The organism is Enterococcus sp. DIV1328a, assembly GCF_050536905.1.
Lineage (GTDB): Bacteria > Bacillota > Bacilli > Lactobacillales > Enterococcaceae > Enterococcus > Enterococcus faecalis.
Map to the genome: position 1 here is coordinate 1,469,387 of NZ_CP172912.1, position 57,671 is coordinate 1,527,057.

55 protein-coding genes (2 of these 55 running past the window's edge) are annotated in these 57,671 nt (G+C 37.6%); 9 read left to right on the forward strand and 46 right to left on the reverse strand.

The window, feature by feature from the left end; genetic code table 11:
* The 4 genes from secA to IGL93_RS07125 all read right to left on the reverse strand — a co-directional run.
* On the reverse strand, positions 1-591 hold the beginning of the coding sequence (gene secA, locus IGL93_RS07110; RefSeq protein ID WP_002381826.1) for a preprotein translocase subunit SecA. It extends 1,947 nt beyond the left edge of the window; 591 of the gene's 2,538 nt are visible here — the first part of the coding sequence; the start codon lies at positions 589-591; its stop codon lies off the left edge, out of view.
* A gap of 255 nt (positions 592-846) precedes the next feature.
* Entirely contained in the window at positions 847-1,398 is a 552-nt protein-coding gene (gene hpf / locus IGL93_RS07115; RefSeq protein WP_002357293.1) for a ribosome hibernation-promoting factor, HPF/YfiA family, read from the reverse strand.
* A 138-nt stretch (positions 1,399-1,536) separates the two neighbouring features.
* Complete coding sequence (locus IGL93_RS07120) at positions 1,537-2,223, reverse strand: ComF family protein (RefSeq protein ID WP_010775885.1); 687 nt, start codon at positions 2,221-2,223, stop codon at positions 1,537-1,539.
* A complete protein-coding gene (locus IGL93_RS07125; protein ID WP_033789315.1) occupies positions 2,213-3,529 on the reverse strand; it encodes a DEAD/DEAH box helicase in 1,317 nt (438 codons plus the stop codon). The genes IGL93_RS07120 and IGL93_RS07125 overlap by 11 nt, the downstream gene beginning before the upstream one ends.
* A gap of 272 nt (positions 3,530-3,801) precedes the next feature.
* On the opposite strand from IGL93_RS07125, the gene IGL93_RS07130 reads away from it, so the two are divergent.
* Entirely contained in the window at positions 3,802-4,518 is a 717-nt protein-coding gene (locus IGL93_RS07130; protein WP_010712529.1) for an AAA family ATPase, read from the forward strand.
* Between the two features lie 324 nt (positions 4,519-4,842).
* Here the strand turns inward: IGL93_RS07130 and IGL93_RS07135 are convergent, their stop codons facing one another.
* On the reverse strand, positions 4,843-5,178 hold the full coding sequence (locus tag IGL93_RS07135; RefSeq protein WP_002360150.1) for a PTS sugar transporter subunit IIB: 336 nt from the start codon (positions 5,176-5,178) through the stop codon (positions 4,843-4,845).
* A 120-nt stretch (positions 5,179-5,298) separates the two neighbouring features.
* Positions 5,299-5,586 carry a DUF7662 domain-containing protein gene (locus IGL93_RS07140; protein WP_002357286.1) on the reverse strand — a complete coding sequence of 96 codons (288 nt, stop codon included), beginning with the start codon at positions 5,584-5,586 and terminating at the stop codon, positions 5,299-5,301.
* A gap of 141 nt (positions 5,587-5,727) precedes the next feature.
* Between IGL93_RS07140 and IGL93_RS07145 the strand changes: the two genes are divergently transcribed.
* From IGL93_RS07145 to IGL93_RS07165, 5 genes are all read left to right on the forward strand, one after another.
* Positions 5,728-6,390 carry a YigZ family protein gene (locus IGL93_RS07145; RefSeq protein WP_010708717.1) on the forward strand — a complete coding sequence of 221 codons (663 nt, stop codon included), beginning with the start codon at positions 5,728-5,730 and terminating at the stop codon, positions 6,388-6,390.
* Positions 6,380-6,613, forward strand: coding sequence for a DUF2829 domain-containing protein (locus tag IGL93_RS07150; RefSeq protein ID WP_002357284.1), 234 nt, complete (start codon positions 6,380-6,382; stop codon positions 6,611-6,613). Before IGL93_RS07145 ends, IGL93_RS07150 begins: the two co-directional genes overlap by 11 nt.
* A gap of 62 nt (positions 6,614-6,675) precedes the next feature.
* The gene (locus IGL93_RS07155) at positions 6,676-7,461 is read left to right on the forward strand and encodes a 3-oxoacyl-ACP reductase (protein ID WP_002394932.1); all 786 of its coding nucleotides are present in this window, start codon (positions 6,676-6,678) and stop codon (positions 7,459-7,461) included.
* 145 nt (positions 7,462-7,606) lie between these two features.
* The gene (locus IGL93_RS07160; RefSeq protein ID WP_002385866.1) at positions 7,607-8,128 is read left to right on the forward strand and encodes a QueT transporter family protein; all 522 of its coding nucleotides are present in this window, start codon (positions 7,607-7,609) and stop codon (positions 8,126-8,128) included.
* A 108-nt stretch (positions 8,129-8,236) separates the two neighbouring features.
* A protein-coding gene (locus IGL93_RS07165) for an IS3 family transposase (RefSeq protein ID WP_104802155.1) occupies positions 8,237-9,381 on the forward strand; the annotation gives its coding sequence in 2 pieces (ribosomal slippage) (positions 8,237-8,510 and positions 8,510-9,381; 1,146 coding nt in all).
* 68 nt (positions 9,382-9,449) lie between these two features.
* Here the strand turns inward: IGL93_RS07165 and IGL93_RS07170 are convergent.
* The 14 genes from IGL93_RS07170 to IGL93_RS07235 all read right to left on the reverse strand — a co-directional run bounded on the left by IGL93_RS07170 (position 9,450) and on the right by IGL93_RS07235 (position 23,149).
* Positions 9,450-10,184 (reverse strand): TIM44-like domain-containing protein, encoded by a 735-nt coding sequence (locus tag IGL93_RS07170; RefSeq protein WP_010775890.1) that lies wholly within the window; start codon positions 10,182-10,184, stop codon positions 9,450-9,452.
* A 20-nt stretch (positions 10,185-10,204) separates the two neighbouring features.
* Positions 10,205-10,534, reverse strand: coding sequence for a DUF1648 domain-containing protein (locus IGL93_RS07175; RefSeq protein ID WP_010713335.1), 330 nt, complete (start codon positions 10,532-10,534; stop codon positions 10,205-10,207).
* Between the two features lie 128 nt (positions 10,535-10,662).
* A complete protein-coding gene (gene purD / locus IGL93_RS07180) occupies positions 10,663-11,910 on the reverse strand; it encodes a phosphoribosylamine--glycine ligase (protein ID WP_010775891.1) in 1,248 nt (415 codons plus the stop codon).
* Between the two features lie 18 nt (positions 11,911-11,928).
* On the reverse strand, positions 11,929-13,515 hold the full coding sequence (purH, locus tag IGL93_RS07185) for a bifunctional phosphoribosylaminoimidazolecarboxamide formyltransferase/IMP cyclohydrolase (RefSeq protein ID WP_371877394.1): 1,587 nt from the start codon (positions 13,513-13,515) through the stop codon (positions 11,929-11,931).
* On the reverse strand, positions 13,467-14,039 hold the full coding sequence (purN, locus tag IGL93_RS07190) for a phosphoribosylglycinamide formyltransferase (RefSeq protein WP_010775892.1): 573 nt from the start codon (positions 14,037-14,039) through the stop codon (positions 13,467-13,469). The genes purH and purN overlap by 49 nt, the downstream gene beginning before the upstream one ends.
* A complete protein-coding gene (purM, locus tag IGL93_RS07195; protein WP_010713332.1) occupies positions 14,036-15,067 on the reverse strand; it encodes a phosphoribosylformylglycinamidine cyclo-ligase in 1,032 nt (343 codons plus the stop codon). Before purM ends, purN begins: the two co-directional genes overlap by 4 nt.
* Before the next feature lies 1 nt (position 15,068).
* The gene (purF, locus tag IGL93_RS07200) at positions 15,069-16,508 is read right to left on the reverse strand and encodes an amidophosphoribosyltransferase (RefSeq protein WP_002394511.1); all 1,440 of its coding nucleotides are present in this window, start codon (positions 16,506-16,508) and stop codon (positions 15,069-15,071) included.
* A complete protein-coding gene (gene purL / locus IGL93_RS07205) occupies positions 16,484-18,703 on the reverse strand; it encodes a phosphoribosylformylglycinamidine synthase subunit PurL (RefSeq protein WP_010775893.1) in 2,220 nt (739 codons plus the stop codon). Before purL ends, purF begins: the two co-directional genes overlap by 25 nt.
* Complete coding sequence (gene purQ, locus IGL93_RS07210; protein ID WP_002361952.1) at positions 18,700-19,374, reverse strand: phosphoribosylformylglycinamidine synthase subunit PurQ; 675 nt, start codon at positions 19,372-19,374, stop codon at positions 18,700-18,702. The genes purL and purQ overlap by 4 nt, the downstream gene beginning before the upstream one ends.
* A complete protein-coding gene (gene purS / locus IGL93_RS07215; protein WP_002357271.1) occupies positions 19,375-19,626 on the reverse strand; it encodes a phosphoribosylformylglycinamidine synthase subunit PurS in 252 nt (83 codons plus the stop codon). It abuts the gene before it with no gap.
* 13 nt (positions 19,627-19,639) lie between these two features.
* Positions 19,640-20,353 carry a phosphoribosylaminoimidazolesuccinocarboxamide synthase gene (purC, locus tag IGL93_RS07220; RefSeq protein ID WP_002357270.1) on the reverse strand — a complete coding sequence of 238 codons (714 nt, stop codon included), beginning with the start codon at positions 20,351-20,353 and terminating at the stop codon, positions 19,640-19,642.
* A 151-nt stretch (positions 20,354-20,504) separates the two neighbouring features.
* Positions 20,505-21,629, reverse strand: a complete 1,125-nt coding sequence (gene purK / locus IGL93_RS07225; protein WP_010713330.1) for a 5-(carboxyamino)imidazole ribonucleotide synthase — start codon at positions 21,627-21,629, stop codon at positions 20,505-20,507.
* Positions 21,622-22,110, reverse strand: a complete 489-nt coding sequence (gene purE / locus IGL93_RS07230) for a 5-(carboxyamino)imidazole ribonucleotide mutase (protein ID WP_002360132.1) — start codon at positions 22,108-22,110, stop codon at positions 21,622-21,624. Before purE ends, purK begins: the two co-directional genes overlap by 8 nt.
* 172 nt (positions 22,111-22,282) lie before the next feature.
* Positions 22,283-23,149, reverse strand: a complete 867-nt coding sequence (locus IGL93_RS07235; protein ID WP_002366818.1) for an SPFH domain-containing protein — start codon at positions 23,147-23,149, stop codon at positions 22,283-22,285.
* A 149-nt stretch (positions 23,150-23,298) separates the two neighbouring features.
* Here IGL93_RS07235 and IGL93_RS07240 point away from each other — a divergent pair, with 149 nt between their 5' ends.
* A complete protein-coding gene (locus IGL93_RS07240; RefSeq protein WP_010775894.1) occupies positions 23,299-24,174 on the forward strand; it encodes an NAD(P)H-hydrate dehydratase in 876 nt (291 codons plus the stop codon).
* Between the two features lie 97 nt (positions 24,175-24,271).
* Here the strand turns inward: IGL93_RS07240 and IGL93_RS07245 are convergent, their stop codons facing one another.
* From IGL93_RS07245 to IGL93_RS07260, 4 genes are all read right to left on the reverse strand, one after another.
* Complete coding sequence (locus IGL93_RS07245; RefSeq protein WP_010775895.1) at positions 24,272-25,912, reverse strand: peptide ABC transporter substrate-binding protein; 1,641 nt, start codon at positions 25,910-25,912, stop codon at positions 24,272-24,274.
* A 62-nt stretch (positions 25,913-25,974) separates the two neighbouring features.
* Positions 25,975-26,295: a cupin domain-containing protein gene (locus tag IGL93_RS07250; protein ID WP_010775896.1), complete on the reverse strand. Its 321-nt coding sequence runs from the start codon at positions 26,293-26,295 to the stop codon at positions 25,975-25,977.
* A gap of 134 nt (positions 26,296-26,429) precedes the next feature.
* On the reverse strand, positions 26,430-27,449 hold the full coding sequence (locus tag IGL93_RS07255; protein ID WP_002366823.1) for a branched-chain amino acid aminotransferase: 1,020 nt from the start codon (positions 27,447-27,449) through the stop codon (positions 26,430-26,432).
* A gap of 190 nt (positions 27,450-27,639) precedes the next feature.
* Entirely contained in the window at positions 27,640-28,092 is a 453-nt protein-coding gene (locus IGL93_RS07260; RefSeq protein WP_002369264.1) for a DUF2188 domain-containing protein, read from the reverse strand.
* A gap of 179 nt (positions 28,093-28,271) precedes the next feature.
* Between IGL93_RS07260 and IGL93_RS07265 the strand changes: the two genes are divergently transcribed.
* Positions 28,272-28,883 (forward strand): hypothetical protein, encoded by a 612-nt coding sequence (locus IGL93_RS07265; protein ID WP_002381806.1) that lies wholly within the window; start codon positions 28,272-28,274, stop codon positions 28,881-28,883.
* Between the two features lie 46 nt (positions 28,884-28,929).
* Here the strand turns inward: IGL93_RS07265 and IGL93_RS07270 are convergent, their stop codons facing one another.
* The 17 genes from IGL93_RS07270 to IGL93_RS07350 all read right to left on the reverse strand — a co-directional run bounded on the left by IGL93_RS07270 (position 28,930) and on the right by IGL93_RS07350 (position 50,914).
* Positions 28,930-29,574, reverse strand: a complete 645-nt coding sequence (locus IGL93_RS07270; RefSeq protein ID WP_010775897.1) for a DUF998 domain-containing protein — start codon at positions 29,572-29,574, stop codon at positions 28,930-28,932.
* 120 nt (positions 29,575-29,694) lie between these two features.
* Positions 29,695-30,849: an AI-2E family transporter gene (locus tag IGL93_RS07275; protein WP_002386882.1), complete on the reverse strand. Its 1,155-nt coding sequence runs from the start codon at positions 30,847-30,849 to the stop codon at positions 29,695-29,697.
* Positions 30,850-31,089: 240 nt separating this feature from the next.
* On the reverse strand, positions 31,090-35,064 hold the full coding sequence (locus IGL93_RS07280) for an endo-alpha-N-acetylgalactosaminidase family protein (protein WP_010775898.1): 3,975 nt from the start codon (positions 35,062-35,064) through the stop codon (positions 31,090-31,092).
* Positions 35,065-35,214: 150 nt separating this feature from the next.
* Positions 35,215-35,622 carry a PTS sugar transporter subunit IIA gene (locus tag IGL93_RS07285; RefSeq protein WP_002419866.1) on the reverse strand — a complete coding sequence of 136 codons (408 nt, stop codon included), beginning with the start codon at positions 35,620-35,622 and terminating at the stop codon, positions 35,215-35,217.
* Positions 35,623-35,641: 19 nt separating this feature from the next.
* Positions 35,642-36,451, reverse strand: coding sequence for a PTS system mannose/fructose/sorbose family transporter subunit IID (locus IGL93_RS07290; RefSeq protein WP_002357254.1), 810 nt, complete (start codon positions 36,449-36,451; stop codon positions 35,642-35,644).
* Positions 36,438-37,337 (reverse strand): PTS mannose/fructose/sorbose/N-acetylgalactosamine transporter subunit IIC, encoded by a 900-nt coding sequence (locus IGL93_RS07295; protein WP_002357253.1) that lies wholly within the window; start codon positions 37,335-37,337, stop codon positions 36,438-36,440. The genes IGL93_RS07290 and IGL93_RS07295 overlap by 14 nt, the downstream gene beginning before the upstream one ends.
* A gap of 13 nt (positions 37,338-37,350) precedes the next feature.
* On the reverse strand, positions 37,351-37,830 hold the full coding sequence (locus IGL93_RS07300) for a PTS system mannose/fructose/N-acetylgalactosamine-transporter subunit IIB (protein ID WP_002361968.1): 480 nt from the start codon (positions 37,828-37,830) through the stop codon (positions 37,351-37,353).
* Positions 37,827-39,641: a glycoside hydrolase family 35 protein gene (locus IGL93_RS07305; protein WP_016616898.1), complete on the reverse strand. Its 1,815-nt coding sequence runs from the start codon at positions 39,639-39,641 to the stop codon at positions 37,827-37,829. Before IGL93_RS07305 ends, IGL93_RS07300 begins: the two co-directional genes overlap by 4 nt.
* Before the next feature lie 32 nt (positions 39,642-39,673).
* Complete coding sequence (locus IGL93_RS07310; RefSeq protein WP_010775900.1) at positions 39,674-40,615, reverse strand: hexose kinase; 942 nt, start codon at positions 40,613-40,615, stop codon at positions 39,674-39,676.
* A gap of 15 nt (positions 40,616-40,630) precedes the next feature.
* Positions 40,631-41,626: a tagatose-bisphosphate aldolase gene (gene lacD / locus IGL93_RS07315; RefSeq protein ID WP_002357245.1), complete on the reverse strand. Its 996-nt coding sequence runs from the start codon at positions 41,624-41,626 to the stop codon at positions 40,631-40,633.
* A 22-nt stretch (positions 41,627-41,648) separates the two neighbouring features.
* Positions 41,649-42,821 carry an SIS domain-containing protein gene (gene agaS, locus IGL93_RS07320; RefSeq protein ID WP_010775901.1) on the reverse strand — a complete coding sequence of 391 codons (1,173 nt, stop codon included), beginning with the start codon at positions 42,819-42,821 and terminating at the stop codon, positions 41,649-41,651.
* A gap of 11 nt (positions 42,822-42,832) precedes the next feature.
* Positions 42,833-43,564 carry a GntR family transcriptional regulator gene (locus IGL93_RS07325; protein ID WP_010775902.1) on the reverse strand — a complete coding sequence of 244 codons (732 nt, stop codon included), beginning with the start codon at positions 43,562-43,564 and terminating at the stop codon, positions 42,833-42,835.
* 385 nt (positions 43,565-43,949) lie between these two features.
* On the reverse strand, positions 43,950-44,852 hold the full coding sequence (locus IGL93_RS07330) for a glycosyltransferase family 8 protein (protein WP_010713323.1): 903 nt from the start codon (positions 44,850-44,852) through the stop codon (positions 43,950-43,952).
* A complete protein-coding gene (locus IGL93_RS07335; RefSeq protein ID WP_010775903.1) occupies positions 44,842-45,687 on the reverse strand; it encodes a glycosyltransferase family 8 protein in 846 nt (281 codons plus the stop codon). The genes IGL93_RS07330 and IGL93_RS07335 overlap by 11 nt, the downstream gene beginning before the upstream one ends.
* A 500-nt stretch (positions 45,688-46,187) precedes the next feature.
* Complete coding sequence (locus IGL93_RS07340) at positions 46,188-48,248, reverse strand: LTA synthase family protein (RefSeq protein ID WP_002361977.1); 2,061 nt, start codon at positions 48,246-48,248, stop codon at positions 46,188-46,190.
* A 41-nt stretch (positions 48,249-48,289) separates the two neighbouring features.
* Positions 48,290-49,678: an MFS transporter gene (locus IGL93_RS07345; RefSeq protein ID WP_002391405.1), complete on the reverse strand. Its 1,389-nt coding sequence runs from the start codon at positions 49,676-49,678 to the stop codon at positions 48,290-48,292.
* Between the two features lie 381 nt (positions 49,679-50,059).
* Positions 50,060-50,914, reverse strand: a complete 855-nt coding sequence (locus IGL93_RS07350) for a LysR family transcriptional regulator (RefSeq protein WP_002398379.1) — start codon at positions 50,912-50,914, stop codon at positions 50,060-50,062.
* Between the two features lie 391 nt (positions 50,915-51,305).
* Here IGL93_RS07350 and IGL93_RS07355 point away from each other — a divergent pair, with 391 nt between their 5' ends.
* The gene (locus IGL93_RS07355) at positions 51,306-52,136 is read left to right on the forward strand and encodes an MBL fold metallo-hydrolase (RefSeq protein ID WP_010775905.1); all 831 of its coding nucleotides are present in this window, start codon (positions 51,306-51,308) and stop codon (positions 52,134-52,136) included.
* A 147-nt stretch (positions 52,137-52,283) separates the two neighbouring features.
* On the opposite strand, the gene sprE is transcribed toward IGL93_RS07355, so the two are convergent.
* The 5 genes from sprE to fsrA form a co-directional block, all read right to left on the reverse strand.
* Complete coding sequence (gene sprE / locus IGL93_RS07360) at positions 52,284-53,138, reverse strand: serine proteinase SprE (RefSeq protein ID WP_002364098.1); 855 nt, start codon at positions 53,136-53,138, stop codon at positions 52,284-52,286.
* 48 nt (positions 53,139-53,186) lie between these two features.
* Positions 53,187-54,716, reverse strand: coding sequence for a M4 family metallopeptidase coccolysin (gene gelE / locus IGL93_RS07365; protein WP_010713319.1), 1,530 nt, complete (start codon positions 54,714-54,716; stop codon positions 53,187-53,189).
* A gap of 237 nt (positions 54,717-54,953) precedes the next feature.
* Positions 54,954-56,297, reverse strand: coding sequence for a sensor histidine kinase FsrC (fsrC, locus tag IGL93_RS07370; RefSeq protein ID WP_033789328.1), 1,344 nt, complete (start codon positions 56,295-56,297; stop codon positions 54,954-54,956).
* Positions 56,294-57,022: an accessory gene regulator AgrB gene (locus IGL93_RS07375; protein ID WP_002377181.1), complete on the reverse strand. Its 729-nt coding sequence runs from the start codon at positions 57,020-57,022 to the stop codon at positions 56,294-56,296. The genes fsrC and IGL93_RS07375 overlap by 4 nt, the downstream gene beginning before the upstream one ends.
* An 88-nt stretch (positions 57,023-57,110) precedes the next feature.
* On the reverse strand, positions 57,111-57,671 hold the 3' portion of the coding sequence (gene fsrA, locus IGL93_RS07380) for a response regulator FsrA (protein WP_075578546.1). It continues 171 nt past the right edge of the window; the window shows 561 of its 732 coding nt (coding positions 172-732); its start codon lies off the right edge, out of view; the stop codon is at positions 57,111-57,113.

Consider the following 57,671-nt stretch of genomic DNA (forward strand, 5'->3'; position numbering starts at 1 on the left):
AACCATTTGGCTGCGATAAACAACCATGTTATCACGCAAATAGTCAAATCCTAATTCGTTATTTGTACTATAAGTGATATCACAGTTATACGCTTCACGTTTTTCATCAGAAGATTTAGAGTTAATGTTTAAGCCAACGCTTAAGCCTAAGAAATTATATAATTCTCCCATTTCGTTAGAGTCACGGGTTGCTAAGTATTCATTAACTGTAACAACGTGTACTCCTTCGCCAGATAGTGCATTCAAGTATACAGGCATTGTGGCAGTCAAGGTTTTCCCTTCACCTGTTCTCATTTCAGGAATGTTCCCGTCATGAAGCACAATCCCACCCATTAATTGGACACGGTATGGGAATAAACCTAGTACACGTTTAGCAGCTTCACGGACAACCGCAAACGCTTCTGGTAATAGTTCGTCTAAGGTTTCCCCTTTTTGATAACGGGCTTTAAATTCATCTGTTTTTTCACGTAATTGTTCATCGCTTAGTTGTTCCATTGCACTTGCATGTGCATCAATTTTATCGGCGATTTTTTCTAATCGTCTTAATTCTTTTTTATCGTTTTCGATCATTTTTTTCAAAAAATTTGCCATTGGTATCTGTGTTCCTTTCAATTACCTCTTTTTATTTTTGTATCCTTTTTGTACAAGAAGCACAATCTATCCGTTTTATTTTATCATTACTTGACGAGAAAGAAAACCATTTCTCTCTATTTTACAGACATTTTCCTTTAAAAGAGGAACTTTTAAAGTTATTTTATGTATTTCTTTATTTTTTCTTTACTCCGTGCTTTAAAGATGTTTAAAGAGCTGAAATGCACGAAGGCATTTCAGCTCTTATTTTAAGCTTTAGTCTGTTTCAATCAAGCCATATTTGCCATCTTTACGACGGTAAACAATGCTTGTTCCATTTGTTTCAGCATCTTCAAAAATGAAGAAGTTGTGTCCTAACATGTTCATTTGTAAAACAGCTTCTTCACTGTCCATCGGTTTTAATGATAGACGTTTTGTACGAACGATGTCTAATTCTGAAGGTGTTTCTTCTGTTTCTTCACCAACTAAGAAGACAGCGGCTTTTGTATTGTTACGTCCTGTTTCACGAGATTTTCTGTTGATTTTTGTTTTAAATTTACGAATTTGTCGTTCTAATTTATCGACAACCAAATCAATACTTGCGTATAAATCAGGTGACGTTTCTTCAGCTCGTAAAACTAGATAAGGAAGAGGAATAGTAACCTCGACTTTGGCTGTTTTTTCAGTGTACACTTTCAAATTCACGTGAACCGTTGCTTCAGGTGAATCGCTGAAATATCTTTCTAATTTACCGACTTTTTTCTCAACATAGTCTCGAATCGCTTCGGTTACCTCGATATTTTCTCCACGTACATTATATCTAAACATAACAATTACCCCTTTCATCTACCAGTAAAGAAAAGATTAAAGGACCACTCTTTAATTCCCTTCTTCTTAATTTCATTATATCGAATAATCTGGGTTTTGCCAACAAAATAGTCATCAAATTTATGAATTCTTTTCTTTTTACCGCGCGAGAGTAAACGTATTCAAACTTTTAGGATAACAGTTATTGATAACAGCAGCTGCGTGGAAAAGAGTTCGTCCAGTGGTATAGATGTCATCCACCAAAATAATAGAACAATTTTTTAATTTTTTTTGGTTTTCTTTTTGGATGGCAAATGGTTGTTGCAACTGCATCCTTTCCTTTCTAGTTTTCTTAGATTGCGGAACATTTTCCTCTTTTCTAATTAAAAAAGGGCTGTACGGAACATCAGCCGCTTCTAGTAAGCCAATTACTTGGTTGAAGCCTCGTTCTTGCATTCGCTTTTCGGATAAGGGCACCGGAATAATATAGTCCACAGATTGTTGCCGAAAGTAAAAGTTGATTTCCTCATTAAAACACGTTCTTAAGCGATAGTCTCCTTGAAATTTATAGCGCTCCATCCACTCTTGCATTCCTTCATCATAATGAAACAACGCTGTATTATGAAAAGAATACTCTGGATAAAGCAGCTGCCACCTTTGACAATCAAAACAATAATGCTCTTGGCTGACTCGGCTACAGCCAAAACAAGTCCCTGTCATTGGCAGTTTCTGGAACTTTGCTTGGCAGTGCTGGCAAAGTGAAGGCCTCGCCCATTTTTTAAAACGTAAGAGCATTTTTAATGTTATCTCCAAACGAATGGGGCTTGCGCAATTTTTACAATCCATCTAACATCCCTCGTTTGCTAGCCAAGCGATTCATTTGCTTTATTTGCCGAATTGCCTCTTTCATGTCTCTTGTTTCCCCATCATGTAAAAATAAAACTTCGCCGTAATTGAATTCTTGTCTTCGATCGACTCGGCCCGCAATTTGGACAAGTGTTGAAGAAGTGAAGACTCGATGATTGGCACCATAAACAATAACTGAGACTGCATCAAAAGTCACACCACGTTCTAAAATGGTTGTAGTGATCAAAATATCCGTTTTCTGCTGACGCATTGCTTGAACTTTTTCCAGGCGAAGTTCATCACTACCATAAACGGCGACAACTTCTTTGTCGGAAAATCGCTCAGCTATTAATGCATGCAATTGGTGAATTAATGGAATGCTTGGGCAAAATAATAAAACTGAATTACGCACCAATAAACGTTTCAAATGATGTGCAATGATTTTAATATTTTTGGTAGAAATACGTTGCCACGACTGAACCCAAAATCGGCGTGGCACAGGTAATGGCCTACGATGATATCTTGCTGGCAAAATACTGGCCGCTAACTTCTTTTGCTGTAAAAGCTTCCGTAATTCTTTCGTAGGGGTTGCTGTTAAGTACACCAAACTACTTCTTTTTTTTCGTGCGTTACGCACTCCATAATAAAGATGCTCGTTATTAACAAAAGGAAAAGAGTCGACTTCATCAACGATAAGTAAATCAAACGCTTGATGGAATTTCAATAATTGATGGGTGGTGCAAATCACTAGTTTCGTATAACGATACGCTTCTTGACTGTTTCCATGAAGTAAAGCAATTGCTTCGTGAGGAAAAACCGCTTGGATTCTGGGAAACAGTTCTAAGCAAACATCGACACGCGGCGAAGCCAGCGCAATTCGTCCCCCTTCTTGTAAGGTTTGGTGCAAAACAGCAAATAACATTTCTGTTTTACCTGCACCTGTAACTGCCCACACTAAGCGATTCTCTCTTGCTTTTGCTGTCTCACAAAGTTCAACCGAGATCGCTTGCTGTCCCTTTGTTAATTGTCCAGACCACTCAAAAAAGACAGTTCTTGGGCTATTGGGCCTTTCTGGTAAATGACAAAATTTTTGACAAGAAGTCACACGGCCTAATTGAATGCACGCATGACAGTAGTATACATTTGTCGCCAGTCTGTTTTCTTTTTTGGATACGACTTCCCCGCACCGCTGACATTGAATTGTTAGGGGTGAACGCTCTAACATTGTTGGTAAATAAACCAGTTTTGTCTGTATTGAAGGTTCTGTTTCTTCAATAATTATTTTACGTCCATGCAAATCTTCCATGTTAACCACCTCAATTATAAAATACGCATTTCTCTAGCTTTTTTGCGAAAAAGGAGATCTCCCACCGTTATCTTTCTATTCTTATCTAGTCGTTACCTACTAAACAAACTCTTGATACGCTTTATTGTTTACACGAATCTTCTACTTTCGACTTACCTATATGCAGCTTTTTTATAAACAAATTTATCTACCTTTAAAGAAAAATTAATGTTAAAGTATATCTAGTAATTCAAGCTTTAATTTGAAAAGACTAGAAAGGAGCAAACTTTATCATGGAAAATATTTTTTTAAAAAGACTAGAACTCAAAGCTTTTGAAGAAGATTCTGTTTTTTCAAAAATTGAAGGGCTGAATAAATTTAATTCACTAAATTTTAAAAAACCTATTACTTTTTTTTCAGGTGAAAATGGAACTGGAAAATCCACTTTATTAGAAGCAATTGCAGTCAATTGGGGATTTAATCCTGAAGGCGGTAGTATTAATTTTAATTTCTCTACAAACGATACTCACTTGGATTTACATAATTATTTAACTGTTGCAAAAAGTGTAAAGCGTGCTACGGATGGCTTCTTTTTAAGAGCTGAAAGTTTCTACAATGTTGCTACATATGCAGAAAATATAGACTTAGATTTTTCTGAATATGGCGATAAATCCCTACATCATCAATCACACGGCGAAAGTTTTTTGAATCTGGTGAACCATCGGTTTAGAGGAAATGGTCTGTACCTGTTAGATGAACCTGAAGCGGCTCTCTCACCTCAACGCCAACTAGCCTTAATGATATCTATAAAAAAACTAATTGATGAGGGGTCTCAGTTTATTATTGTCTCTCATTCACCTATATTACTTGCAATGCCTGACTCACAAATTATTTCTTTTGATAAAGATAGTCCTTTAGAAATCACGTATGAAGAAAGTATGCCTTATGAAATAACCTCATTATTTTTAAACAACAAAAACAGAATTCTCTCTCATTTATTTGCTGAATAAGTCTGTTATTCGAAATGCTTATGCCATACTATAATGACTCGTATATAAAAATATTGTTAATCATTCTTTGAATTACAACTTTCAGACTACGGAAAAAGCCGTTCATTATTCAGAAAATAGATTGTTAAGTATGTTTTTTTAGTATCTAGATTAAAGTAAAAAATTAAAGACAGTTGTCTTTCTCTAGCTCACAGGACTAATTTCGGCTCTATAATTTATGGAACTGATAAACTAGAATGACTGTTTCAGCTCAATTCCAATTAACTAAAGTCATAAAAAAAGACAAGTTGCTTTTTCGAAAATTCTCGAAAAAACAACTTGTTTTTACTCTTTTTTATCTGCTTGTGCTAACAAACCCAAGGCTTGTTCCAACACTTTTTCCCCGTTCATTAAGCCGTAATCAGACATGCTAATGACATCTGTTGGGATACCTTTTGGTGATAGACGCTTTTCAAAATCACTCTTCATATAACGAACTTGTGGACCTAACAATAACACATCGACTGGATTATTTTCTAAATTCGTTTCTGCTTCCGATGCAGAAGCCGCAAATATATGGGCATCTAAGCCTTGATTAAATGCTGCTTTTTGCATTTTTGTAACAAGTAAACTAGTACTCATTCCAGCGGAGCAAACTAACATAATTGTTTTTTTTGACATTTTAACAGCCCCTTTTACCATTGCCTTTTTCAATTTTCAACATTATCTATTAAAAATATTATAGTGTAAAGTTAATTTTTGTCAATCATTCTTGTTTTTTAAAGCGGATACAATCTTGGTTTAAACGTACCATGCTGATTTCAGTAATTTATTAAATACCACATATTCTTTTTCCAAATTCACTTGAACTACTTGGTAACTCGCATTCAACCAACCATAAGCGCCCTTTTCTGGATGCTTATAATCGTTTGCCCACCAATCGACATCTGTCTTAGCAGTTTTTGGTAAACCAGAATGAGGGAATAACAATTCATCAAACTGGGTAAAGGTCAAGGTAACTTGGGAACCGCCATTCGTTTTCAAATAATGAGTAATTGTATCATATTTTTTCTGTCGTGTATGTACCATTTTCCAGCGCCTCCCTTTTCTCTATCATACCTTATTATAACGTTTTTTTCCAAAAATCTCACAAAAAAGATGAGAGAAAAAGTTGCTATTCAGTTGATTCTTTTTTATACTGACTTTATTACGAGAGAAAAGGATGCCCATATGTTAGAAAGCTATATTACAGTCAAACAAGATGGTTTCAGCGAGATTGAAATCAAGAAATCGCGGTTTATCTGTTCTGTAAAGCGCGTAACATCAGAAGAAGAAGCAAAAGCCTTTATCGCCGCAATAAAAAAAGAACATTGGAAAGCCAATCATAATTGTAGTGCTTTTGTGATCGGCGAAAAAAATGACATTCAGCGGAGCAGCGATGACGGCGAACCTAGTGGCACTGCTGGTGTTCCAATGCTGGAAGTCTTAAAGAAAAAAGAGTTAATCAACGTAGTGGCTGTTGTCACTCGTTATTTTGGCGGAATAAAATTAGGCACTGGTGGTTTAATCCGAGCATATAGTCATGCTCTTTCCCACACTTTAGATGAAATTGGTTTAGTCATTGGCAAATTGCAACAAGAACTATTGATTACGATCGCCTATCCTTTATTAGGAAAAGCCCAAGCCTTTTTGGAACATAGTCCCTACACGCTTAAAGAAACTATTTACACAGAGTCTATTCAGTTAATTTGTTTAGTAGATGAACAAGCAACAGAAACATTTATAGCTGAAATGACGGATCTACTTAACGGTCAGTTGACAATTGAAAAAGGCGCAACGAGCTATCACGAACTACCATTTAACGAAAAAGGAGCACAATCAAATGACATTTGAAGAAGTATTGCCACAGATTAAAGCAGGAAAAAAAGCCGTACGTAAAGGCTGGAGCGGTTTCGAACTTTTTATTGAATTACGTGATGAAATTGGCACCTCCGAAGGTGAATTTTTACAAGTTACCCCGTATTTTTTAATCAAAACTTCTGATGAAGGCTACAGCATGTTTTCACCAACACCTTGTGATGTCTTAGCAGAAGATTGGGTGATTGTTGAAGCATAACTACACACATAAGGTCTGGCAGATTACGGCGATTGCTCGTTCTTCCAGACCTTAATTTTTAAATGTTTAAAGGAGTTTTTCTTATGCCAAAAGAATTTGAAACAAAACGGGTGCTTGTAACCGGTGCAGCTTCAGGGATTGGCCAAGCACAAGCAATTGCCTTTGCTGAGCAAGGTGCTGAAGTTATTGGCATCGACCTAGACGAAACGGGGTTAAAGCAGACAGCCGCACTGGTTAACCCAGATTCTACTAAGCCATTTACTTATTTTGTCGGTGATGTGTCTTCTCCCTCATTTGTGCAAGCCACGATGAAACAAATTGTGAAAAACAACGGCCAAATTGATATTTTATTAAATACGGCAGGTATTTTAGATGATTATCGTCCTTCTCTAGAAACTTCGGAAGCTTTATGGGATCAAATTTTAGCAACCAATTTAAAAAGTGTCTTTTTAGTGACCAATGCTCTATTACCTTATTTCCTCCAACAAAAAAAAGGAGTAATCGTTAATATGGCATCTATCGCTGGCTTAGTAGCTGGGGGCGGCGGCGCAGCGTACACTGCCTCCAAACACGCAATCATCGGGTATACAAAACAACTTTCCTACGATTATGCCAAATTAGGCATTCGAGCAAATGCGATTGCGCCAGGTGCCATCCAAACACCCATGAACGCAGCTGATTTTGCAGGAGAAGGTGAAATGGCTACTTGGGTAGCACGTGAAACACCCGCGGGCCGTTGGGCGCAGCCACAGGAAGTAGCAAAACTTTCATTATTTCTAGCTAGTGATGACGCTGATTATATCCATGGCACAGTTATGACCATTGATGGTGGTTGGACCATGAAATAAAAAGACTTTACAGAGTGTCTGTTCTTCAGTAACATGTAACACAGTGAGGCAACTCACACCATAACACTTCAGTTGGCTTTACTGCCCTTCCTTTGGTTATGGTTATCACTAAAACACGTCGTTGTTTTATAAAGGAGAATCTTAAATGAATCATTCATCAAATCCACAAACCAGTACGTGGTCAGCTACGGCGTTGGCTAAAATGGCGCTGGTTACCGCTTTGTATGTTGTTGTCACTGTACTTCTCGCTCCGCTTAGTTTTGGTCCGATACAGCTTCGTCTTGCCGAATTATTTAATTATTTAGGCGTTTTTAACAAGCGATATATCTGGTCCATTACGTTAGGGGTTGCGATTGCCAACACCGCTTCGCCTCTTGGTATCATCGATATAGTCATCGGTAGCGCTGGAACGTGCGCAGTCTTATGGATTGCCTATTTTGCGACAAAAAATCAGCAAAATTTATTGATTAAACTAATGCTGACGGCCATTCTTTTTGCTTTGTCCATGTTCACTGTCGCCGGACCCTTAACGTTCTTTTATCAGTTACCTTTTTGGTACACATGGTTGACCGTTGGACTTGGTGAACTTCTTTCAATGACCGTCGGCGGTATTCTGATTTACGTATTAAATAAAAAAATACAGCTTGTAAAACGCATCGAAGAATAAAAAAGCGCTTGGGGTTTAATAAACTGACCCAATAAACTGAGACAAAATAAAAAAGCACCTCTTGTTGAATTCACGTTAAAATGAATCTAACTAGGGGGTGCTTTTTCAATGGGAAATCGAGTGTCTTATCCGATTCACATCAAAGAAATGGCTATACAGATGAAAAAAGAGAATATTCCTGTAAAAACGATTATGGAAGAATTAGGCATTAAAAACAAAACACAAATTGAAACATGGTGGCGTTGGTACCGTAATGGCGAGAATCATCGTCTGGTTCAACCCGTTGGAAAACAATATGCTTATGGTAAAGGTCCAGAAATTCGATCAAATGAACAACAGCTTAGAAATGAAAATAACTATTTAAAAATGCATATTGAGGTGCTAAAAAAGTACAAAGAATTGGAAAGGACGTGGAGCCAGAAATATTTGTAGAATTAGTTAAAAAAATGAAAGGAAAAATAACCATTACTGCATTGTGTCAACTTTTCGGCGTTTCGCGAGCTACTTATTATCGTTGGACTCATCGAAAAGACTTAGGAAAGTTAACACCTCTTGAAGAAGCCGTTCGTCGACTTTGCTTCCAGCATAAGTTTCGATATGGCTATCGAAAGATTACTGCGTTGATTAATCAGGAATACAAAGTAAACAAAAACACCGTACAAAAGATTATGCAGAAATATCATTGGAATTGTCGCGTGAAAATGAAGAAACGCAGTAAAGTGGGACAACCTTACCCGGTTGTCGAGAACAAGCTAAATAGACAATTTTCTTCAGACGCTCCTTTAAAGAAATTGGTAACAGATATTACTTATCTGCCTTTTGGTCAAAAGCAATTGTATTTGTCTTCAATTATGGATTTATACAATGGTGAAATTATCGCCTATACCATCGGTGATAAGCAAGATACGGCTTTTGTTCTGGATACACTTGATCAATTGCCCCAAACAACGGATTGTCTATTGCATAGTGATCAGGGCTCTGTTTATACTTCTTTTGACTACCAGAATCAAATAAAAACAAAAGGCATTACCATGAGTATGTCCCACAAAGGGACACCTTCAGATAATGCCTGCATCGAATCGTTTCATGCCTCACTAAAGTCTGAAACGTTCTACTTAGATGGGCTCACAAATGAACCTACATCTATTGTAATAGAAATTGTAAAAAAATACATTACTTATTATAATGAAAGTCGAATTCAACAAAAACTAGACTACCAATCGCCGATAGACTATCGGAAATCAGCAGTCTAGGAAAATGCTTTTTTATTCCTGTCTCACAATCTTAGGTCAGTTCCTTAAACCCCAAGCGCTTTTTAGCACTATCCTTTAGGTTGAATGAAGTCTGCTTGCCATTTTCCAAGAGATGGATTGTAATCAAAATACCAAAGTTGTGAAAAATATTGTTTTTGATGCTTGTATCCCGATAAAACACAACCGCTTTGAGTATCTTCCTCGTAGTCAATACAAGAAAAATGAAGCATCAGTGAAAAACTGTTTTCACTAATAGGATGATAATTCGAAGCTGGCGCTACTTTCACTTTTTTTACATGATTTCTGATGCCCGCTTGTTGATTTTCTTGTAATACTGCAAGATGTTTTTGATAAAGTTTTTCTGTATAGTTATCTTTGACTACAGACAAGTTTTCTTGATCCCACGCTTGTTGTATTTCTAAAAACGTTTGTTGTATTTCTTTTAAGAGTGCCTTTTTTTCTTTTGATGTTCCAGGTAATGCTGCCCACATTTCTTGAAAAGCGCCTTCATCGACTGGTTGATTTCTGCGGCGTCTTTGCCAAATCATCGCGCCCCCAAAAAGAACAAAAAACACTGTTGAAATTAAGCCTTCCAGTGGCGTTGTGTTGCTGGTCCCAGTCTCGTTATGATGAACATAACTTCTTGATCCATCACCGCTTGGCGAAAAACCATTCGAGGGATTACCCCCGCTAGGACTTTCTACACGTCCACCGCCGTAGCCACCAGCTACAGCCGCTGCTTGATTAGGCCATAAACAAAAGGCCATGGCACAACCCACAAAAACCAAAATTAACTTTCTCATTTTCTCACCTTTCGACCCCTTCAAACCAACAAATGAATAAATAGACGCAGAATACTAAACAAAGCGCCAAGATTAACAATGATTAATAATACCTTCAGCCATCTGCCATATGGTTGTACTGATTGATAACTTCGTTGATAAATACTCAAGCCAAACAGGACCGCTGGCCACATAAATATACTAGATCTTGGGCCAAACGAATTACCCTCGCCCCAAAAATTCACATGAATGGGCACATGAGCTGGTAAATCAGGATAAAACACCGCACTTAATAACAGTAAACTAACTGCCAAGACACTTGTAACAATAAATAACCCCTGACTAACTTTTTCAATCTGCTTCTCTCTCATTAATTTAGCTTTCTCCTCTAGTTTAATGATGGATATACTTTCAGTTTATGCCTCCCTATCTGAATTTGCAATAAAAAAAAGACAAGGAAACATTCGATTAAATGTCCTTGCCTCTGTTTTTAAAAATCCTAAATCAAGCCTTTCACGCCTATATCTTTTCGGTAGTACATTCCAGGAAATGAGTAATTATCCAATGTTTGATAAACTTTTTTGCGGGCTTCTTCAAGAGTCGAAGCAGTTGCTTCTGCTAAAAAGATTCGTCCGCCAGCCGAAACCAGAGCCTGTTCTGAACGAGTTACCCCTGCATAATAGATGGTTTCACCAGACATTTCGGGTAATGGTAGATTTGTCTTGTATTGATTAGGATAGCCTTCTGCTGCTACAACAACACCAACACTCGCTAACTCATTCCATACAATCGTTGGTTGCTCTTTCGCCAGCAATGAAGAAATTATTTCTGAAAGGGGACTCTCTAAACGTGCCAACACAACTTGTGTTTCTGGATCCCCAAATCGAGCATTAAATTCAATAACCTTGGGGCCAGTTGCTGTTTGGATTAAACCAGCATATAAAATCCCTTGAAACGGACGTTTTTCAGCCACCATTCCTTTAGCAGTCGGTTTCAGGACTTGGCTAATGGCTTGCTGAACCGCTTCTTCTGGGATCTGAGGCACTGGTGTGTAAGCACCCATCCCCCCTGTATTTGGACCAGCATCCCCATCGAAAATCCGCTTATGATCTTGAGCAATCACCATCGGATATACCTTCTCATTAGAAACAAAGGCCATTAAGGAAAATTCTTCTCCTTGCAAAAATTCTTCGATTACGACCGTTTGACCGCTTACTCCAAATTGTTGATCCTCCATCATCGCAACTAGCGCCCGTTTTGCGGCTGTTTTTGTTTCGGCAACTACTACTCCTTTTCCAGCTGCCAAACCATCTGCCTTAATAACAATTGGTACTCCTTGCTGTTCAATATATTCTAAGGCAGGTGCCAAACGTCGAAAGACCCGATATTCTGCCGTTGGAATCTGGTATTTTTGCATAAAATCTTTCGCAAAACTTTTTGAACCTTCAATTATTGCAGCTGCTTTTGTCGGGCCAAAAATCAGTAATCCCGCTGCTTGAAAGGCATCTACAATTCCTTCAATTAATGGCGTTTCCGGTCCGATGAATGTCCAATCAATCTGATTATCCTTCACAAATTGAATTAGTTCCGTTTGCTGCTCTTCACCGATAGGTACAGTCCGAATATTATCACCACTCATACCAGGATTACCTGGTGCACAATAAACAGTCTTGACTTTGTCTTCTTGCTGTAATTTTTTGGCGATTGCATGTTCACGACCACCACGCCCAATCACTAATATATTCATCGGTTTCTCCTTTAAAAATTAATGTTTGAAATGACGAGTCCCAGTAAAAATCATCGCAATACCATAATGATTCGCTAGATCAATTGATGCTTGGTCTTTAATGCTCCCGCCTGGCTGAATAATTGCTTGAATGCCATGTTGTGCAGCATATTCCACGCTATCTGCCATGGGGAAAAAGGCATCACTTGCTAAGACGGCCCCTTGTAATTTTCCAGCTGCTTGGGCTTGATCAACTGCAATTTTTACTGAACCAATTCGATTCATTTGACCAGCGCCAATCCCCACCGTTTGGCTTTCATTGGCTAAAACAATAGCGTTTGATTTTACATGCTTGACTGCTTTCCAAGCAAAGTTCAATGCGTCTCTTTCAGCTGGTGTGGGTTGGCGCTCTGTAACAACTTGCCATGCTTGGTCATTTTCAACAACTGTATCCTGTTCTTGAATTAATAACCCGCCCATAACAGAAACTAATTCCACCGCTTTTTTTTCTTGAGCATGAAAATCTAACGTTAACAAACGAAGATTCTTTTTTTGAGATAACAGTGCCAAAGCTTCTTCCTCAAAACTAGGCGCAATAATTATCTCTAAAAAGATTTGATGCATTTCAGCCGCAGTCGCTTGGTCCACTGGACGATTCAAAACAACAATGCCACCAAAAATTGAAACTGGATCTGCTTCAAATGCCTGACGATAGGCTGTCAAAATCGTTTTTCCTGTTCCAATTCCACATGGGTTCATATGTTTAACAGCGACGACCGTAGGTTCTGTAAACTCGCTAGCAATCCGGAGTGCTGCATCAGCATCTCGAATATTGTTATATGACAGTTCTTTGCCATGAAGTTGTCGAGCGGAAGCAATGGATAATGATACAGGTACAACGGATTGATAAAAGGTGGCTTGTTGATGGCTATTTTCGCCATAACGCAATGTTTGCTTACGTTCATAAGTAAGCGTCTGTTTCTCTGGTTCAGTTTCACCCACTTGCGTCGTTAAATAGTCAGCGATAAGCGCGTCATAAGCAGCGGTATGACGAAAGACTTTTGCTGCTAATCTTTTTCTAGTGGCTAACTGGCTAGTTCCAGTGCTGCTAATTTCACTTAATACCTGTTCATAATCACTAGGATCAACTACTGCTGTTACGTCTTGATAATTTTTTGCCGCTGAACGTAACATGCTAGGACCGCCAATATCAATCATTTCAATCGCTTCTGCTTCAGAGATCGCTGGTTTTAAAATTGTTTCTTTAAATGGATAAAGATTCACTACTACAAGGTCAATAAAGTGAATGCCTTGTTCAGTCAGTGCTTTTTGATGCGCTTGGTTTCCCCTTTTTGCCAAAAGTCCGCCATGGATATTCGGATGTAACGTTTTGACACGGCCATCTAACATTTCTGGAAAGCCAGTGATGTCGTCAATAGCAAGTGTCGGTACCCCCGCTTCTTCTAAGACAGTCCTTGTTCCCCCAGTGGAGATAACTTCAAAGCCATTTGCAACTAAGCCTGCTGCAAATGTTGTCACTCCTGTTTTGTCTGAAACGCTAATCAATGCTCTTTTGGTCATTTCATTGTCTCCTTTACAATTTGTGAAATTATTTTTGGGTACCATTCGTGCTCAAGAGCATGAATTTTCTCTGTTAATGTGTCCAATGTATCTTCAGTATCAATCTTGGTGGTTGTTTGGAAAATAATCGGTCCTGTATCAACCCCAGAGTCAACATAATGGATAGTGATTCCTGTTATTTTCACTCCATAATGAAATGCCTCTTCAATTCCGTGAAGACCTGGAAAACTAGGTAACAGAGAAGGATGAATATTGACGATGCTCTTTGGATAAGCCTCCAGTAAAGTCTTGCCGATAATTCTCAAATAACCAGCTAACACGATTAAATCGATCTGATGCTCTTTTAAATGTTTCAACACTTGTTCCTCATACTGCCCGCGAGATGGAAAATCAGATGGTGAAAAGCACACAACGGGAATCTTGCGTTTTTGGGCACGGGTCAATACATAGGCTTCAGGCTGGTCACAAAAGACTAAGCTCAACTGCCCTGCGATTTTTTTTTGGGAAAAAGCTGCAGCAATCGCCTCAAAATTGCTACCATTGCCAGATGCAAAAACAGCTATCTTCATAAGGCTTCCTTAAAAATAACGGCTTTCGTTTTCCTAGGTACCAAACGACCAATTTCAAAAGCTTCTGGCAAAAGCTCCTGAACTTTTTCAACATGCTCTGGACTCACCGCTAAAATCATCCCTAAGCCCATATTGAAAATTTCATACATTTCTTCAGATGGAATTTCACCGTATTTTTGAATCAATTTAAAAATTGGTAGCACTGGCCAACTATTTAATTGAATCTCTGCAGCTAATGAAGAAGGAAACATTCTTGGTAGATTTTCTAAAAACCCGCCGCCAGTAATATGCGCAGCCCCATGCACGAGTCCTGCTTTTAACAATGGCAATAATTCCTTCACATAAATTTTTGTTGGTGTTAATAATTCTTCCCCTAACGTTTTGGGTGCCAATTCTGGAAGCTTGTCCGTTGTTTTAAACGAATGTTTCTTAAAAAAAACATTTCTTACTAACGAGTAACCATTAGAATGAAGACCACTTGAAGGAAGACCAATCAAGAAATCGCCTTCTTTTACGTTACTTGGTGTCAAGAGTTGACTTTTCTCAGCAATACCCACGGCAAAACCAGCCACGTCATAAGCATCTGCTTCATACATATCAGGCATTTCAGCTGTTTCGCCCCCAATTAAGGCTGCATTCGCCTCACAACAGCCAGTCGCAACACCCGCAACAATTGCTTCAACTTTAGCTGGATTAACGGTCCCTAACGCTAAATAATCTAAAAAATATAACGGTTCGGCGCCTTGTGCGACGACATCATTGACACACATTGCTACACAATCAATTCCGATTGTCTCGTGTTTCTGTTCTTCAATTGCCAAGAGTAACTTTGTGCCTACGCCATCCGTTCCTGATACCAAAACTGGTTCTTTAAGCTTGTAACTACTTAAATCAAAACAACCACCAAAACCACCAAGCATGCCCAACGTTCCCGTCCGTTGTGTCTTTTGGCTATGCTTTTGAATTCGTTCCACTACTTCGTATCCTGCCTCAACATTTACGCCAGCTTTTGAATAGGCATTTTCCATGTCAATTCCTCCTAGTTTCTTTTTTCAAGGATGCTTGATATTGTTCTTCATAATCATACAAAGGCGTTGGATAGTCTCCATTAAAGTAAGCCATACACAGCCCAGAATAAGGAGCATCATAATTTAATTGAATCCCATCAATCAGCCCTGCTTCACTCAAAAAAGCCAGCGAATCTGCGCCAATCTGCTCTTTGATCTCTTCAATTGAATAGTTTGCCGCAATTAGTTCGTCCCGCGTCTGTATATCAATGCCATAAAAACACGGATATTTTAATGGTGGTGAAGCAATTCTGACATGAACTTCTTGCGCTTCTGCTTCTTTTAATAAATGAATAATGCGCCGAATAGTGGTCCCGCGAACAATCGAATCATCTACTAAAACGACTTTTTTTCCTTTGACCACGCCACGAACTGCTGATAGTTTCATACGGACACCTTGTTCTCTTAATTCTTGTGTCGGCTGGATGAACGTTCGAGCGACATATTGATTTTTTACTAAACCTAGTTCGTAAGGTATCTGTGCTTCTTCTGCATAGCCGCTAGCTGCAGACAATGACGAGTTCGGTACCCCAATTACCATATCAGCTGCGACTGGACTTTCGATTGCCAAGTTCTTCCCCATCCTTTTACGAGCTGTATGCACATTAACTCCAGCAATATTTGAATCTGGCCGTGCAAAATAAATATATTCCATTGCACAAATTGCCGGTTGGACTTCCGTAGTGAAAACCTCTATTTTCAAGCCTTCATCAGAAATGATGACTACTTCACCAGGCGCCACATCTTGAATAAAGCGAGCCCCAACTGTTTCTAATGCACACGTTTCGGATGCCACAACGTACGCCCCATTGTTCATTTGTCCGATGGAGAGAGGGCGAAAGCCGTTGGGATCCAGTGCAGCAATCATCATCGTTTCTGTTAATAAAAGATAAGCAAAGCCACCCTTAACCAAATTCAAGCTCTCTTTTAGTTTATCGAGAAACGAGGCAGCAGTGCTTTTTCGAATCAAGTGCATTAAAATTTCAGTGTCTGAATTGGAATGAAAAATAGCGCCTTCTCTTTCTAGTTGTTTTCGTAAACGCTTGGCATTTGTCAAATTGCCATTGTGTGCTAACCCAATTTGACTATCATAAAATTTAAATAAAAATGGCTGAATATTATCCACGCTACCCGTACCAGCGGTTGCATAGCGTACATGACCAATAGCCGCCGTTCCTTCTAACGCATTCAGTTGTTCTTGCTTTTGGAATACTTCTGCTAACAAACCTAAATCACGGTGGCCATCTAATTTCCCAGAATTGTTCGCCACAATTCCCGCGCCTTCTTGGCCTCGATGCTGCAAGCTGTGTAAACCAAAATAGGTCACTTGTGCCGCATCAGGATGACCCCAAATACCAAAAATACCACACTCTTCATTTAAGCTTTTTGCTTCATAAGACATGGAATCGCATCCTCCCATAAGGCTTTGGCTTCTTTTGTTGAACAATTGATCACATCATCTAACGCATGAATGACCAAACCAGTTTCAGTCACTTTCCCAATATGTTGAGCTTTTCTTCCGATAAGTGTTTCAAATGCTTCTTGATGCTGGGGACTAACTGAAAGAATAAAACGGGATTGCGTCTCCGCAAATAGATATTCTTTTTTTAATGGCAGTGTCACCTGTAACCCCAGTTCGTTAGCAAAAGCCGACTCGGCTAAAGCAACGGCAACGCCACCTTCAGCGCAATCATGCGCGCTAGCAACTAGGCCTACTTGAATTGCTTTTAAAACTAATTCTTGGTTTGCTTTTTCCTCTTTTAAATCAAATGAGCGTAATTGCCCTTCAATTCGGCCCAGTTGCATTTTTTGAATTTCTGAGCCGTTAAAATCTGCGTGGGTTTCACCGATGAGATAAATTAAGTCATCCACTTGTTTAAACGCTTGTGTGGTAATTTGTGAAACATCTTCAATCACGCCCACCATGCCAATCATCGGCGTAGGGTAAATGGCTTGACCATCTGTTTCATTGTAAAGAGAGACGTTCCCTGAAATCACGGGTGTTCCTAGCTGACGGCAGGCTGCGGCGATTCCATCCGCCGACGTCCATAATTCCCAAAAACTTTCTGGTTTATCAGGGGAACCATAATTCAAACAATCAGTGATAGCCAAAGGTTGTGCTCCACTTGCTACAATATTACGGGCTGCTTCTGCAACCGCAATTTGCCCACCAATTTCAGGATTTAAATACAAATAACGGCTATTACAATCTGTTGTCATCGCTAAGGCTTTATTGGTGCCCCGCACTCTTAAAACAGCTGCATCACTTCCTGGTTGCACCACTGTATTCGTTTGTACTTGACTATCATAGGTTTCGTAAACTGATTTTTTCGATGCAATCGTTGGCTGTTGCAATAGGCGTTTTAATAATTCCGTGCTATTCGTAATTTCTGGAATGAAGGGCGCTAATTTTTTAAAAGCACGCATCCGCTCTGGTTCTTGATAGGCTTTCTGGTAGACAGGGGCTTCTTCTGCCAAAGCATCTACTGGTACATCTGCGACTATTTTGCCACCGTGAAAGACACGATACTGTCCATCATCTGTTACGGAGCCAATCGCTACCGCTTCTAAGTCATACGTTTGAAACAATTCACAAACTTGCTGTTCTGCTCCTTTTTCCACACAGATTAACATCCGTTCTTGGGACTCAGACAAGAGCATTTCATAGGGGCTCATCTGCGTCTCTCTCTGCGGAACTTTATCCAGCTCTAGAATCAAGCCTGAACCTGCTTTTGATGCCATTTCAGCACTTGAAGAAACCAAGCCAGCCGCCCCCATATCTTGGATGCCGATTAAAATATCTTGATGATTTTTGATTAAATCAAGACAAGCTTCCAATAATAATTTTTCCATAAACGGATCACCTACTTGTACCGCAGATCGTTGCTGTTCTTCACCTTCACTAAATTCTTCTGAAGCAAAGGTCGCACCGTGAATTCCATCTCGTCCTGTTTTCGCACCTACGTAAAGAATGCTATTTCCGACGCCTTTTGCTTGGCCTTTTTGAATCTCATCATGACGAATCAATCCCACACACATAGCATTAACAAGTGGGTTTCCTTGATAACATGGCTCAAAAGCAATTTCACCGCCAACGGTTGGAATACCAATACAATTTCCATAACCGCTAATCCCCGCCACAACTTCTTGAAACAAATAACGTGTTCGTGCATCCGTCAGTTCGCCAAATCTTAGCGAATCCAGTAAAGCAATCGGCCGCGCCCCCATACTGAAAATATCGCGAATAATTCCACCAACGCCTGTAGCTGCTCCTTCGTAAGGTTCTACTGCAGAAGGATGATTATGGCTCTCTGCTTTAAAAACAACAGCTAATCCGTCACCAATATCGACAATCCCAGCTCCTTCACCAGGGCCTTGAAGCACTTGTGGCCCTTCCGTCGGAAACTTTTTTAAAACGGGCTTGGAATTTTTGTAAGAGCAATGTTCACTCCACATCACGGAGAATAAGCCAGTTTCTGTATAATTAGGTTCTCTTTGCAAAATGGTCTCAATCTGATGATATTCTTCATCTGTTAGTCCCCATTCTGCATACAACCGTGTCTCCTTGATTTCTTTTGGTGTTGGTTCATTCATCATTGGCTTAATTCCTTTCCAAAGTTTTTAATGATTGAAGCAAAAAAGCTGCGTCCATCTGTTGAACCTAACAATTCTTCCATCGCTCGTTCCGGATGAGGCATCATTCCTAGAACATTGCCCTGTTCATTACAAATACCAGCAATATTCGCAAGACTACCGTTCACCTTTTCTTGATACGTAAAAACAATTTGGTTCTTTTCTTTCAGCTCTTTCAACGTTTTTTCATCACAATAGTAATTCCCTTCGCCATGCGCTACTGGTAAATGTATCGAAACATTTTCAGGATACTCGCTTGTAAACTTTGTGTGCGTATTCACTTTCAATGGGACACTTTTACAAATAAAACGAAGCGAATCATTTCTTAACAACGTACCAGGAAGCAAGCCAATTTCTGTTAAAATTTGAAAGCCATTACAAGTACCAAAAACCATTTTGCCTTCTGTAGCAAAGCGAATCACCTCATTGATAATTGGCGAAAACCGAGCAATTGCACCACAACGTAAGTAATCGCCATAAGAAAAACCGCCCGGCAATAACACGCCATCAAATTTTGCTAAAGAAGTGGCATCGTGTCGGACAAATTCTGCATCGACGCCCATCACCTCTTTGACAGCCCACAATAAGTCTGCATCACAATTAGATCCTGGAAAAACAATCACTGCCAATTTCATTTAAATTTCCTCCAAAGATAAAATTTCAAAACGATAGGATTCCATATTTACATTGGCTAATAGTTGATCACAAATTTGTTCAATTTTCTCTTCAATTGCTTCTGTCTGCTGGACGTGCATTTCAAAATACTTACCGACACGGATTTCGGCTACTTCTGTAAAACCAAGCCGATGGACTGCTTCCTTAACCGCTTCACCTTGGGGATCCAAAATTGATTCTTTATACGTAACATAGACTTTGACAAAATACATACGCGCTTCCTCCTCAATTAGCTGTTAGTAAACGTTGTAAAACTTCTTCATATACAGGAACTATTTCTCCTAATTCACGGCGATAAACATCTTTATCCAGATGTTCGTTTGTGTTTAAATCCCATAAACGACAGGTGTCTGGAGAAATTTCATCTGCCAGTAACAATTGATTGGCCTTCGTCCGACCAATCTCGATTTTAAAATCGATCAAACAAATATTGAGGCGTTGAAAGAGTTGACTAAGCGCCTGATTAATTTGTAAAGCCAATGCTTTAATCTCCACAATTTCAGCAGGAGTGGCTACTTTTAGAAATTGAATATGGTCTTCGTTAATAAAAGGATCATCCAGACGATCTTCTTTGTAATAAAATTCGATAATGGGCGTCACTAATTTAGTGCCCTCTTCAATCGCTAAACGCTTTGAAAAACTTCCTGCCGCATAATTACGTACGACAACTTCCAAAGGAATCATTTCTACGGCCTGAATTAATTGTTCGTGTTCAGATACTTTTTTGATAAAATGATTGGGAATCTTTTGTTGCTGTAAATGTTCAAAAATCAGACTAGTGATTTGATTATTTAAAGCGCCTTTCCCAAGAACTTTGTCTTTTTTTTGACCGTTTAAAGCTGTTGCTTGATCAAGATATTCCACAAAAAGAACCGCTGCATTTTCTGTTTGATACAACTTCTTCGCTTTTCCTGTATACACAAGTGCTTTCTTTTCCATTCTTTCCCTCTTCTCGTTAGCTTCATGAACCCTATTCTTTCTAAGTCAGCTGATTTACATCAGACAAAAACTTACATTAGTTACAAAAAAACAATAATCGTTCGTGTTTGCTGAATGTAAAAATAAAAAACTTGCTTGGAGCAAGCATTTATTAAGTTACGTTCCAAATACCAACAGTCTCAATTTCCTTTAACGTTTCTGATAAGCAAGGTGTTGTAATGGTGACGTGGCCCATTTTTCTGCCAACTTTTGATTCGGCTTTCCCATAGTAATGGACTTGCCAAGTGGGTTTTGACGTGCATAACTGGTAGCTTTTTTCTAAGTGTTCACCTAAGAGATTCACCATAACCACTGGTTGAAGTAACTGGGGTAACCCAATGCCCCAATTGCTAATCCCTCGAATATGCGCATCAAATTGACTAAATGAGCAAGCTTCAATAGAGTAATGACCTGAGTTATGAGGCCGTGGCGCTAATTCATTGACGTACAACTCTTCTGAATCCGTTAAAAACAGTTCGATAGCTAAAACCCCAGATAAATTTAATTCCTCAGCAATGTGTTGCGCCAATTCCGCTGCTTTTTGTTGCACATTCTCAGAAATTCGAGCTGGCACAATTGATTCATGCAAGATATTCTTTCGATGAATGTTTTCAGATGCAGGAAAGCTTTGATAACCATGCTTATTCCCTGCAACGATGATTGAAAGTTCTTTAGTGAAAGGCACCCACTTTTCTAATTCACAAGTAGCGTTAGCTAATAATTCAGTCGCTTGGGAGAAATCCTCTTCGCATTTTAAGACGACCTGTCCTTTTCCATCGTATCCCCCTTGAATAGTTTTTAAGACACATGGAAAACCAATCTTTTCTGTTGCTTGTGGCAGCTCTTTCTGACTTTTCACTTCCGCAAAAGGGGCAATCTTACAGCCAATCGATTGAAGAAACGTTTTTTCAAGCAATCGATTTTGAGTAATTTTTAACAATTCTGTTCCTTGTGGCAACTTTTTTAGTGGAATGGCCTTTTCTAGGGAGGCCACTTCAATATTTTCAAATTCATAAGTGATCACATCGCATAACTCTGCTAGTTCAGTTAAAGCAGATATCTGATCAAAGGCTGCCACAATTTGACGGTCAGCTACTTGACCAGCTGGACTATTGAGCGTTGGGTCCAACACAATCATTTGGAAACCCATTTTTTTACCACTCATGACTAGCATTCGCCCTAATTGTCCCCCACCTATAATGCCAATAGTTGCTCCGACTTTTAAGGGTTTATTCAAGTTGTTCCCCACTTTCCATAACCGCTTTTTCCAATGATTGTCGCCTTGCTTGGATTCTTTCTGCTAACTGTAAATCATCAATACTTAGTATTTCTGCAGCTAATAACCCAGCATTGGTAGCACCTGCTGAGCCAATCGCAGTTGTTGCTACAGGAACTCCCCCTGGCATCTGCACAATAGACAACAGTGAATCAATACCGTTTAATGTTCGTGTTTTAACTGGAACACCAATGACAGGTAAGGTTGTCTTTGCAGCTACCATCCCTGGTAAATGGGCCGCTCCACCAGCGCCAGCGATAATAACCTTCAATCCTTTTGTTCGTGATTCCTCTGCAAAACGAAACATCAAATCAGGGGTCCTATGTGCTGATATCACTCGTTTTTCATAAGGAATTCCTAACTCTTCCAACACAAGACAAGCAGCTTTCATCGTTGCCCAGTCTGAGGTACTTCCCATAATCACAGCGACTAATGGTTTCATGAATGTAATAACTCCTTCCGCCTTTTTTCACTGTTATTCTAACAATGAGAAAAAGAGATGTCAAAGAAAAACCGAAATATTATAGATTAAAATTATATAATGTTCGTATTTATCAAAAAAAGAGCCATCGGAAAGATGACTCTTTTTTGCTATTTTTAGCGTTGCTTCCTCTTTAAGAAGAAACATCGCCTGTATTAATAACTGGTTGTGTGCCCTTATCAGTAATGATTGAGACTAGTAAATTATTAATAAGTTGTACTTTTCGTTCATCGGTAAAATTAATTTCTTGCCCTTCTTCGATCTGTTCTAAGGCCATTTGTGTCATGCTTACCGCACCTTCAACAATTGTTTGTCGAGCCGCTAAGATTGCTTTTGCTTGCTGTCTTTGCAACATGGAGCTAGCAATTTCAGTTGCATAAGCTAAATGATTCAACCGTGTTTCGATAACCTCTACACCAGCCACTGCTAAGCGTTCTTGCAATTCTTTGGTTAACTCCTCGGAAATTTGTTCGGTATTTCCTCGCAGAGTTACATCATTATCTGAAAAAGTGTCATAAGGATATTGTGTTGCTACATGCCGGATTGCCGTTTCGCTTTGAATTTCCACAAAGTCTTGATAATAATCGACATTAAATAACGCCTTAGCTGTATCGACTACCCGAAAAACGATGACCGCAGAGATTTCGATTGGATTCCCGTCAGAGTCATTGACTTTTAATAGAGAACTATTGAAATTTCGTACTTTCAAAGAAATGTTCATTTTTTGCGTAAATGGAATGGTAATAAACAACCCATTTTCTTTAATCGTACCTAAGTAGCGACCAAAAAATAAAATAGCTTTCGCCTGATTGGGACTAACAATGGTTAAGGAACTTAAAAATAAAATAGCGCCAATTAACAAAATAATACCTAAAACAACAAGAACTCCATTGGTATGACTCGCTCCATAAATAAATAAACCAATTCCCGCAATTAAAATAACTAATAAGCTCGCAATTCCTACGTAGCCACTCATATAAAATGTTTTTTTCTCTTCCATCTGTTTCACTCTCCTAACTCATTTATCTGGTCCTTATTATACACCTCATTGCCTTCAATAGAGTAACTTTTAACATTAAATAAACTGATTTTTTCGGGGCTCTTGTAGTATACTGAGAACAAAGAAATCCCAAGAAAAGGAGTGATAGAATGCGCTATTTAAGCAAGGACATTTTAGAGGAAGTCATCACTCAACGCCCCTCCGACTCTTATAAAAGTAATTTTGGGCGTGTTGTATTAATCGGAGGAAACCGACAATATGGCGGAGCCATCATCATGAGTACCGAAGCGTGTATCAATAGTGGCGCTGGTCTCACCACTGTGATTACTGATGTTAAAAATCACGGGCCTTTACATGCAAGATGCCCAGAAGCGATGGTCGTGGGCTTTGAAGAAACAGTCCTTCTGACGAACGTCGTAGAGCAAGCGGAGGTTATTTTAATTGGTCCAGGTTTAGGCTTAGATGCTGCTGCACAACAAATATTAAAGATGGTACTCGCCCAACATCAAAAAAAACAATGGTTAATTATCGATGGCTCAGCAATTACCCTGTTTAGCCAAGGCAATTTTTCCCTTACCTATCCTGAAAAAGTTGTTTTCACACCTCATCAAATGGAATGGCAACGTTTGAGTCACTTACCTATTGAGCAACAAACACTGGTAAATAACCAGCGCCAACAAGCAAAATTAGGCAGTACGATTGTTTTAAAAAGTCATCGCACCACAATTTTCCACGCAGGAGAACCTTTTCAAAATACAGGTGGCAACCCTGGGATGGCTACTGGCGGAACTGGGGATACCTTGGCTGGCATCATTGCTGGTTTTTTAGCTCAGTTTAAGCCGACAATTGAAACCGTTGCTGGCGCCGTCTACTTACACAGTCTCATTGGTGATGATTTGGCCAAAACTGACTATGTTGTTTTACCTACGAAGATTAGTCAAGCCTTGCCGACATATATGAAAAAATATGCCCAGCCCCACACTGCACCTGATTCTGAACTATTAGAACAGAAGCGTTCGAGATAAAACCCGAAAAGGCTAAATGGTGACAAATTTTGGGTTAAAAAGCAGGATTTAAGCCTGGGCCGAAAATCAAAAGCGATTTTCAGCCCAGGCTCTCTTTTTATTTTTCCTTATAAACATTTTTTAACGTTAATGGAGCGCCAAAGGTATGAAAATTCAAGCCTTTGACTTTATCATTTTGCAGGACTGTTTGTTCATTTTGGCTAAGTGGAATCATGCCAGCAGTCGTTTCAATCACTTCTTTTTCAGCTGCAATCAGTGTCGCCCATCTTTTTTCTGGCTCTAAGGCATAGGTTGTGGCTGCTTCATCTAATAATTTGTCATAGACAGGGTTCTGATAATTGCGATCATTGCCCTTGTATAAAGTCATCAGGGTAGAAATAGGATCTTGATAGTCTGGTGTCCAGTAAATTAAGAATAAATCATAGTCACTTTCTCGCCCAAAGTTCAATGCAGCTTCGGTCGGCAATGCGGTTAGCTCTATTGTCAAACCAGGAAACAGTTCTTGTAGCGAGCCTTGCAAACTTTCACCAATTTTTTTGTAAGAACCATCATCTGTTACCATCAATTCAACGTTAACCTTTTCTCCTAATTCTGCTTGTGCTTTTTTCCAATAACTTTGCGCTTTTTCTTTGTTATAAACCATTAAATTACCTGCTTCTTGACGAAAATCGAGACCCGTTGTGGGATTCGCCACAAAGCCTTCCGTAATCGCACCATGTAAAGCTTTAGAACCATCTGCAATAATATTATTGACTAGATTTTCTTTATCTATTCCTAAAGCCAATGCTTTACGCAGGTTTTCGTTTGCAAGCGGCGTTGCTTGCCCTTTCCGTTTTTGATTTAAGCGTAAGTAGTTCATTGTCGCTGTTGGGTACGAATGATACAGCATATTATTTTTATTCTGTTGCGCCAGTTCACCACTTAGTGTAGCCACATCTAATTGTCCATCTTCAAAAAGATTCAATGCAGTAGATGTTTCTTTGATAACCGTATAATTGATAATGTCTGAGCGCACGTTCTGGCGATCCCAATAGCGATTATTCTTTGCTAGTTGCCAGTCCATCTTTGTTTGCTGCCAATCTTTTACCACAAACGGGCCATTATAGACGACTTTATCGCTAGCAGTTCCATAGTCCGCACCAAATTGTTCGACTACTTTTTGATTTTGCGGAAAAAATGTAGGAAAAGCTAACAAGGACGTAAAGTACGGTTTTGGCTCTTTGAGCGTCACTTTTAATGTATAATCATCCACAGCTGTGACACCTAGTTCATTGGGTGCTAATTTCCCAGCTGAGATTTCTGCACCATTTTGAATTGTTTCAACGATGAGGAAGCTATAAACAAAGCCGTTTTTAGGATCAATCATTTTTTTCCAAGCATATTCAAAATCATGCGCTGTGACAGGATCATCGTTACTCCAAACCGCTTCTTTTCTCAAAGAAATCGTGTAGGTTTTTCCATCTTCTGAAATCGTCGGCAATGCTTTTGCTACGGCTGGTACCAATTGGTCTTGTTCATCTAAACTATATAACCCTTCAAACGCTGCTGTTTGGACAATAGCATCTGGGAAATCCAATAATACAGAGGTGTTGAGCGTTGTTAATTCCGAGGGTGACATCAGTTGAACGGCTTCTTTGGTATTTTTCTGTTTCTTTTTATTTTCATTTTTATTGGTACACCCAGCTAAAAATCCTACCAATAAAATACAAACCATTGTGATTTTTAAATACTTTTTCATCTTCTTTCTCCTATAACTCTTCATTTTTTTATGCTCTTACTTACAAAAAGACAGCTCCCCTTTTATTCTGTCCTTTCCACAAGCATCCAGACAACGACCGCTGGCTCCACCCCATCATTATAATTAATGTGACCTTCACCAGCTTCAATTAATTGGGCTTGTCCAGCTTTTCCGACTAAGTCTTGACCATCTTCTAAAATCGTATGTGCTTCGCCAGAAATCACATAAGAATATTCATCTTGTTCATGGCGAGCATATCCAGCTAAAGGCCGTTTTTCACCAGGTTGTAATGTAATAATGCCCATTTGAACTTGTGTATTTGGTTGGTTTTCTTTATCAAAAAAAATCGTCATTTCTTCTGATTCTGCTGATTTAATAAGCAATAGCTTTCCCTCCTTTTTTAAATCTTGTATCTTCCATTATTCCTTTAAATAGAATCAAAGTCAATCTTTTTATAGAAAATTCTGAATATTCTACACAAAAAAAAGAGAGCATGGATTCTCTCTTTTTTATCTCTTTAAACTTTTACAATCCAGCCTTCTGGCGCTTCTTTGTCACCAAACTGTATACCAACCAGTTCATCATACAGTTGCTTAGTCACTGGTCCAACTTCCGTTTCACTATAAAATACATGGAAATCTGTGCCATTTTGAATCCCACCGATAGGAGAAATAATCGCCGCTGTGCCACAAGCACCTGCTTCGGAGAAGTCCGCTAATCGATCAATGTAAACGTCTCCTTCAAGCGCCGTCATCCCTAAACGTTCTTTTGCTAGCGTCAATAATGAATATTTAGTAATACTTGGTAAAATAGACGCTGATTTCGGCGTAATAAAAGTACCATCTTTGGTTATGCCAAAGAAATTGGCTGCACCAACTTCTTCAATTTTCGTATGCGTATACGGATCTAAATAAATGCAATCACTAAATTCTTTCTCATGTGCTTCTGCACCTGGTAAAAGACTAGCTGCATAATTGCCCCCCACTTTAGCGGCCCCAGTTCCTCGACCCGCTGCTCGATCATAGTCAGAAACGATAAAGTTGGTTGGTGCTAAACCATTTTTAAAATACGAACCAACCGGCACGCAAAAAATAGAAAAAATGTATTCTTTGGCAGGTGCTACGCCAATATTATCGCCGACACCAATCATATAAGGGCGAAGATACAACGTACCGCCCGTTCCATATGGCGGTAAATAAGCAAGGTTGGCTTTCACCACTTCTTGGCATGCAGAAACAAAGGTTTCTACTGGCACTTGTGGCATCAGTAGACGCGCACAACTTTTTTGTAGCCGTTTGGCATTTTCATCTGGACGAAACAAATTGACAGAACCATCTGCACATTGATACGCTTTTAATCCTTCAAAACATTGTTGGCCATAATGTAGAGCAGGCGAACCTTCACTAATCGTTAACTGATTGTTATCTGTTAGCGTGCCTTCTTCCCACTTGCCGTCTCGCCAATAACTAATATAACGAAAGGGCGTTTTAATGTAAGAAAATCCTAAATTATTCCAATCAAGATTGGCTTTTTCCATTGTCGTAGCACCTCAATTATTTTGATTTTTTATCTTAATTAGTGTAATTGTACCCACCAAAAACTAGAAAAGCAAGCCTTATTCTCATTCTTAACTTTTGTTATTTTTTCTTACTTGTCCATTTCTCCCTCACAAAAAAACCTTGATAGCCGTTTCTTGAATTGCAACGGAATATCAAGGTTTCGAAAAATTATTCAGTATACTCTTTGGTTTCTTGTAACGTACCATCTTGCTTATAGATTTTCAGCTTTGTTTGCTTATTCCGAGCAATTTCTTGGGCTCGTTCAATCGCCTCTTGTTTGTGGGTAAATGTATTACTTGCTTTTTCAGCGCTGTCTGAAATCACCAACCATTGGCCGTCTTTATATTTAACGTTGACAGCCGCCGTTAATAATTTTCCCGCATGTTTATCCTGTTTATGCGAATCTTGTTTCGTAGGATTTGCTTCTTGTTCGAAGGCCTTTTTGTCTGCTGCACTTGCCTCTTGATACCATTTCTCCGCTTGACTAATCGCAATTGGAATGGCACGATCATCAGGGTAGCCATCCGCAAGCAACGCATTGCCAATATCTATCGCTTTTTTCCGAATCAAAGGTGCTAAATTTTTCATTGATGTAGGATAATCATTCATATTCCAAGGCATCAAAATCTCCTCCTTAAATTCTGTCTATTACTAGCTTACTACAGAAAAGGAACATTTGAAAAAGAAATGATTACTTTGAATATTTCCTGAACCTTCTTGAGAGAATAAACCTAATTTCCCGTTGGCCAAAACTTCTCAATCTTTGAGTGTATGATTACTCATTTCCCTTTGAATCAGTTATGATAAAGGAAGAAATAAATAAATTTTTTGGAGGGATTTTCATGAAAATGTCTAAAGTACTCACCACTGTTTTGACGGCAACTGCTGCTCTTGTGCTGCTTAGTGCTTGTTCATCTGATAAAAAAACAGATAGTAGTTCTAGTAGCAAAGAAACAGCTAATTCAAGTACAGAAGTAGTCTCTGGTGCTTCAATTAGTGCCAAGCCTGAAGAGCTCGAAATGGCGTTAAGTGATAAAGGAAATTGGATTGTCGCAGCTACTGACAATGTCACTTTTGATAACGAGGTAACAGTTGCTGGTACTTTCCATGATAAGGGGAAAGATTCCAACGATGTCTATCGTAAATTAGCGCTTTATTCTCAAGATGATAATAAAAAAGTAACTGCTGAATATGAAATCACTGTTCCTAAACTAATCGTTTCTTCTGAAAATTTCAACATCGTTCACGGGACTGTCAAAGGTGATATTGAGGTGAAAGCAAATGGCTTTACTTTAAATGGTACCAAAGTTAATGGCAATATTACTTTTGATAAACAAGAATACAAAGATTCTGCTGACTTAGAAAAAGATGGTGCCACTGTTACTGGTGAAGTCACCGTAGCCAATAATTAAGTTCTTACCAGACAATTTTAACTAGTAAAAAACCAATGACAAATGTTCAATCAAATTTGTCATTGGTTTTAGTTTGTAAACACAGTGCCAGCATTGGTAGATAATTACAAAATGAACTCACTCTTTGCCATAAGCCTAAATAATTAAATGGTTTTACCTGTTGTAGCTGTGGAATCCTTGCTAAGCCATATAAGCCGGCTGCAAGTATACATAAAATAAACAAAAAGCCAAAAAGTTTTTTATTTTTTTGCGAACCGTCTTTACTATAGATAATGGTTAAGACGCCTGATAACAACAAAAAGCCTGTATAACCGACTGCTGATCCTCCGTTATGAAGCGCGGTAGCAACTGTGTCAGCGCTTGAAGTGTCTACGCTGAAGAGCCCACTGAAAATACAATCAAATAAACCATAAGCGCCAATCATTGCCACTACTAACCAAGCACCTTTTTTCGTTTTTCTGGAAAAAATAGCATATATCCTAGGTAAACTTGCTAACATCAACATTCCCGCAATGATAGTTAACCGATTAAAGTTTTCCCTAACTGGACTATTCACATCACCTAATAAGCTAATTACTTCTGTCAATTGATTGTAACCTTGATCTTTGAATCCGACATAATAAGGTGTAAAAAAATCAAGTAAGACCCCTAAAACTAAAAAATAGCCGCCATATTTTTTTAAAAACTGCATCTATTCACCTCAATTTTGATTTTCTATTTACTTTAAGTATAGCATATCAAAAATTCCAAATAATGAAACTTTCTTTTCCACTAAAAAACTTTTCGTCAGCGCGAGACGAAAAGTTTTACTTTAGGATTCAATAGAATCTACAATCTTATCATTTTCTTTTGATTCATTTAGCCACTCCGAGACAATAATTTTAATGATTGCAGCAACAGGAACTGCTAAAAACATCCCTAAGACGCCGAAGTACGCTCCCCCAATCGTGATTGAAACAATAATTAAAATCGGATTGACATTTAGGGCATCTCCCATAATTCGAGGACCAATAATATTGCCGTCAATTTGTTGTAAAATTAATAAAACTAGTAACACCGTAATGGCTTGAGTAACACCACCTGTGAAAAGCGTAATCACACCAGCAACAATTGACGCAAAAATCGAACCAAAATAAGGAATCATATTACAAATACCTAATAAAATCCCCAAAGTCACAGCAAATTTCACATTCAAAATACTTAACAAAATCGTTGATGAAACGCCAATTATACAAGCATCAAGAAATTGGCAACTGATAAATTTATAGAAAATTTTATTCGTTGTATTTAACCAGGTTTGTGTTTGCTTGTACACTTTTTCAGACAGCAATTTGTGGGCGGCCTTTTCAACAAATGTCAAAATAGATTGCTTAAATACCAGCGCATATATTGAGATAATCAACGTTAAAAATGCATTTAAAAAGAATGAGGAAACATTTTTAGTCAACGTTCCTAATGAAAATAACGCTTGTGTCCATTGATTTAAAAAACGTTCCGGCGACAAATCTTTAAGGACACTATTTAAATATTTTTCAATCGCGGCTGTTTTTAAAATCCCTTTATCTTCTAAACTCATCACAAACTGAACCATGTGATCATAAAAAGTGGGTAAAGAGTTTGCTAAATCTACTAAATTACTAATGAGTAGCGGAACGATATAGTTTAATGTCAAGACAAAAATAAACAAAATAATCAGGTACAAAAGGAGTACACTCAAGCCGTGTTTCGCTTTTTTAACGACTGGTAAAGGAACTCTTTCTAGTAATCCCTCGATTTTTTTCTGACTCCCACTCAATAAATAAGCAATCACGAAACCAGTAATAAATGGGGATAAGATGCCTAATAAACCCGAAACACTATGGACAAAGTGCTGATAATTCGTGATTAATAAATAGCCAACAATCAGCGCCATTACAAATAAAAAGCGGACAACCCAGTAATTCCAATCAACATTGTATTTCTTCAATCACTTCACCTCTAAATAAATTATGCCTATCATTGTAATTGTAAACGATTTGTGGCAAAAGGCAAGTTTGTCCATTCGTTCTTGATGAAATACACAAAGAAGCCAGACACTTTAAAAAATGTGTCTGTTTATTCTGCAGTATAAAAATGAGACACTAGACCTTGCTTCTTTTCATAAAAGAAGCAACTTGGTCTACAAGTACGTTTAACTTGTAGACCAAGTTGCTTAGATAGACTAAATTTATTTTTTCGATTCCACTGTGACCGTAAAGTTATCCATAATGAAATCTTTATCGGCACCTGTTGTAAAAATACCAAACGTAGTGTTTCCTGAAGCATCCCCAATTATTTCTGCTTCATAATGCTTGGTTTGACCATCTGCTGCTGTCGAAGTCAACTCACCGACTGGCTTAAAGTCATTGTTATTTTTCAACTCCCCATTAATGGTCCCAGCAGTAAAGACATTTTCACCATCAGTTTGATAATCAAATTGGACCGTATATTTCTTGTTCGGTTCAAATTTAATATTTTGCGGAATTGTTTGAAGCATCAAACCTGCTCCTTGTTTATGGGCTTTCAAGGACCAGTTGCCTTCTAATACATCTGAAACAAGGTTTCCATTCCAACCATATTGTGTGTAAGGTTCATTTCTTTCTGATAAATGAATCCGTGGATCTTCTACACCACCAGCTGAGCCTTTAACAAACGGATATAATCCAACTGCTTGTGTGTCTTCAAAATCTTGCTTAATAACTGTTTGTTTGTCTGGGTTCATGATATCCGTTTGACGCTCAACAATTCGTAAATCATCAAATTTTGTAACGGAATTGCCTTTATCAACCGCTAACGTCACCGAGCCTTTTTTGGCATTATCTGGGATTTCAAAATCAATTCGCATATTTTGCATATACTGCGGATTTTTCCTGCTTGTATGGTTAATATCTGCCTGAATATAGTTTTGGGCAACCGAATTATTCACTGTCCGCGTATATTTTTTACCACCAATTTTAACAGTTACTGTGGCTTTGCGATCATGTGTTTCTGTGTTTAGATACAAACTATATTTTCCTGGTTTAGGAAGATTGATGTCTTGTTTGATTTCGGTTCTTTCTTTTTCTGAACTAAAGACATAATCACCGTTAGCATCTTTTTTAACCTCTCCATCACCTCGGAAAACTTTCCAGTTATTTTTCAAGGTATTGGCTTCATTAAATCCAGGATCTTTAAATGGTGTTCCTGTTCCAAATGTCATCGGTTCAATACTGTCAGGTTCAGCAATGACATACGGTGTATTAGCCTCGGCTTGGATGGTCACTTGGTTATTTGTAGTGGCAATTGCGCCTTTGTCAATACGCCCTTGATCTGTTAATTCATATAAATGTAAATTCGTTTTTCCTTGCATTTTCTTATCCAATGACCAAGTGCTGGTACCGCCTTTTGGATTCCAGTGATATAGTTTGTCTTGACCATTGACATTCCAAGGCAGTAGATACGCATCACCTTTTAGAACTTCTGTCTCATTTAACGTAATGCTTCTTGGCGAATTAGCATCTGCTTGAGTAACGGTCACTTTTTCAGCACCGTTCGCTAATTTAATCGTACCATAGATTTGACCATCTGCTGCTGTTGTAGTTTCCCAGTTTGTAATTTGGTAATGTTGTAAGAACTTAGTTGGGATATTAATGGCAAAAGTTTTTTGGCGATAGGTATTAAAATTGGTTTTACCCACCCAACCTTCATAGGCTTCAAATTCAGCTCCACCTAACAAAGGGTTGTCGGAAATAATCCAAGTGTCTTTTTGATGATTCCGAATAAAACGAACGATTGTACTGTTAAAGCCTTTCGTTGTTGTACCGCCGTAATCTTTTTCTGCAGACCAATGGTTCCAAACCGAGTCATACTCTAAAGCATTCGGAAATTCATTGGTTGTAAACCAACCGAGTGAATTAATTTCTTTACTTAGTTGACGACTTGCCCAACCTGATTCGCCTTGGTTGCCCCAAACATCAACATAAATATAATCTAGATTCGGTGCTTTTTGTTTTAATTCTTTAAAGCGCTCATAGCGACGACCACTCAATGCATCGGGTCTTTGTTTAATAAAATAAGACGGATCTAACCAATCCCAGCCACGCTTCGTTGGATCAACTAATTCCTCATTAAATCCTTTTGCTTCTGGGTAAGACTCGGTGTCATTAATATGCACACCGAAAACGGCATTTAATTTATGGCCTTCATCAATTAATTGATTCAACGCTTGTTCCCCACCAGGTCGCTGACCAATAGCACCGTAATCTGGATGCGCAGAATCATGTCCTTCATTTTGATACCCTTTTAGTAAATTCATTTGTCCTAATCCATCTGTTAAATTGTAAATACGTTTTGATTCGTCTAACGTCACTAAGAATGGGTTTGTCGCCTGACTAGCAAAGTTAAAAGGAATCCGTTGGTTGACTAATTCAGGGACTTTTTCCGCGCCCATTGGGTTATTCATAATTGAACGGAACCCAATTGCCGCATCTTGCCAATCCACCCGATTGTCGTCGTTGCTATCTTTTGAGAATTTAACTTTCACTTCTGGTGTTTCCCCAGTTGTGTAATCTTCCGGTGCATCAAATGGTCGATAGGTCCATGCCCCACTTGACAAGGTTGTTACAAAACCAGTCGCCGCTTCTTTTGTTTGTTTATGGATTCGATTGTTGTCACTACCATCGACAGAGCCGTCTCCATAGGCGTTCGTCCAAAAACTTGCAGCATAATTTGCTGTATTTAAGAAACCGTACATATATTTTTTCGTTTCTTCTTGACTAGTTGTAGTTAAATCTTGGATAGTATCACCATTTTTATTTCCGTTATTTGCATTTGTCCCAGTATTCATCACAACGCCAGCAAAAGTCGCCCCTTCATCTGTACTATTGATAGAAATCAAGCCTTGATTTGGAATTGAAATTGTGTGTATTTTGGTTCCTTCTTCACGAATATCTGAGAGTTTCATAGCTAATTCTTGGCCTTCTGAAACAGTCAATGTCGTTGTGAAACGCAGACCAATTTCTGGGACAGCTACGTTATAAACGGCTTGATTTGCTTCACTCTTCTGTTTTTCAGCAGTTGCTTTATATGCTTTGCCATCAATCATTACTTGGTCAATTTTCTCGTGTTGGCCATTAAAAATCACTTGATTACTCTGAGGGTCTTCGTAGCGAATAATTCGTGGAAATTGTGGATCAACCACGGCTGTTAAATCTGCAGAAGAGATTTTGTCGCCTTTTTCAGCTTCATTGTCTTTAGCAACAACAACGCTGGCTTTTGCTTTGATGTTTGTATTTTCCAAAGTACCGTCGACTTCAAAAGTCCCTGGTTCTTTGTATGCATCAGGATCGATTTCATCCCAACGGACTGCTTCATTGGCTTCTTTACCAGTATTATAGGTCACTTTTACTTGTTTCGGTAATTTTGGTGCGACACCAATTTTTGTAAAAACTTTGACTGGCGCAATTTGTGTCACTTCTGGCACAATTTCTGGAATGCTATCTACGGGGCCATTTTTAAAATAGTCATAATTGACAATTTTTTTGTCGTACCACAAACGGACACCCACATGTCCGGCTTCTGTTGGAATTTTGTCTCCGTTGGCCAAAACAGGTTCTCCTTCGTAAATCAACGTGGTGTTAAGCCAGATAGTAATTTTTTCACCAACATAACGTACTTTCAACAAATAATTCGTATCTTCATTTAACGTTGGCCCAGAAATCGAATCATTCCACGAATTAGGGCTTTCAACTAACCATTTGCCATTCGCGTTATAGCCTACAAAAACCCAGCTATCTTTGGTATTACCACGTATAATCACACCCGTTCGACCGCTTCCAGCAGTGTATTTAAACTTTGTTTCTACTTCACCATCAGCTAATTTAGGGGAATCTAAATTTAAAGATACGGCATTATTACCTGCTGCTGCATCTCGTGAAATCGCCAATGACTCTCCTGCTAATTCTCGATTTGTTTTACCAATCACATCTTGCCACTCACCAATTTTCCCTCCTGGAAAATCAGATTGCCACAATTTTTCCTCTGTTGCGGTAGGTTCCACCATTGATGAGCTTGTTTCAGTGCTGCTGTTTGTTGTTTCTTCTGCAGACGTACTTAATGGTACTAAAATCGTTGCGCTTGCCAATAGTGTCAATGTACTAAATCGTTTTATTTTCCCATGTTTCATCTGATAAATCAGCCCCCTAACATTTTTTGAACACGCTTTCATTATTAGCAATTAAAGGGGCGTTCCAAAAATAAATTCTTTTATTTTTGGAACGTCCATCTCTAAATCATTCTCTTAAAAACTTTGATTACTTACGACAACAAGTCAGAATTATTCATCCTCGTCATCTACTGCAACATTTAGCAGCAATTCGTTGACTTTCACAATACTTTCTGCTGATTCATTAACATAGTCACCTTCGATCGCTAATAAACTTGCATTTACATAGCTGATAACCATCGGTAAATTCATCCCAGTATATAAGTCAAACGAAGCACCTTGCATAATTTTTTTAGATAAAATATTACAAGGTGTCCCCCCTAATAGATCAGCAAAGACAACAAAATCTTCTAACGATTCCGTAATCGCTTCAAATTTTTCTAAAAAGTCAGCTTCACCTTCTTCTGGTAATAAAGCAACAGTGGAAATTGTTTCTTGCGGTCCCATAATCATCTCCGCACTTTTTTTCAATTCCTCGCAAAAACGGCCATGACTTACTAAAACTAAATGTTCACTCATCGATTTTCTCCTGTCTTACTTATTTTGAAATAACACCTAACGCAGACAATGCGACACAGACAATTAATACGATAAAAATGGCTTTAGTAGACGTCATATTCTTTTTACCTAGCATCCAATAAACGCCACCGACAATTCCTGCAGGAAGTAGACGTGGTAAAATCATATCCAAGTTATTTTGCATGTTAAGTGTTACATCCCCAATACTTGGTGCCCATGATAGTTTGACATTAACCATCGTTGCCACTAAAGCGCCAACCATGAAGACCCCTAGTAAAGTTGCAGCATCTGTTAAGGCAGTTAAGCGGTGTTGCATAGTTGTTACCAAAGAAATTCCTTCGCGATATGCAAATTCCAATTGTTTCCAACGGAAGACCATCACGGCAATTTGAGCAACAATCCAGATAAAGATACCAGTTGGGTTACCATTAATCGCCATGTTAGCAGCTAGCGCCCCAAAAATAGTTGGAATTAAAGCTGCGAAAATTGAATCCCCAATTGCTGCAAACGGTCCCATTAAACCAGTTTTCAAACCTGAAACTGTTTGTTTTCCAGCAATGCCTTCTTTTTCTTCAATTGCCAAATCGATCCCTGTAATAATTGTATTAAAGAAGTTTGAAGTATTGAAAAATTGCGTGTGTGTTTTCATTACTTCTTTTAATTCAGGCGTATCATCCCCATAAATTTTACGCAATTGTGGCAAAATCGTATACAAGTAACCTGATCCTTGCATTCTTTCGTAGTTCCAACCTAATTGGAAAGTAAACAAGCTTCTGCGATTAATTTGTTTAAAATCTTCTTTCGTCAATTTATAATTAGATTTCGTCATCTTCAATCTCTCCTTCGTCTGAATCATTCGCTGCATGTTCTTTTTTGGCTGCTGGCCCACTCGGAATCATTTGACCATTTTTGTAGCTAATTGCGGCTAAAGCGAAACCAATTAAAGCGACTGCTAACATTGGTAGTGCGTTAAATACACCACTGAAGTCTTTCACAACGCTCGCAACAGATGTTCCTAAAAGTTGCATGTTTGTAAAGATTGTTCCTAGTAAAGCAGTTACAGTGAAACCAAGAATTAAATAAGGGAAATGTTTTTTCACTGGTAAGTAACGTAGTAAAATTGCAAAACCGACCGCTGGTAAGACCGCCCCAGCAACAGACAAGCCATCACCTAACCATTTCAAATCGCCATTTAGGACAGATACAACTTTTTGTACTAAACCACCACCAAAAGCAAGTGCTAAGAAGACTGGAATCATTCGAGAAAGAGACCAAGGTAAGGCACCCATTAAGAAGTTACGTTCAATTCCTTTGTAGTTCATATCTTCGACCATTTTATCAATTCGATGTGCAAAGTAGGTATTCGCAAAACGAGCCAAAATGTCTAATTGAATCATTAAACTAGCAACTGGTACTGCAATAGCAGCGATTGCTTGTTCAGGGTTCATTCCTAAAGACACAGAAAATGCTGTGGCAAGAATCGTACCTGAGTTAGCATCAATTTTGGAGGCACCCCCGAAAGTCCCAACTCCTAATACAGTTAATTGCATACTTCCACCAATAATAAGTCCTGCTTTAATATCCCCCATCACTAATCCTGCAAAAAGACCTGCAAACACTGGCGCACTTAATGAAGAATAAATTTGTAATTCATCTAAAATTTGGTATCCTGCGTATAATGTTAATAATAAGATCTGCCACCATAAGATATTCATTTTTTGTTCCCTCCTATTTTGTTATCAAACTCATAAAGTCTTCCGCTTTGTCACTTGGCACCATTTGAGCAATCAGATGGACACCTTTAGCATTTAACTCTTTAAAAACCTCAATATCTTGATCGACCACATTGATTGACTTAGTAATCGACCGTGTTTCGTTTGTTTGAGACATGTTCCCAACATTGATTTCTTTAATCGGCACCCCAAGTTCTACTAGTTTTAATAAACGATCTGGTTTCCGTACCACAATTAGTAAACGTTGTGAGTCGTATTTTCCTGCTAAAATATTTTGAGCAGCTTTTTCAACTGGTAACACGCTTAGTTTCACGCCAGCTGGTGTTGCTAATTTCAAGCCACTTTTTTCAATGGCATTCCCTGCAACTTCATCATCAACGACCATAATTCTGGAAATATTCAATTTTGTCGCCCATAAATTTGCCACTTGTCCATGAATCAAACGTCCATCAATTCTTACGCCAATAATACTCATTGTAATCCCTCTTTCATTTCTTTATATAGTGGTTCTTTTACTAACTGAATTTCTGGTTGGTACGTTCCTTCCGTTTCAAAAATGACGATCTCATTTTGCCCTTCTTTTAATAATCCTTTGGGAATATATAAGGAAAGCGTCGGACCAACATTCCAGAAACGACCAAGATTGGTTTGGTTAACAAAAACAATTCCTTTGCCGAATTTAGAAACATCAATAAATGTATCTTTCACTTCTGCTAACTCCACATGATACTGGTAAAAGCTTGGTTGATCAGGCTGCCATTCTCTTGAATAGTCTACCTGTTCACAGCTTGTCATAGATAAACAATATTGTTGCCATTGCGTCATAAAATGTAAATCTGCCATGACACCCGTTCGAATCCCTTTTTTCTGAGTATCTGCAAATAGTTTATGCCCGTAATTGACACGACCCATATTTTCCATTAAAATATCGATTTGATTATTCTCTTGCGGCAGTGTAACGTAAATATCTTCGCCAATTTCCGTTTGATATTGCGTTGCTTGATGTACCTGATTGACAAATAATTGCAGACGATCACGACCGTCAATCACTCTTAGCTTTTCTTCTGCAGCATCTTTTTCAATGCTTGTTCGGTAAAGAAGATAGCCGGTATTTTGTCCTAATTGTTCCATGGTTTGCGGATAAACGCTGACCACTGGCTGACTAATCGTTTCTAAAGTCGCAAACAAACTCACTTTGTTGGTTAAAGGAATTGCTGTTTGCGCAAAAGAATCTTTTACTAATGGTTCAGCTTGTGGTAACGCAGGGTACTCTTCGTGAAGCATTTTTTGTAACGCAAAATACTTTTCGGTTGGGTTCCCTTGTTCATCAAGAGGCGCATCATAATCATAGGAAGTGATTTGTGGTAAATCAATGGTTCCTCGTGCGGAGCAGCCATTCATAAACCCAAAATTGGTGCCGCCATGAAACATATATAAGTTGATACTGCCTAATGCTAATGCTTCTCTAACTGATTCAGCCAATTCTTGCGGATCTCGTTTAATAATTGGCTCTTTCCAACGATTAAACCAGCCATCCCAAAATTCCATACACATTAGCGGCCATTTTTTACCATGTTCTTCAAAAAAGGCTTGCATCATACCGAAATTTTCTTTGGCTTTTGAGCCAAAATTTCCGGTTACTAAAATATCATCTTCAATCATGCTGCCTGCCCGCAATGTTGCGCGCCATGGCCCGTCAGAAGTAAAAAATGGTGCTGTCACGCCGCGTGCAATCATCAAATCGCGAATCGCCCGTAAATACGCTTTTTCTTCGCCAAATGAACCATATTCGTTTTCGATTTGAATCATTAAAATATTGCCACCGTTAGCAAGTTGATGCGGAACAATTTTTTCCATTAAAACATCATAATATTCCGCAACATGCTTCAGATAGGTTGGATTATTCGAACGCATCCGTCCTGGTTCATTTAATAGCCAGGCTGGAAAACCGCCAAACTCCCATTCTGCACAAATATAAGGAGACGGCCGCACAATCGCATATAGTCCAAGTTCTTGTGCTAATTTTAAAAAGCGCTCCAAATCTAATATTCCCTCAAAATGAAATGTTCCTTTTTGCGGTTCATGTAAATTCCATGGTACATATGTCTCAACTGTATTGAAGCCTAAAGCTTTCAAGTTATAAAGTGAATGATACCAATCTGAGGGATCTACACGAAAATAATGAATGGCACCTGATAAAATTTTAAATGGTTGACCATTTAAAAGAAACTCCTCTTTAATTTCAAATCTTTCCACATTGCCACCCTTTCTAGTAAACGCTTTCAATTACTGGATAATTGCTAAATAAAGAAAGCTCTTTATTTAGCAATTTCGACTACTTGGATGTTCATAAGATGTTTCTTCACGTTCTCTACGTCTACATGCCCAGTCATTCTTTCTTGGGCATTAGCCATTCCAGCCGCCATGCCCCATTTTAGCAGTTCGGCCGCTGGGGCATCCTTCGCTAGTCCATATGCAAGACCAGCAATGGTTGCATCTCCTGAACCAACAGGATTTTTAGCTTGAATCGTTGGAATTTTTACACGATAGAACTGATCGTGATGTTTGGCAATTGCACCATCTTTTCCTAAAGATACGACAATCCATTCAATTCCAGCAAACATTGGTTTTGTTAAAGCTGTTTGCACAGCTGCTAATGGATTTTCTGAAAAATCTTGCTCTAGTAATCCTTCTAGTTCCTCTAAGTTAGGTTTAATTAAATACGGTTTCCATGGTCCTTGAAGAACTTGTCTTAAACTATCACCAGAAGTATCTAGTAGTACTTTAACCTCTTGTGCTTGAGCTTTTTGAACTAATTCTTGATAAAAATTTGATGGTAATCCTTTCGCTAAACTGCCAGAAATTGTGACAATTTCTGCTTGCTTAATTAATTGATCGAAATTTTCAAGGAAGTTACTGATTTCTTTTGGGGAAACAGTCGGTCCAGCTTCTAAAATTTCAGTTTGATTCCCCTCGTGCAAAATCGCAATCGAATCACGTGTTTCTTCTTTGATTGATGTAAATGCTTGGGGGATGTTTGCTTTCTTTAACTCGTTTGCAATAAACGCCCCATGAAAACCACCAAGAACGCCGGTAGCGATAACATCTCCACCTAAATCATGAATGACGCGAGTGACATTTAGTCCTTTGCCACCAGGGGTTTTGGTCACCTGACTGGTCCGATTAACGATATCAAGCTTTAGATGATCTAATAGGTAGGAGATGTCAATTGACGGATTCATTGTTACTGTTACTATCACAGCTATGCCTCCCAATTACCCTTCGTTTACTTGAACTTTCGCATGCCAAGAGCTGGCGGTTGCCGCGATGACTTCATTTAAACTTTCAATGTTTTCTCGGCCTTCTGTTTTTAACCAATCACAAGCCGCAGTTTCTCCTGCTTCAACGAAAGGTTTCACGCCATTTTTCCACGTAGCACGGCCACATAAAACACCATTAAATGTTGAACCAGCTTCTTTAGCGAAACGTAGTGTTTCTTGGAATAGCTCTGTTGAGACACCGGCACTTAAAAAGATAAATGGTAAATCAGTGGCTTGACTTTGTTCTAAGAAATAATTCGCCGCTTCCTCTTTTGTATACGCTGTTTCAGCCGGCGCAAAACCTTCTACAAAATTCATATTAACTGGAACTTCCACTTTCAATACATCTACTTTATATTGGGGTTTAGAAAATTCTTTCATCATTTCATTCACTTTATGCGGTTTAACTTTTGCATATTCTAAAGAAGTTGCATCTGCTATTTGTGCATCATAAGAAACTAATTCTAAGTAAAATGGTAGGTCTTCTTCTGCACATTCACTCCCTAAGCGTTCAATAAATACATGTTTTTGATGATTGATTTCTGGATCCTCATCCACATCATAGTAGAGTAAAAATTTAATCGCATCTGCGCCTTCTTCTTTCAAGCGTAAAACAGACCAATCTGCTAGTAAATCAGGCAATCGTCCCGGAGTTGTTGCATCATAGCCCGTTTTTTCATAAGCGAGTAACAATCCAGCCTCGGTATCGCGTGCTTTTGCAGCAGGCAATCCATATTCTGGATCCAATAAAATGGCGGACGCATAAGGTGTCAATTCTTTCGAGACTAATTCTTTAAACGTTTCAATTTGTGCATCAGTTGGCTCTACATCTAGCGCTTTGATCATTTTTTTCAAGGCACCTCGTTGATCAATGGCTAATGCGCTAATGATTCCTTCTTGGGTTGACAAACGATCCATTGCCGCTTTTTTTCCAGCTGTTAACGTAAGCATAGTTCCTCCTCCAAATGTTGTATTATTTATAGTCATAAATCGTTACGCCTTTAACCACTCGATTCACTGTACCTGTCGGTGAAGGGGTATCCGGTTTATTTCCAACTTTAATAGATGTTAAAAGTGCGACTGTTTGGGCTACCATAATATCTGCTAATGCTAAATAGCCATCAGGTAATAGAGCAGTTTCTGCGGAATATTCAATAGTTGAACCTGAGAAATTACGTTTGCCGGGTTGAGCAATCGCAAAAACACCCGCCGCAATTTCGTCACCGTGAACTTCTTCTAAGATATCCAAGTCATAATCTCTTGTATATGGTGTATTATTAACAAAACCAAACATTATTGTTTTTTCATTAATAAATGATTTTGGTCCATGACGGAAGCCCATAGAAGAGTCAAAAATTGTGGCAACTTTGCCGGCTGTTAGTTCTAAGATTTTTAATTGCGCTTCTCTTGTCAAACCAGCTAAACTTCCAGAACCAACATAAACAATTCGTTCAAAATCAAGGTTAACAATTTCATTTAATTCTTCTTCACGGGATAGCACTTCTTCACCTAATTTAATTAGAGAGTTTACATAATCTTGTTTTTGCTCAAAGGCTGTTTGATCAAAGAGTAGTAATGTACCCAAAGTCATGCAAGAAAAGCTACCAGTCATCGCAAAACCACCATCATTGGAACGTGTTGGCATTAAGAATAAAAAGCTGTTTTCTTCTTTTTGGCTTATTTGTGCCAGTTGTCCTTCTTCGGCACAAGTAATCGCTAAATGATGAATTGTTTCAACCACTTGATTAGCTACTTCAACTGCCGCTAAACTTTCAGGACTATTTCCACTTCTTGCAAACGAAACTAACAATGTTGGTTCGTCTTTAATCAGATAATCTTCTGGTTTGGCCACAATATCCGTTGTTCCAATACTTTCGAATGAAAAGGCTTGTGTGTCGCCATGTGCTCGGAGATAAGGTACAACCGTATCACCGACATATTGCGAAGTCCCTGCTCCTGTAAAAATTACTCTTGTGCGTTTTCCTTGCGCTTTGGCTTGGACTTCTTTTAAAAAGTTTTCCAAAGCTGTTTGATTTTCATGATAAAGTGTCACGGTTTCTTGCCAAAGCTCAGGTTGCTGACGAATTTCACGTGTCGTGATTTCCGCTCCTAGTTGTTCTAGTTCTTCTTTTTCTGCTGTAAACATACTTAACTCTCCTAACTATTCCGAATATGGCGTATCTGATAATGAAATTGGTCTGCTCGTGCCACACTCAACGTAAATTCAATAATTTCATTTTTCATGTTATATGTCTGGCGTGCTAAATGAAGGACTGGCGCTCCTTCTGGAATCATCAATAATTTGGCATCTTCTTTTGAAGCAATGCTAGCGTATAATTCTTCATCAGCTAAACAAACGGTTTGCTTAAAATCTTCCGAAAATAGATCATATAATGGTTTGCTACGTAGTAATTGATCCGTGAGTGATAAGAAAAATTTCACAGGCAAGTATGTGTCTTCAACCATTAATGGCTCGTTATCAGCAATCCGCAACCGACTTAATTTAAAAACTGCCTCTCCTAACGAAAGATTCAAATGCTGACAAATAAATTTATCCGCTTCCAATTTTTCGAAGGATAATATACGGGTATGTGGTTTTCGACCCAGCCCTTTCATTTGTTCTGTAAAACTATATGCGCCAGCTAAATCAGCGGCCTCTTTTTTTATATCTGAAACAAATGTTCCTTTGCCATGACGACGATAGATGGAACCTCTATTTTCTAGTTCTTGTAGCGCTAACCGGACCGTCGTCCGACTCACTCCATATTGTGCAGTCAATTCACGTTCAGAGGGCAACTTGTCATGAGGAATCATGCATGTTTCGATTCGTTCCTGCAGCAAATCAACAAGTTGATGATACAAAGCTTTGTTTTTAAAGGCATTTTCCATAACTTTCTCCTTTACCCTAACTGGTTATAACCACAAACCAATAGTACGGTGGTTTTTTTTATTTTGTCAATAAAAAGTATTAATAAATATCTTCATACCGCTATAACCTTGAAATGATAACGTTTACATTTTTTTATTTTTCTTTATTGTAATATTTTTTCCCTCAAGAAATCATTTTTTTATAAAAAACCATCCTTAAATATGATACCAGTTGCTGGCTTTATTTTAAATAGACAAAAAAGAGTATGAGACAAAAATCACTTTAGATTTTTGTCTCATACTCAAAATCTGAAAAACAGTTCTATCCCGACTTCTTCCTTTCTATTGTTTGGTTCTGGCAACAACTAACAAGTAACTGATTTTACGAAATCCATGACAATATTCATTATTGAGCATATTCAATCCTTCTGCTAATTTTCGTATAAGATAAATATTGATTGAATGTGTTGACACAACGAAAGGCAGTCCTGTTCGCATATTGATCATAATAACGCTTGGTATACCACTGAAATTCTTTCGTCCAAGGTTTGACATGGCCAGTAAAGTGGATAATGGATGGTGCTCTTCTCGTTTCGTCATATTGTCTTTCTCCATAAATAGTCGGATGTTTTTTCGCTTTTGACAGAATATAACCTTGGGCATTCCACTTAGGATGTAACTGGGTCCAACGGTCGTGTAAAACCGCATTCAATGCATCTTGATCATGGAAACGTAATTTATCTGGATTTTCTTCAATAAATCTTAAGACTTTAGTGGTTACATCTAAATTCAACCATTTTTTAACATCGATTAGCAACAAGCCTGAGTTAAAATAACACATAGATTCTGCAGGAATCGCCATTTTTTCCAAACGTTGATGGAACCCTGCATCTTCAACAGCGGCGATGATATTTTCACCTAAATCAACTGTCCATAATTTTGCGACATCATCTAAGGCAATCATGTCACAATCCATATACAACAGCCGTTCGATCTGGCTTCCTCTAAACAACTCTGGAATAGCAATCCTGTAGTAAGCTGTTTTGGGAATTCGTTCACTGGTTACAACATTTTTGAAAAAATGGGGGTTGATTTTTAAAAATGTTAACTCTGCATTGATTTGGGTATGTTTAATCGTAAAATACAGTAGTTGCTTGCTTTCAAAATTGATATTGTCATCAATCACATAAAAATGAACAGCTGCCGCTGAAGGACTATTTTCTAAAATTGAAACAAACATAGCAGCAAGATGCGGTACAAAGTTGGTATTGCAACATGAGACAATCGCTAATTCTTTTCTATTTTCCATTTCTTGCACCTACTTTCTTTAACTTGTTTAGATAAAGAGCTGTATAAGGATGATTTTCTAACGTATTCCAGGGTTTATCGTGACCAGTAAAATGAATAATCGCTGGCTCTTGATTTCCCGCTGCATATAATTTTTGGTAAGCCTCATTAGGCGCTTCATGACGATTAAAAACTAAAGACGTCTGCATATTCCATCTTGGTTCTAAAGCTAGCCAATCTTCATAAAGAACGGCGTTTAAAGCATCTTGGTCATGATAAACTATGCGGTCCCCATTTTCTTCTAGATACTGAATTGTTTTTTGCGTGATTGCTTTCTCGTTCCATCGGTCAATATCAATAATCATAACTCCTGAATTAAAATAATAATCGGAGGAATGGATGCCCAAACGTTTCAAGGCATATGCTTGACCAGGATCAATAACCGCGCCAATCGTTTGGTTCACTAATGGCGTATCATACAACTGGACAATATCATCTAAAACCAGCGTATCTGCATCTAAATAAAGAACCTTTTTATAGCTATATTTTTGTAAAAGTGACGGTAAAGAAATGCGTAAGTATGCGGTCGTTGTAATATGATCACTCACTAAAAAATTTTGATAGACTTCTTTGTCTGCTGTTAGAAATTCAACAGTCGCATTTTGTGAGTTACTACTAACCGTTTCTTGGAGTGCTTTTTTGCTAGATAGCGACAGCCCATCATCAATCACATAAAAATGAACAGATCTCTCCGAATGACAATTTTCTAAAACAGTTGTCATCATTACATTCAAATAAGGAGCATAATTTTCGTCTGAAGCTGTCACAATTGGCACAATCTTCTGAGTTTTTCTCATCAAAACCACTCTCCTCTTTTATTTTTATAGCTAAGTTCCTATTCAGAATAGGCCCTGAAAAACTTATCTGCAAATCATATGCTCATTATTTTATAATATAATTATAATAAAAATATATTTTATGGCTATAAAATAATTTTGTTTTCCGTTAATAACTATTAAAAAAACAACATTTCTCTTACTTTATCCTCAAAAATACTATTTATTTAATACTTGTTTTACTAATTTTTTTATCTAAAAATCCGCCTGTTGTATTTTCTGTTGATGATAATTTTAAAATGTACAGCGAAACTTAATATAAATTCTAAACTGACTTCTTACTCAATAAAAGAGCGAAAGAGCCTGGGACAAAAATCACTTTGGATTTTTGTTCCAGGCTCAAAACCGGATAAATGGCGGGAACAGAACCAATTCCTTCGAAAATAAACGGATCTGTTCTGACCTCCTTCACTTCATATATGATTCTCTTTCCCTTCCAAAAATTATCCTTCTTAAATGATCTATGGCGTAGTCGGATAATTTTGGACTGTCGTTTGATTGCCATTTTGACTAAACAAGCTAGTTGATTGTGCATTTTTTTGTTTTTCTACTTCTAAGACTTTGTTTTTTTCAAAAGCCACATCATAGTTGTAGTCCTTTGGTTGCACTTCTTGGAATCCTTGTGGTTTATAAAAACGTAAAAGGTTTTCCTGATTTAATTTGTCAGATAAACTTAACGATTTTTTCACCCAATCGTTATCTTTCGTGACTTCTGCTTTTAAATCTGCTGGAACTTGGTCTAATTTTTTCCCTTGATTATTATAGATTTCCCCACCTAGATAAGAAAATTGAGGCGTTACAAAATCGCCATTTCTAAAAGGAACCACTTGTTTATATTGAGGAGATAAAAGGTCCGTGCCAAAATGGATATAATTTTTATCATCGACACCTAAAAGATGGTACAGTGTCGGTAAAACGTCAATTTCCCCACCATATTCGTGCATGATTTTCCCTTGCGTATAGCCTGGCATGTAAAACATCAAAGGTACTCTTTGCAATTGCGCATTGTCATAGTTTGTCCACGTTTTTGGATCGCGGTTGAAAGCTTTACATAAGTCCTTGTTGTTTGCATCTGAAATACCGAAGTGGTCACCATAAATAACAAAAATAGAATGATTGTATAAACTTGTTGTTTGCAAGTAATGGAAAAATTGTTCTAGCGATTGATCCAAATAGTGCGCTGTTCGAACATAATCATCCACAATCGAATTGCCTGTGTTCAATTTAGGAAACGGGAAGTTTTGGTCATCCGTATAATAAGGGGTATGATTGGTCACAGTTAAAAACTTCGCATAGAATGGCTGCTGTAAATGCTCAAGCTCACTAGCTGATTCACGCAACAATTGTTTATCTAAAATACCGTAACCTAGCATTTTGTCATCTTTTGAAAAATATGACCGATCAAAAAAGTATTGATAACCTAAGTTTTTATACACATGGTCCCGATTCCAAAAACTCCCCACATTCCCATGGAAAACAGCGGTTGTATAGCCTTTTTGTCCTAAAACAGCGGGAGCCGCTTCGAAAGTATTGTCTGATCCTAATTGTGTAAAAAGAGAGCCTTGCGGGAGGCCGAATGTTCCTGTTTCTAACATGTTCTCCGCATCACTCGTTTTTCCTTGCCCTACTTCATGAAAGAAATTATCAAAACTGATTGTCGCTTTGTTTTGATAGAGCTGATTTAAAAACGGTGTAACCTCTTGGCCTTGGACTTTCATATTAATCAAAAATTGTTGAAAACTTTCTAAATGAATCACAAATACATTTTTCCCTTTGGCAATCCCGGCATACTGCGGATTAAGCGGTAAATTGTTTTGCTTGGTAAATTTCATGATTTCAGGTAATTCGTTTGAACTAGCTTCTGCTCTTACCTCATTTGACATGGCTGTTTTGACACCATCGATGGCTGTGAATGCATCCAAGCCAAGATATTTTACAATATAATTACGGTCAAAAATTCTTTGAAGCAATTGAGGACGATCGGTTTCACTTAAAAATAAGTTAACCGAAAAGAGCAAGACACTTAAACAACTAATTGAGATCGCCAATCTTCTGTTGATAGGTTTGGTCACAAAGACTTGATGATTCCGTCGCTGTTTAAAAGAGTAAAATACCAAAACGAGCAGCACTAAAGTATCTAGCCAATAAAAGACATCGTGGACTCTCATTAAAGCAAGTAAATCACCAGAAATTCCTTCTGAAACTTTTGAAAAGCCAAAAACAGATTGGATGGTAATAAAGTCAGTGAATTCACGATAAAAAATAATATTCAAATATAAAATTAATGTATTTAAAACATTTAAAAGAGTTAAGCTAAGCATAAATGTTTTATGCTTTTTAAAATACAAACTAAAGCCAAATAATAACAGCGTAGTAGCAACTGGATTGAACCATAAAATTTCTCGCTGGAGACTGCCCTTAACGCCTAATGAGAAATCTAGGTAATACGCCAGAATCGTTTTTGCCCAAAAGAGTAAAACAAAAAATAAAAAGAGTCCTAATCGGTTATTTATTTTTTTCATCTAAGTTTGTCTTCCTTTCCCTTCAAAAAAATCTTGATTTGTTAAAAATAAAACCTAACTCTGCGCAATGACTTTTTCGCTAGCGGAGAATTGGATAAATAACTTAAAAAGATAATCGCAATGGCGCAACATCCAAATAAAAGCCATACGTTTGTAAAAGGTGTTCGAGTAAGCGAACTAGTAATAGGCTTTGTAATTAAAAGACTTGGTAGCGCAACCCCTAAAGAATTGCCAATTTGCTTACATGTCACCGCAATGGCTGCTGCCGTTCCTGACTGAGAAAGTGGCATTCCTTCAATCGCTGTAATGGTAATCGGCGAATTTAACATCCCAAACCCAATGCCTAAAAAGATATAAATAATAAATAAAATAATCATAGGCGTTGTTTTAGTTACAAATAATTGTAAAAAGCTAACAGCCAACATTGAAATACCACAAAGCATAATAGGACGTTTCGTCCCTATTCTCCCTACCATTTCGCCGGCTCTCGGGGCAACAAGAAAACTAACAAAAGCCAAAGGAATGGTTGATAAGCCAGCTTCCAACGGGCTGAAGCCTCTCATTTCTTGCAAATATAGCGTGTTTAAAAATAAATAACCGTTATATATGATAAAGCCAAAAATAGCTAAAAAAGAAGCCGATGTAAATGGAATAGATAAAAAGAAGCGCGGATTGATTAACGGATTGTCAATGTTATATTCATAAATAAAGAAAATAACAATGGCTAAGCAGCCGATTATCCCAGTACTTAAAATATCTGGCGCGAAAAGCCCTTTTCTAGGTAGTCCGATAATGGAATAGATAGAACTAAATAGAAAAAGAATCATCAATGCTTGACCAACAAAATCATTTTTCGCCGTTTTCTCTACTTTTGACTCAGGTACAAATTTTTGTGTAAGGATGATTGCCGCTGCAATGATCGGTACATTTACAAAAAAGACATACCGCCAGCTAAAATAAGAAACAATTAGTCCGCCAATAATCGGGCCCATGCCTAAGGAAATCCCTGTAACAGAGCCCCACAAGCCAATTGCTTTCGCACGTTCTAACTTTTCAGTAAATACCTGTGTGATAATAGACATTGCTACCGGATTTAACATAGAACCACCAATCCCTTGCAACATGCGAAACGCAATCAATTGCCCTGGGGTTTGCGAAATCCCACATAGGAAAGACGCTAAACCAAAACAGGCTAAGCCCAATTGAAGAACTCGTTTACGGCCAATTCGGTCTGCTGTAGACCCAGATAACAATAATAAGGATGCTACCATTAAAGTGTAGCCATCTGTTACCCACTGTAATGTAGACAGATTCGTGTGAAAATCACTTTGAATGGATGGTAACGCCACATTGACAACCGTAACATCCATGGTCACTACAAACAAACTCATGCAACAAGTATACAAAATAACTTTTTTTCTATCGATCATAAAAACAGTCCTTTCTAGCAACTACATAAAACAGGAAAAGCAACAATGACACTTAAACTTCTAACGACACAGTTATCGCAAGTACTCACGTATCAACAGTTCTTTATATTCCTTGCCATTTAGTTATTTTATACTTAAAAAAGTAAATCTTTAGATAGCCAAACTATACACCAGAACCCCTTTAAATTGAACCGTAATAGATACGATTTATCGATTCTTAAGTTATTAAATAATTGAACATTCTGTTCAGAAATATCGAACAGCCCCATAATTGAGCATCTCTTTTAAACAATGAACAACAAAAATAGCCTTATCCGCAGCAGAAGTAAATCTAAGCGAATAAAGCTATTTTTGGTAACTATTCCAAAGTAATTTTAATGGCTAAGTCTCTAGCAACTTTTGTAAAGTTGCCTTGATTTGACCAGGTTGGACAAAAACCGAACTGGAAACATTTCGGTATAAATAAAATTTTTGTTTTCGTTCAATCGGTAAAAAGAAGAGTTTAGAATCAATTTCCTGCAGTTGTTCTTTCCGAAGAGAGATCACCGCATAAACTCCTTTACTTTTTTCAATGAGACGAGTAAGCATCAACGTATCGTAGCAACAAACAAGCGGACTTGTTAATTGCAACATTTCTAGCACACTCTTGGTAGCTTCTAAATGATCTAAGTGATGAGGCAAAAATAGAAATGGATAGTTGGTCAAACAGGTGAAGCCTTCTTCCTCAATTTCTTGTTTAATTTCTCTTGAAACACAAAGATACATTTCTAGTTCAATTAATTGTTCTTTCTTTAAAACTGGACTATTCACATCTGCAGAAGTAATCACAAAATCCAACTCATGATTCTCCAATTTATTCAATAACTCAAACGATGAACCATGGTAACATTCCCAAAAACGATTCAGTTGATCCTCATTCTCTGTCACTTTATACATCAAGGACGTATTTCCAAAACCTAAACGCATCACTGGATTCTCAATCATTTCATGCAGATTAAGTTTCATTTTCTTGGCCTCGTTTAAAATGATATATACAGATTGGACGATTTTATCACCATAGGAATTTAACGTCAAAGAATTCCCGTTACGGTCAAAAAGTAAATGGCCCAATTCACTTTCCAAATCTTTTAATGACGCACTTAAGGTTGATTTACTAACATGGAGTTCAGAGGCTGCTTTGGAAATACTATTATATTTTGCAATGGTATAAAAATATTCTAATTTTTCAATAGTCATCTTTTGTCATCCCTTTTATTCAAATTCATTTGCCCACGTAACCTGTTCAAAACACGCCTCACTCTTTATCAATAGCGTAGTTATTTTTGCTCTAATAAGCTATGTCCATCTTGTTATTTTTCTATAACTAATAGCAGATGGATATGAAAGTGCCTTTGGTAAAACTTTTTTTCGGAAATAGTACGAGCATTCGCAGTAAATTCAGCTTATCAAAAAAGGCGTCTAGCTTTTTCTATTTTACGCAAATTTACTTAAGAAATTCCATTTCAATTCTTTTCTAAAAAAGGTAAGATGGACACAACAAATGTTTCAGTTTCCATGCCCATTTACTTTAAGGTTCAGCGTTATCTACTAAGTATGAAGAATGTCAAAGAAAGGTTAGGTACTCCCAATGAAAATCAACTATTTAGGTACGGGTGCAGCAGAACGGATTCCAGGAATTTTTTGTAATTGTAAATTATGTAAGTATGCTCGAGAGAAAAAAGGACGAGAAATTCGTACACAAACTCAATTAATTATTGATGATGTCCTGCTGATTGATTTTCCAGGGGATTCTTATTTACACTTGTTGCAGTATGACTTGTGTTTTGCAAACTTTAACTCTTTACTAATCTCTCATTGGCATTCCGATCATTTTTACGGCGAGGATTTGGCTTATCGAATGTCTGGTTATGCATTAGATGTTCCCAATCGTTTAACTGTTTACGGAAATGAAGCAGTTAAGACGTTTTATCAGCGCGCCTTTGATTTAGAAGGTCGTCAAGACAATACCCGATTACAGTATCAGGTTATTCAGCCCTACAAGTGTTTTACTATTGCGAACTATACGATTTATCCCCTTCCTGCACAACATGGAAATTTCAGTGAAGATTGTTTTATTTTCGTTATAGACGATGGTAAAGATGCTTTTTTATCCACCCATGATACAGGTTACTTTACGTCAGAAATGTTTGAATATCTTGAAAAGAGCCACTTACTTCTTAGTATTGTTTCTTTAGATTGTACTAGTCAAACAAACGAAACTGGCAATAGTCATATGAATTGGGAAGAAAATTTAAAATTAATTGCAGAATTAAAAGAAAGAAAACTCGTCACAGATAAAACGATTTACGTTGCCAACCATTTTTCTCACAATGGCGGCTTGTCTTATGCGGAGATGGCGGCTTTATCTCAAAAGCATGAAATCATTACGAGTTATGATGGTTTAGAAATACTAACTTAATCGGATTATTTGCCTTCTTTTCAGCACTATTATATGCTTTTAACCGATAATTACAAGGTACTTTTATCGTAACTTACACTATCTTAAAAAACAAAAATACTCGAGATTTCCCGTGATTCTGGAAATTCCGAGTATTTTTATGGTTCTTTACGCTGCTGGCACAGCGGATAAACGTTTATTTTCTTCTTCATTCACTCGATTGACAATAAAGTTATAATTCACTTCATTTAGTCTTTGACCATGGTTTCCTGTTTGCTTAATGCCGCCATTGGAATGAACACCAACTACTTCAAACTGAGCATTATAGATTGGTGAACCAGATTGACCACCGGTTGTATCGATATCATAAAATAGTAATGGATTTTCTAAGTCTGTAAAGTTAGATGTAAACAAATCATTTTCATGAGACCATTGCGTGTGGTTTTTCTCACCTGGATAGCCTGATATTGTGACATGGGTATCTGAAGATTCAAACTTTTTCAAAACAAATGGCGTTAAAATTTCTCCCAACTCTGGGCCATCTGGACGATCGTTTTGTTTGCCGACAGTCACTACCGCAATATCCGCATTCGGGGAAAAAGCTACATCAATCACTTTGAATTTGCCAAATGGTGTCGCACTGCCATCTCGACCTGGATAAAACCAAGCATCATCTTTGGCATTCGGATTTAATACTTTGGCATTCTTAAAACTTTCAGCCACATGATTATTGGTGACAATTGTATTGGTTCCAACAACAAAGCCTGTTCCTAAAGAAATATAGCCTGGTTTACTGGCAGGGGAAATGATTCTTCCGATTGACGCAAAAGGCGCTTCGGTTGTATCTGCCACTTCTTGTCTTCTGTCTTCAGGGTCCAGTAACGATCTTTTTTGTCGTGAATGACTTTCGGCAGGAACGATATACTCTTCTGCATTTGCAGAGAGGCTAAAACCGGCTATCAAAGTTACTAAAATCAGAAACAAAAAACCAGCACTAATTTTTCGTATGGAGAACTTTTTCATAAGATTATGCCACTCCTTATCCATTTTTATTTAATTGGGGAATTTTTTTCATTCATTGACCAGAACAGATTCACTTGGTTGGTTTACCTGAATGTCTTCTTTAGCTCCGATTCCAGCAGAGTTAAAGGCTGCTGACACCACTGAAGCTGCTTCATCGCCATATTGAACTTTTGCAGCAGCAAGCATCGCATCACGAGCATCACTGAATTGTGCTTTAGGTGTTAAGTAATTTACTAACGAGCTGTAGAAAATAGTCTGTGCTTTTTCAATGCCTAAGTTCTGGATAATGGTGTAACCAATCCGATTAATAATTCCACTGTTATAATGAACACCGCCTTGATCATAATAAGGCGTTCCTTTATACCGTGCTCGATCGTCGTATTGAGCCATGGTTTCTGGTTGTCCGTGTTTACTTGGCGTTTGTAAATTTCGAATACCTGTTTTTCGGTCAACACTCTGAGTATCCGCACCAATTTCTGGATTAGATGCACCCGAAATAATATAACCCATCAAATCAGAATAAGATTCATTCAACGCACCTGATTGTCCTAAATATTCTAAACCGGCAGTATGTTCCGTCACACCATGTGTCATTTCATGACCAACTACATCTAAAGAGGAAGCATACGTTTTTCCTGTTGGTGTACTTGTTTCACCATAACGCATTGCTTTTCCATCCCAAAAAGCATTGTCATAAGCATCTGGATGTTGTTCATCAACAACTGACAAGATGGGCATCCCTCGATCATCAATACTGTGTCGTTGGAAATGATCTTCATAATATGTTTTCACAAATTTTCCATGCGTATAGGCGTCAACAGCATTCTGATTTAATGTCGCTAGTGATGGCGCTTGAATAATAGAATAATTATGTTTACCATCAACTACTGCATGGTAAACCCCTGTGTTATCCGTTCCGTGTAAAGCAATTCCCGTATTGCTTTTTTCAACTGGTACATTAAACGCTACTTGAAAAGAGTTTTTTAACGTTACTTCGCTACCGACATGTTCCGTTAAATCTTGTTTTTCCATAATTGTTCCATCTGTAGCGTTCACTTTATAAACCAATGATACAGGGTCACCAGTTGGTGAAGAAGTTACTCTGACTTTATAAAATAATTGCCCTTCATTATTTACACGTTTGTCAATAGCTAAAAAGACAAGATCTTTAGTTTCTGGATTATCAGAAGCAATAATTTTTTTAACTCCTTCTTCACCGATTGCATCAACCGATTGAATTTTCACTACTTGATCAACTGGATTTCCTGTAACACTTGTTACTGCACCATTTTTATCTAAATGAATAATTACATTATCTGAATCAACAGTAACGCCTTCCGTTTGCTTTTCTAACTTAAGATGCTTCATCCCCCACGCATCTTCTTTTCGATCTACAACCGTATATTGTTCAGCAGCTGCCTCAGAAATTGCCTCCTTTTCCAACTTCGATAAAACTGTTGAAACTTCACTTTCTGAATAAACTTGTTCTTCTGCTGCTACAAAAAGTGAAGAAAATAGACATGAACTTCCAACAAAGATGCCTGTACCTAAAATGTATAAAATTTTATTTCCCTTCATTAAACGATTAACTCCTTCCCCAGTTTCCTTTTATTTCTTTTCCCAACAAAAGTATTGCTTTATCTTCCCTAATCTTTCCCGTTAAACGACCGCCCCTTTCCCTGCGTAAATATTTGTTGCTATTTTCATTATAGACAACTACCTAACCGGCACTATCTAAATTCCTTAATCAGCCGACATTTTTCCCTGTATTGCCCCTCATATCTCAATACCATAGCAAAAAAGTTGTTAACAAATTCATTCGTTAACAACTTTTTTACTATTATGATTTTTTTCAATAATTAAATGTTGAGTAACCGATCCTTCATTGAAGGACGTTTGCAAATCAAATTGATCTGAAAAATCAACAATTTCTTTTACATATAACAATCCCCAACCGTGCTCTTCTGGGTTACTTTTAGAACTAAATTTGGTTTTCTTCATAACCTTAAAATCAAATTCGGCTTGGACACTATTTGTTATCACAAACTCTTGTGTTTCATTTTTATTGAAAATTGAGATAGCGAACATTTTCAATTCTGATTTTGCACTGTTTTCAATCGCGTTATCTAATAGAATAGCCAACAAACGAATCACAACCACTAAGTCGATTGATGTATCAAGAATAAATACTTCTGGCACATCAACAATCACTTTTAGTTTTGCTTGCTTTGCGGTATTAATTTTCATACTTATGAGTGCCTTAAGTTCCATATTTTTCAAACGATTTAACTTCATAAGTTCAAATTCTTCATTATCAATAATTTTTTTGGTTGGTGCAATCGTTTCTTCATAAATTCTTTTGATTTCCAGAATATCTTCGTATGAAATAGCAATTTGTAAACTATACAATAAATTTTTATAATCATGACGAAACATCGCTAGCTCTTCGTTAATGGATTCTATTTTTTCAGTATAAATCGTTAAATTATTCAATAATTGAGTGTTGATACGTTGTTCTTCCAAATAAGCTTCAATGACTAAGCCAATCAGAATTAAAAATAAACCTACACTTATTAATAACTCCAATTTAGAACTATTTACCGTGACAAATCCTCGCATAAAGTCAGGTGAAATCTCTGGCGAAATCAAAAACACAAAAAGTAACAACAGAATCAACAATAAAAGTAAACAACCAAAAAAAATTCGGCTATTTTCTAACACACGATTTAATCTTAAAAAAACACTATTGGGAATTTTTAAAACAATCCAGATATTTATAAGCAACAGAAGAACATTTGAGGCAATCCATAATAATTTATTTTGATAAATCTGTTGAAAAAAAACACTTAAAATCGTTTGCTCCGTGTAATTGATAAACGAAACCATAAGCAATGTAAAAACGGATAAAAATATCGCTTTAAAAATTGAGAACCTCTTTTTGTGAATGAGTAAAAATCCTGTAAAAATAACGACTGTCAGCGCATAAATCAACCAAGAGTAGCCCAACATTAATGCCGCAAACGAACAAAGATTAATGACAATAAGCAATGAAAGTAACGGTATTTTACATTCAATCTTGATCAATGTTACTCGTAAAAAGACAAAAACGATAAAGCTAGATACAAGCAAAACGTTAGTAGCTAATAACGACAAAATCATTTTTCAATATTCTTTTTAGGTTTTTCAGTTTGTCCCATCCATTGTCCAAATATATTGGGCGAATTTTGATTTAATCTAGGCTTAGTTCCCACACCATCACTGACTTTTGCAACTCTTTTTTCAATAACATTTTTAATTATTTTTTTACCAAATTTCATAAAAACACTTCCTTCAATTAAATTTTTTGTTACAGGGAGTATCATCAGACCTTGGATGACGAGACCGTAGAGTATTACTGAAGCAATCTTTTCTTTGACAAACAGACTACATAAAATAAGTAAACACACCCTTATAAGGCTTTGCTTTTTGAGCACGTTTAAATCAGATGGTTGAACAGGTTCAATTGCTGTTCCTTGTGGCGCATACCAATAAAATAATACTACTAAGAGGCAAATCAATAGAATTTTATAAATAAACGGTAAGCTCACAGAAGAATTTTTCAATACAAATGGTATGGCGACATAGATAACAATGCTTTCTAGACGACAGAGCCATTTAGTTTTTGCATGCCAGCCACCTGCGACAGGCCGTAAAAAAATCAGTACGACGTATACAATAAAGGTTTCGCTTAACGTCCCAAATAAAACTGATAAAATCAGAATCATCAGAAAATTAAATAAGCCAGAAAAATAAACGGTTAGATAATACTTTGTCCATTGTGTTTTTCCTGATTGATCTTCCTGATCCATATCCATAATATTTTTTAGAATCCAATCGATTAGCATATCGCCCTCCTCTTCAAGTATTGCACTAAATTATAACGAATATAGCGACTAATAGATAGATAATTCCTTAATTAGTCATTATCCCTCCCTAAGTAAGAAATAGTGCCTTGACCTGAGTATAATATCTTCTTGAGACTGGTACTTCCGTTCCGTCTCTCATAGTTAAAAGATGCGTTTTATAATTTAATTTTGACGCATATTTTTTATTGATGATGATTGATTGATGGACTCTAATCAAATCTGGATGCAGTTGTTCAATTTTTGATAACGTTCCATAAAATTCTCTTTTAAAATTTTTACCAACCATTGACACACGATGATCGTATTCCGTTTGAAAGAAATAAATATCATTAATATCCATTTTTATAGAAGACGCTTTTAAGTTAATGATAATATATTCACTTTTTGTCTTTATATTTTCTTTTTGTTGAATATATGCATCGACACATGTTTCAACCTCTTTTTGGAAATCTAGAAAATCCACGTTCTTTTGAATAAATTGAAGAGCTGAAACCATATATTTGTAGGAAGTTAAAACTAATTCTGTGTGAGTAGAAATAAATACAATCAGACTTTCACTGTCTGTTTTTCTGATTTCTTTGGCAACCTCAAATCCTGCCTGGATATGATTGTTCATTTGAATATCTAG

What these genes read in the sequence shown, in the direction of transcription:
- hpf (WP_002357293.1), bottom strand. Translation starts at nt 1,398, where the DNA reads ATGTTTAGATATAATGTACGTGGAGAAAATATCGAGGTAACCGAAGCG.
- IGL93_RS07120 (WP_010775885.1), bottom strand. Translation starts at nt 2,223, where the DNA reads ATGGATTGTAAAAATTGCGCAAGCCCCATTCGTTTGGAGATAACATTA.
- IGL93_RS07125 (WP_033789315.1), bottom strand. Translation starts at nt 3,529, where the DNA reads ATGGAAGATTTGCATGGACGTAAAATAATTATTGAAGAAACAGAACCT.
- IGL93_RS07130 (WP_010712529.1), top strand. Translation starts at nt 3,802, where the DNA reads ATGGAAAATATTTTTTTAAAAAGACTAGAACTCAAAGCTTTTGAAGAA.
- IGL93_RS07135 (WP_002360150.1), bottom strand. Translation starts at nt 5,178, where the DNA reads ATGTCAAAAAAAACAATTATGTTAGTTTGCTCCGCTGGAATGAGTACT.
- IGL93_RS07140 (WP_002357286.1), bottom strand. Translation starts at nt 5,586, where the DNA reads ATGGTACATACACGACAGAAAAAATATGATACAATTACTCATTATTTG.
- IGL93_RS07145 (WP_010708717.1), top strand. Translation starts at nt 5,728, where the DNA reads ATGTTAGAAAGCTATATTACAGTCAAACAAGATGGTTTCAGCGAGATT.
- IGL93_RS07150 (WP_002357284.1), top strand. Translation starts at nt 6,380, where the DNA reads ATGACATTTGAAGAAGTATTGCCACAGATTAAAGCAGGAAAAAAAGCC.
- IGL93_RS07155 (WP_002394932.1), top strand. Translation starts at nt 6,676, where the DNA reads ATGTTTAAAGGAGTTTTTCTTATGCCAAAAGAATTTGAAACAAAACGG.
- IGL93_RS07160 (WP_002385866.1), top strand. Translation starts at nt 7,607, where the DNA reads ATGAATCATTCATCAAATCCACAAACCAGTACGTGGTCAGCTACGGCG.
- IGL93_RS07170 (WP_010775890.1), bottom strand. Translation starts at nt 10,184, where the DNA reads ATGAGAAAGTTAATTTTGGTTTTTGTGGGTTGTGCCATGGCCTTTTGT.
- IGL93_RS07175 (WP_010713335.1), bottom strand. Translation starts at nt 10,534, where the DNA reads ATGAGAGAGAAGCAGATTGAAAAAGTTAGTCAGGGGTTATTTATTGTT.
- purD (WP_010775891.1), bottom strand. Translation starts at nt 11,910, where the DNA reads ATGAATATATTAGTGATTGGGCGTGGTGGTCGTGAACATGCAATCGCC.
- purH (WP_371877394.1), bottom strand. Translation starts at nt 13,515, where the DNA reads ATGGTACCCAAAAATAATTTCACAAATTGTAAAGGAGACAATGAAATG.
- purN (WP_010775892.1), bottom strand. Translation starts at nt 14,039, where the DNA reads ATGAAGATAGCTGTTTTTGCATCTGGCAATGGTAGCAATTTTGAGGCG.
- purM (WP_010713332.1), bottom strand. Translation starts at nt 15,067, where the DNA reads ATGGAAAATGCCTATTCAAAAGCTGGCGTAAATGTTGAGGCAGGATAC.
- purF (WP_002394511.1), bottom strand. Translation starts at nt 16,508, where the DNA reads ATGTCTTATGAAGCAAAAAGCTTAAATGAAGAGTGTGGTATTTTTGGT.
- purL (WP_010775893.1), bottom strand. Translation starts at nt 18,703, where the DNA reads ATGATGAATGAACCAACACCAAAAGAAATCAAGGAGACACGGTTGTAT.
- purQ (WP_002361952.1), bottom strand. Translation starts at nt 19,374, where the DNA reads ATGAAATTGGCAGTGATTGTTTTTCCAGGATCTAATTGTGATGCAGAC.
- purS (WP_002357271.1), bottom strand. Translation starts at nt 19,626, where the DNA reads ATGTATTTTGTCAAAGTCTATGTTACGTATAAAGAATCAATTTTGGAT.
- purC (WP_002357270.1), bottom strand. Translation starts at nt 20,353, where the DNA reads ATGGAAAAGAAAGCACTTGTGTATACAGGAAAAGCGAAGAAGTTGTAT.
- purE (WP_002360132.1), bottom strand. Translation starts at nt 22,110, where the DNA reads ATGAAACCATTAGTCGCTGTGATTATGGGAAGTACCTCAGACTGGGCA.
- IGL93_RS07235 (WP_002366818.1), bottom strand. Translation starts at nt 23,149, where the DNA reads ATGGAAGAGAAAAAAACATTTTATATGAGTGGCTACGTAGGAATTGCG.
- IGL93_RS07240 (WP_010775894.1), top strand. Translation starts at nt 23,299, where the DNA reads ATGCGCTATTTAAGCAAGGACATTTTAGAGGAAGTCATCACTCAACGC.
- IGL93_RS07245 (WP_010775895.1), bottom strand. Translation starts at nt 25,912, where the DNA reads ATGAAAAAGTATTTAAAAATCACAATGGTTTGTATTTTATTGGTAGGA.
- IGL93_RS07255 (WP_002366823.1), bottom strand. Translation starts at nt 27,449, where the DNA reads ATGGAAAAAGCCAATCTTGATTGGAATAATTTAGGATTTTCTTACATT.
- IGL93_RS07260 (WP_002369264.1), bottom strand. Translation starts at nt 28,092, where the DNA reads ATGCCTTGGAATATGAATGATTATCCTACATCAATGAAAAATTTAGCA.
- IGL93_RS07265 (WP_002381806.1), top strand. Translation starts at nt 28,272, where the DNA reads ATGATAAAGGAAGAAATAAATAAATTTTTTGGAGGGATTTTCATGAAA.
- IGL93_RS07270 (WP_010775897.1), bottom strand. Translation starts at nt 29,574, where the DNA reads ATGCAGTTTTTAAAAAAATATGGCGGCTATTTTTTAGTTTTAGGGGTC.
- IGL93_RS07280 (WP_010775898.1), bottom strand. Translation starts at nt 35,064, where the DNA reads ATGAAACATGGGAAAATAAAACGATTTAGTACATTGACACTATTGGCA.
- IGL93_RS07285 (WP_002419866.1), bottom strand. Translation starts at nt 35,622, where the DNA reads ATGAGTGAACATTTAGTTTTAGTAAGTCATGGCCGTTTTTGCGAGGAA.
- IGL93_RS07290 (WP_002357254.1), bottom strand. Translation starts at nt 36,451, where the DNA reads ATGACGAAATCTAATTATAAATTGACGAAAGAAGATTTTAAACAAATT.
- IGL93_RS07295 (WP_002357253.1), bottom strand. Translation starts at nt 37,337, where the DNA reads ATGAATATCTTATGGTGGCAGATCTTATTATTAACATTATACGCAGGA.
- IGL93_RS07300 (WP_002361968.1), bottom strand. Translation starts at nt 37,830, where the DNA reads ATGAGTATTATTGGCGTAAGAATTGATGGACGTTTGATTCATGGACAA.
- lacD (WP_002357245.1), bottom strand. Translation starts at nt 41,626, where the DNA reads ATGCTTACGTTAACAGCTGGAAAAAAAGCGGCAATGGATCGTTTGTCA.
- agaS (WP_010775901.1), bottom strand. Translation starts at nt 42,821, where the DNA reads ATGTTTACAGCAGAAAAAGAAGAACTAGAACAACTAGGAGCGGAAATC.
- IGL93_RS07325 (WP_010775902.1), bottom strand. Translation starts at nt 43,564, where the DNA reads ATGGAAAATGCCTTTAAAAACAAAGCTTTGTATCATCAACTTGTTGAT.
- IGL93_RS07330 (WP_010713323.1), bottom strand. Translation starts at nt 44,852, where the DNA reads ATGGAAAATAGAAAAGAATTAGCGATTGTCTCATGTTGCAATACCAAC.
- IGL93_RS07335 (WP_010775903.1), bottom strand. Translation starts at nt 45,687, where the DNA reads ATGAGAAAAACTCAGAAGATTGTGCCAATTGTGACAGCTTCAGACGAA.
- IGL93_RS07340 (WP_002361977.1), bottom strand. Translation starts at nt 48,248, where the DNA reads ATGAAAAAAATAAATAACCGATTAGGACTCTTTTTATTTTTTGTTTTA.
- IGL93_RS07345 (WP_002391405.1), bottom strand. Translation starts at nt 49,678, where the DNA reads ATGATCGATAGAAAAAAAGTTATTTTGTATACTTGTTGCATGAGTTTG.
- IGL93_RS07350 (WP_002398379.1), bottom strand. Translation starts at nt 50,914, where the DNA reads ATGACTATTGAAAAATTAGAATATTTTTATACCATTGCAAAATATAAT.
- IGL93_RS07355 (WP_010775905.1), top strand. Translation starts at nt 51,306, where the DNA reads ATGAAAATCAACTATTTAGGTACGGGTGCAGCAGAACGGATTCCAGGA.
- sprE (WP_002364098.1), bottom strand. Translation starts at nt 53,138, where the DNA reads ATGAAAAAGTTCTCCATACGAAAAATTAGTGCTGGTTTTTTGTTTCTG.
- gelE (WP_010713319.1), bottom strand. Translation starts at nt 54,716, where the DNA reads ATGAAGGGAAATAAAATTTTATACATTTTAGGTACAGGCATCTTTGTT.
- fsrC (WP_033789328.1), bottom strand. Translation starts at nt 56,297, where the DNA reads ATGATTTTGTCGTTATTAGCTACTAACGTTTTGCTTGTATCTAGCTTT.
- IGL93_RS07375 (WP_002377181.1), bottom strand. Translation starts at nt 57,022, where the DNA reads ATGCTAATCGATTGGATTCTAAAAAATATTATGGATATGGATCAGGAA.